At 70.3% G+C, this 55,222-nt stretch carries 58 protein-coding genes and 1 pseudogene (2 of these 59 cut by a window edge); 29 read left to right on the forward strand and 30 right to left on the reverse strand.

Features of this window, described 5'->3' with window-relative positions; translation table 11 throughout:
* Window positions 1-332, forward strand: partial view of an ATP-binding protein gene (locus ACWCRD_RS11175; protein WP_450965588.1) — the 3' portion only. Its footprint begins 70 nt before the window's first position; the window shows 332 of its 402 coding nt (coding positions 71-402); its start codon lies beyond the left edge, outside the window; its stop codon occupies window positions 330-332.
* A gap of 14 nt (window positions 333-346) precedes the next feature.
* On the opposite strand, the gene ACWCRD_RS11180 is transcribed toward ACWCRD_RS11175, so the two are convergent.
* Together ACWCRD_RS11180 and ACWCRD_RS11185 are read right to left on the reverse strand one after the other, a co-directional pair.
* Window positions 347-1,795 (reverse strand): sensor histidine kinase, encoded by a 1,449-nt coding sequence (locus ACWCRD_RS11180; protein ID WP_450965589.1) that lies wholly within the window; start codon window positions 1,793-1,795, stop codon window positions 347-349.
* Entirely contained in the window at window positions 1,792-2,481 is a 690-nt protein-coding gene (locus tag ACWCRD_RS11185) for a response regulator transcription factor (protein WP_115906323.1), read from the reverse strand. The genes ACWCRD_RS11180 and ACWCRD_RS11185 overlap by 4 nt, the downstream gene beginning before the upstream one ends.
* Window positions 2,482-2,647: 166 nt before the next feature.
* Here ACWCRD_RS11185 and ACWCRD_RS11190 point away from each other — a divergent pair, with 166 nt between their 5' ends.
* Window positions 2,648-5,056: an MMPL family transporter gene (locus ACWCRD_RS11190; RefSeq protein WP_450965829.1), complete on the forward strand. Its 2,409-nt coding sequence runs from the start codon at window positions 2,648-2,650 to the stop codon at window positions 5,054-5,056.
* On the opposite strand, the gene ACWCRD_RS11195 is transcribed toward ACWCRD_RS11190, so the two are convergent.
* From ACWCRD_RS11195 to ACWCRD_RS11245, 11 genes are all read right to left on the reverse strand, one after another.
* Window positions 5,049-5,657 carry a Uma2 family endonuclease gene (locus ACWCRD_RS11195; RefSeq protein WP_450965590.1) on the reverse strand — a complete coding sequence of 203 codons (609 nt, stop codon included), beginning with the start codon at window positions 5,655-5,657 and terminating at the stop codon, window positions 5,049-5,051. The two genes, ACWCRD_RS11190 and ACWCRD_RS11195, sit on opposite strands and share 8 nt — an antisense overlap.
* A 92-nt stretch (window positions 5,658-5,749) precedes the next feature.
* On the reverse strand, window positions 5,750-6,490 hold the full coding sequence (locus ACWCRD_RS11200) for a TetR family transcriptional regulator (protein WP_450965591.1): 741 nt from the start codon (window positions 6,488-6,490) through the stop codon (window positions 5,750-5,752).
* Window positions 6,491-6,501: 11 nt separating this feature from the next.
* Window positions 6,502-7,002 (reverse strand): thiol-disulfide oxidoreductase DCC family protein, encoded by a 501-nt coding sequence (locus tag ACWCRD_RS11205; protein WP_450965592.1) that lies wholly within the window; start codon window positions 7,000-7,002, stop codon window positions 6,502-6,504.
* Window positions 6,999-7,394, reverse strand: a complete 396-nt coding sequence (locus ACWCRD_RS11210) for a hypothetical protein (protein ID WP_099930911.1) — start codon at window positions 7,392-7,394, stop codon at window positions 6,999-7,001. The genes ACWCRD_RS11205 and ACWCRD_RS11210 overlap by 4 nt, the downstream gene beginning before the upstream one ends.
* Window positions 7,395-7,498: 104 nt before the next feature.
* A complete protein-coding gene (locus ACWCRD_RS11215) occupies window positions 7,499-7,909 on the reverse strand; it encodes a VOC family protein (RefSeq protein WP_450965593.1) in 411 nt (136 codons plus the stop codon).
* A gap of 105 nt (window positions 7,910-8,014) precedes the next feature.
* Window positions 8,015-8,557 (reverse strand): hypothetical protein, encoded by a 543-nt coding sequence (locus ACWCRD_RS11220; protein WP_450965594.1) that lies wholly within the window; start codon window positions 8,555-8,557, stop codon window positions 8,015-8,017.
* 138 nt (window positions 8,558-8,695) lie between these two features.
* Complete coding sequence (locus tag ACWCRD_RS11225) at window positions 8,696-9,457, reverse strand: succinate dehydrogenase iron-sulfur subunit (RefSeq protein ID WP_145879711.1); 762 nt, start codon at window positions 9,455-9,457, stop codon at window positions 8,696-8,698.
* Window positions 9,457-11,211, reverse strand: a complete 1,755-nt coding sequence (gene sdhA / locus ACWCRD_RS11230; protein WP_450965595.1) for a succinate dehydrogenase flavoprotein subunit — start codon at window positions 11,209-11,211, stop codon at window positions 9,457-9,459. The genes ACWCRD_RS11225 and sdhA overlap by 1 nt, the downstream gene beginning before the upstream one ends.
* A 22-nt stretch (window positions 11,212-11,233) precedes the next feature.
* Window positions 11,234-11,716: a succinate dehydrogenase hydrophobic membrane anchor subunit gene (locus ACWCRD_RS11235; RefSeq protein ID WP_398956904.1), complete on the reverse strand. Its 483-nt coding sequence runs from the start codon at window positions 11,714-11,716 to the stop codon at window positions 11,234-11,236.
* 5 nt (window positions 11,717-11,721) lie between these two features.
* Window positions 11,722-12,102 (reverse strand): succinate dehydrogenase, cytochrome b556 subunit, encoded by a 381-nt coding sequence (gene sdhC / locus ACWCRD_RS11240; protein WP_115906317.1) that lies wholly within the window; start codon window positions 12,100-12,102, stop codon window positions 11,722-11,724.
* A 191-nt stretch (window positions 12,103-12,293) separates the two neighbouring features.
* Complete coding sequence (locus tag ACWCRD_RS11245; RefSeq protein ID WP_450965596.1) at window positions 12,294-12,812, reverse strand: 2-oxo-4-hydroxy-4-carboxy-5-ureidoimidazoline decarboxylase; 519 nt, start codon at window positions 12,810-12,812, stop codon at window positions 12,294-12,296.
* Window positions 12,813-13,030: 218 nt separating this feature from the next.
* Between ACWCRD_RS11245 and ACWCRD_RS11250 the strand changes: the two genes are divergently transcribed.
* The 3 genes from ACWCRD_RS11250 (at window position 13,031) to ACWCRD_RS11260 (ending at window position 15,905) form a co-directional block, all read left to right on the forward strand.
* Window positions 13,031-14,641: a beta-N-acetylhexosaminidase gene (locus tag ACWCRD_RS11250; protein WP_450965830.1), complete on the forward strand. Its 1,611-nt coding sequence runs from the start codon at window positions 13,031-13,033 to the stop codon at window positions 14,639-14,641.
* 106 nt (window positions 14,642-14,747) lie between these two features.
* A complete protein-coding gene (locus ACWCRD_RS11255) occupies window positions 14,748-15,251 on the forward strand; it encodes a hypothetical protein (RefSeq protein WP_450965831.1) in 504 nt (167 codons plus the stop codon).
* Window positions 15,252-15,347: 96 nt separating this feature from the next.
* Complete coding sequence (locus ACWCRD_RS11260) at window positions 15,348-15,905, forward strand: hypothetical protein (protein ID WP_450965597.1); 558 nt, start codon at window positions 15,348-15,350, stop codon at window positions 15,903-15,905.
* Between the two features lie 262 nt (window positions 15,906-16,167).
* Here ACWCRD_RS11260 and ACWCRD_RS11265 read toward each other — a convergent pair whose 3' ends face one another.
* Window positions 16,168-16,662: a DUF1877 family protein gene (locus tag ACWCRD_RS11265; protein WP_450965598.1), complete on the reverse strand. Its 495-nt coding sequence runs from the start codon at window positions 16,660-16,662 to the stop codon at window positions 16,168-16,170.
* Window positions 16,663-16,829: 167 nt separating this feature from the next.
* On the opposite strand from ACWCRD_RS11265, the gene ACWCRD_RS11270 reads away from it, so the two are divergent.
* Window positions 16,830-17,222, forward strand: coding sequence for a hypothetical protein (locus ACWCRD_RS11270; protein ID WP_344404504.1), 393 nt, complete (start codon window positions 16,830-16,832; stop codon window positions 17,220-17,222).
* A 50-nt stretch (window positions 17,223-17,272) separates the two neighbouring features.
* On the opposite strand, the pseudogene ACWCRD_RS11275 reads toward ACWCRD_RS11270, so the two are convergent.
* Window positions 17,273-17,743: pseudogene (locus ACWCRD_RS11275) on the reverse strand (N-acetylmuramoyl-L-alanine amidase); the annotation flags it as partial.
* A gap of 249 nt (window positions 17,744-17,992) precedes the next feature.
* Here ACWCRD_RS11275 and ACWCRD_RS11280 point away from each other — a divergent pair.
* From ACWCRD_RS11280 to ACWCRD_RS11305, 6 genes are all read left to right on the forward strand, one after another.
* Window positions 17,993-18,433, forward strand: a complete 441-nt coding sequence (locus ACWCRD_RS11280; protein WP_450965599.1) for a hypothetical protein — start codon at window positions 17,993-17,995, stop codon at window positions 18,431-18,433.
* A 168-nt stretch (window positions 18,434-18,601) separates the two neighbouring features.
* Window positions 18,602-19,219, forward strand: coding sequence for an RNA polymerase sigma factor (locus ACWCRD_RS11285; protein WP_450965600.1), 618 nt, complete (start codon window positions 18,602-18,604; stop codon window positions 19,217-19,219).
* Complete coding sequence (locus tag ACWCRD_RS11290; protein ID WP_450965601.1) at window positions 19,216-19,341, forward strand: hypothetical protein; 126 nt, start codon at window positions 19,216-19,218, stop codon at window positions 19,339-19,341. Before ACWCRD_RS11285 ends, ACWCRD_RS11290 begins: the two co-directional genes overlap by 4 nt.
* Window positions 19,334-20,119, forward strand: coding sequence for a hypothetical protein (locus tag ACWCRD_RS11295; RefSeq protein WP_450965602.1), 786 nt, complete (start codon window positions 19,334-19,336; stop codon window positions 20,117-20,119). Before ACWCRD_RS11290 ends, ACWCRD_RS11295 begins: the two co-directional genes overlap by 8 nt.
* 382 nt (window positions 20,120-20,501) lie before the next feature.
* A complete protein-coding gene (locus tag ACWCRD_RS11300) occupies window positions 20,502-21,164 on the forward strand; it encodes an RNA polymerase sigma factor (protein ID WP_266959333.1) in 663 nt (220 codons plus the stop codon).
* Window positions 21,164-22,240, forward strand: a complete 1,077-nt coding sequence (locus tag ACWCRD_RS11305; RefSeq protein ID WP_450965603.1) for a hypothetical protein — start codon at window positions 21,164-21,166, stop codon at window positions 22,238-22,240. Before ACWCRD_RS11300 ends, ACWCRD_RS11305 begins: the two co-directional genes overlap by 1 nt.
* Window positions 22,241-22,449: 209 nt before the next feature.
* Here the strand turns inward: ACWCRD_RS11305 and ACWCRD_RS11310 are convergent, their stop codons facing one another.
* Window positions 22,450-23,274, reverse strand: a complete 825-nt coding sequence (locus tag ACWCRD_RS11310; protein WP_450965604.1) for a L,D-transpeptidase family protein — start codon at window positions 23,272-23,274, stop codon at window positions 22,450-22,452.
* Between the two features lie 241 nt (window positions 23,275-23,515).
* Here ACWCRD_RS11310 and ACWCRD_RS11315 point away from each other — a divergent pair, with 241 nt between their 5' ends.
* Complete coding sequence (locus ACWCRD_RS11315; protein WP_450965605.1) at window positions 23,516-25,114, forward strand: acyl-CoA mutase large subunit family protein; 1,599 nt, start codon at window positions 23,516-23,518, stop codon at window positions 25,112-25,114.
* A gap of 258 nt (window positions 25,115-25,372) precedes the next feature.
* Here the strand turns inward: ACWCRD_RS11315 and ACWCRD_RS11320 are convergent, their stop codons facing one another.
* From ACWCRD_RS11320 to ACWCRD_RS11335, 4 genes are all read right to left on the reverse strand, one after another.
* Window positions 25,373-25,768: a hypothetical protein gene (locus ACWCRD_RS11320; protein ID WP_450965606.1), complete on the reverse strand. Its 396-nt coding sequence runs from the start codon at window positions 25,766-25,768 to the stop codon at window positions 25,373-25,375.
* 4 nt (window positions 25,769-25,772) lie between these two features.
* Window positions 25,773-26,897, reverse strand: a complete 1,125-nt coding sequence (locus tag ACWCRD_RS11325; protein ID WP_450965607.1) for an acyltransferase family protein — start codon at window positions 26,895-26,897, stop codon at window positions 25,773-25,775.
* Between the two features lie 218 nt (window positions 26,898-27,115).
* Window positions 27,116-28,456: an alpha-2,8-polysialyltransferase family protein gene (locus ACWCRD_RS11330; RefSeq protein ID WP_450965608.1), complete on the reverse strand. Its 1,341-nt coding sequence runs from the start codon at window positions 28,454-28,456 to the stop codon at window positions 27,116-27,118.
* On the reverse strand, window positions 28,456-29,442 hold the full coding sequence (locus ACWCRD_RS11335) for a glycosyltransferase family 2 protein (protein WP_450965609.1): 987 nt from the start codon (window positions 29,440-29,442) through the stop codon (window positions 28,456-28,458). The genes ACWCRD_RS11330 and ACWCRD_RS11335 overlap by 1 nt, the downstream gene beginning before the upstream one ends.
* A 197-nt stretch (window positions 29,443-29,639) precedes the next feature.
* Here ACWCRD_RS11335 and ACWCRD_RS11340 point away from each other — a divergent pair, with 197 nt between their 5' ends.
* The 4 genes from ACWCRD_RS11340 (at window position 29,640) to ACWCRD_RS11355 (ending at window position 34,640) form a co-directional block, all read left to right on the forward strand.
* Window positions 29,640-31,025: a DUF6716 putative glycosyltransferase gene (locus tag ACWCRD_RS11340; protein ID WP_450965610.1), complete on the forward strand. Its 1,386-nt coding sequence runs from the start codon at window positions 29,640-29,642 to the stop codon at window positions 31,023-31,025.
* 296 nt (window positions 31,026-31,321) lie between these two features.
* The gene (locus ACWCRD_RS11345) at window positions 31,322-32,587 is read left to right on the forward strand and encodes a cytidylyltransferase domain-containing protein (RefSeq protein WP_450965611.1); all 1,266 of its coding nucleotides are present in this window, start codon (window positions 31,322-31,324) and stop codon (window positions 32,585-32,587) included.
* Between the two features lie 14 nt (window positions 32,588-32,601).
* A complete protein-coding gene (locus tag ACWCRD_RS11350; RefSeq protein ID WP_365838664.1) occupies window positions 32,602-33,540 on the forward strand; it encodes an N-acetylneuraminate synthase family protein in 939 nt (312 codons plus the stop codon).
* 32 nt (window positions 33,541-33,572) lie between these two features.
* Window positions 33,573-34,640, forward strand: coding sequence for a hypothetical protein (locus tag ACWCRD_RS11355; protein WP_450965612.1), 1,068 nt, complete (start codon window positions 33,573-33,575; stop codon window positions 34,638-34,640).
* A 119-nt stretch (window positions 34,641-34,759) separates the two neighbouring features.
* On the opposite strand, the gene ACWCRD_RS11360 is transcribed toward ACWCRD_RS11355, so the two are convergent.
* Together ACWCRD_RS11360 and ACWCRD_RS11365 are read right to left on the reverse strand one after the other, a co-directional pair.
* On the reverse strand, window positions 34,760-35,428 hold the full coding sequence (locus ACWCRD_RS11360; RefSeq protein ID WP_450965613.1) for a class I SAM-dependent DNA methyltransferase: 669 nt from the start codon (window positions 35,426-35,428) through the stop codon (window positions 34,760-34,762).
* Between the two features lie 14 nt (window positions 35,429-35,442).
* Window positions 35,443-35,568 carry a hypothetical protein gene (locus ACWCRD_RS11365; protein ID WP_450965614.1) on the reverse strand — a complete coding sequence of 42 codons (126 nt, stop codon included), beginning with the start codon at window positions 35,566-35,568 and terminating at the stop codon, window positions 35,443-35,445.
* Window positions 35,569-35,833: 265 nt separating this feature from the next.
* Between ACWCRD_RS11365 and ACWCRD_RS11370 the strand changes: the two genes are divergently transcribed.
* The 8 genes from ACWCRD_RS11370 to ACWCRD_RS11405 all read left to right on the forward strand — a co-directional run bounded on the left by ACWCRD_RS11370 (window position 35,834) and on the right by ACWCRD_RS11405 (window position 44,996).
* The gene (locus ACWCRD_RS11370; RefSeq protein ID WP_450965615.1) at window positions 35,834-37,054 is read left to right on the forward strand and encodes a M20 family metallopeptidase; all 1,221 of its coding nucleotides are present in this window, start codon (window positions 35,834-35,836) and stop codon (window positions 37,052-37,054) included.
* A 288-nt stretch (window positions 37,055-37,342) separates the two neighbouring features.
* The gene (locus ACWCRD_RS11375) at window positions 37,343-38,398 is read left to right on the forward strand and encodes a BMP family lipoprotein (protein ID WP_450965616.1); all 1,056 of its coding nucleotides are present in this window, start codon (window positions 37,343-37,345) and stop codon (window positions 38,396-38,398) included.
* A 200-nt stretch (window positions 38,399-38,598) separates the two neighbouring features.
* Window positions 38,599-40,146 (forward strand): ABC transporter ATP-binding protein, encoded by a 1,548-nt coding sequence (locus ACWCRD_RS11380; RefSeq protein WP_450965832.1) that lies wholly within the window; start codon window positions 38,599-38,601, stop codon window positions 40,144-40,146.
* Window positions 40,143-41,267: an ABC transporter permease gene (locus ACWCRD_RS11385; RefSeq protein WP_450965617.1), complete on the forward strand. Its 1,125-nt coding sequence runs from the start codon at window positions 40,143-40,145 to the stop codon at window positions 41,265-41,267. Before ACWCRD_RS11380 ends, ACWCRD_RS11385 begins: the two co-directional genes overlap by 4 nt.
* On the forward strand, window positions 41,267-42,553 hold the full coding sequence (locus ACWCRD_RS11390) for an ABC transporter permease (protein WP_450965618.1): 1,287 nt from the start codon (window positions 41,267-41,269) through the stop codon (window positions 42,551-42,553). The genes ACWCRD_RS11385 and ACWCRD_RS11390 overlap by 1 nt, the downstream gene beginning before the upstream one ends.
* On the forward strand, window positions 42,550-42,951 hold the full coding sequence (locus ACWCRD_RS11395) for a cytidine deaminase (RefSeq protein WP_450965619.1): 402 nt from the start codon (window positions 42,550-42,552) through the stop codon (window positions 42,949-42,951). The genes ACWCRD_RS11390 and ACWCRD_RS11395 overlap by 4 nt, the downstream gene beginning before the upstream one ends.
* 86 nt (window positions 42,952-43,037) lie before the next feature.
* Window positions 43,038-44,315, forward strand: coding sequence for a thymidine phosphorylase (locus ACWCRD_RS11400; RefSeq protein WP_450965833.1), 1,278 nt, complete (start codon window positions 43,038-43,040; stop codon window positions 44,313-44,315).
* Between the two features lie 96 nt (window positions 44,316-44,411).
* Complete coding sequence (locus ACWCRD_RS11405) at window positions 44,412-44,996, forward strand: Uma2 family endonuclease (RefSeq protein WP_450830326.1); 585 nt, start codon at window positions 44,412-44,414, stop codon at window positions 44,994-44,996.
* 1 nt (window position 44,997) lies between these two features.
* On the opposite strand, the gene ACWCRD_RS11410 is transcribed toward ACWCRD_RS11405, so the two are convergent.
* A complete protein-coding gene (locus ACWCRD_RS11410; RefSeq protein WP_450965620.1) occupies window positions 44,998-45,918 on the reverse strand; it encodes an AEC family transporter in 921 nt (306 codons plus the stop codon).
* A 144-nt stretch (window positions 45,919-46,062) separates the two neighbouring features.
* Here ACWCRD_RS11410 and ACWCRD_RS11415 point away from each other — a divergent pair, with 144 nt between their 5' ends.
* Window positions 46,063-46,449, forward strand: coding sequence for an STAS domain-containing protein (locus ACWCRD_RS11415; RefSeq protein WP_450965621.1), 387 nt, complete (start codon window positions 46,063-46,065; stop codon window positions 46,447-46,449).
* On the opposite strand, the gene ACWCRD_RS11420 is transcribed toward ACWCRD_RS11415, so the two are convergent.
* Together ACWCRD_RS11420 and ACWCRD_RS11425 are read right to left on the reverse strand one after the other, a co-directional pair.
* A complete protein-coding gene (locus ACWCRD_RS11420; RefSeq protein WP_450965622.1) occupies window positions 46,333-47,337 on the reverse strand; it encodes a sigma-70 family RNA polymerase sigma factor in 1,005 nt (334 codons plus the stop codon). The two genes, ACWCRD_RS11415 and ACWCRD_RS11420, sit on opposite strands and share 117 nt — an antisense overlap.
* Window positions 47,338-47,511: 174 nt before the next feature.
* The gene (locus tag ACWCRD_RS11425) at window positions 47,512-48,807 is read right to left on the reverse strand and encodes an MFS transporter (RefSeq protein ID WP_450965623.1); all 1,296 of its coding nucleotides are present in this window, start codon (window positions 48,805-48,807) and stop codon (window positions 47,512-47,514) included.
* A 63-nt stretch (window positions 48,808-48,870) separates the two neighbouring features.
* On the opposite strand from ACWCRD_RS11425, the gene ACWCRD_RS11430 reads away from it, so the two are divergent.
* A complete protein-coding gene (locus tag ACWCRD_RS11430; protein WP_450965624.1) occupies window positions 48,871-49,842 on the forward strand; it encodes a LysR substrate-binding domain-containing protein in 972 nt (323 codons plus the stop codon).
* An 85-nt stretch (window positions 49,843-49,927) separates the two neighbouring features.
* Here ACWCRD_RS11430 and ACWCRD_RS11435 read toward each other — a convergent pair whose 3' ends face one another.
* Window positions 49,928-50,689 carry an alpha/beta hydrolase gene (locus ACWCRD_RS11435; protein WP_450965625.1) on the reverse strand — a complete coding sequence of 254 codons (762 nt, stop codon included), beginning with the start codon at window positions 50,687-50,689 and terminating at the stop codon, window positions 49,928-49,930.
* A 113-nt stretch (window positions 50,690-50,802) separates the two neighbouring features.
* Between ACWCRD_RS11435 and ACWCRD_RS11440 the strand changes: the two genes are divergently transcribed.
* Entirely contained in the window at window positions 50,803-51,960 is a 1,158-nt protein-coding gene (locus tag ACWCRD_RS11440; protein ID WP_450965626.1) for an adenosine deaminase, read from the forward strand.
* A 140-nt stretch (window positions 51,961-52,100) separates the two neighbouring features.
* A complete protein-coding gene (locus ACWCRD_RS11445) occupies window positions 52,101-52,451 on the forward strand; it encodes an ATP-binding protein (RefSeq protein ID WP_450965627.1) in 351 nt (116 codons plus the stop codon).
* Between the two features lie 79 nt (window positions 52,452-52,530).
* Here the strand turns inward: ACWCRD_RS11445 and ACWCRD_RS11450 are convergent, their stop codons facing one another.
* The 4 genes from ACWCRD_RS11450 to ACWCRD_RS11465 form a co-directional block, all read right to left on the reverse strand.
* Window positions 52,531-52,734: a PspC domain-containing protein gene (locus ACWCRD_RS11450; protein WP_030929945.1), complete on the reverse strand. Its 204-nt coding sequence runs from the start codon at window positions 52,732-52,734 to the stop codon at window positions 52,531-52,533.
* Between the two features lie 97 nt (window positions 52,735-52,831).
* Entirely contained in the window at window positions 52,832-53,383 is a 552-nt protein-coding gene (locus ACWCRD_RS11455; RefSeq protein WP_450965628.1) for a VanZ family protein, read from the reverse strand.
* An 82-nt stretch (window positions 53,384-53,465) separates the two neighbouring features.
* Complete coding sequence (locus ACWCRD_RS11460; protein WP_450965629.1) at window positions 53,466-54,068, reverse strand: hypothetical protein; 603 nt, start codon at window positions 54,066-54,068, stop codon at window positions 53,466-53,468.
* Window positions 54,065-55,222, reverse strand: partial view of an ATP-binding protein gene (locus ACWCRD_RS11465; protein WP_450965630.1) — the 3' portion only. Its footprint extends 408 nt past the window's final position; the window shows 1,158 of its 1,566 coding nt (coding positions 409-1,566); the start codon falls outside the window, past its right edge; the stop codon is at window positions 54,065-54,067. The genes ACWCRD_RS11460 and ACWCRD_RS11465 overlap by 4 nt, the downstream gene beginning before the upstream one ends.

Raw genomic sequence — 55,222 nt, forward strand, 5'->3', positions numbered from 1 at the left:
GGGACCATCTGGCCGACTGGGGGCACGGTCCGCACGATCCGGCGCTGGCCGACGCGGTGCTGCTGGTGTCCGAGCTGGCGACCAACGTCGTACGCCACGGACCGCTCCACGAGCGGGAGTTCGAGGTGGCGGTGACCGCTCTCGCCGACGGCTCCTGTCTCATAGAGGTCTCGGACGAGGGCCGGCTCGAGCCCCGATTACGGCTGGTGGGCGAGGGGGACGAGAGCGGCCGGGGCCTGCATCTGGTGGAGACCGTCGCGGCGGCCTGGGGGGTGTGGAGCAGAGGGCACCACGGCAAGACGGTGTGGGCCCTCGTCATGGTCCACACCTGAGCACCGCCCGGTAGTCACGGCCGTACCGCCGTCCGGGACGGCAGGGTGACCGTCACCCGCAAGCCCTCGCCCGGCGCTGTCTCCACCGTCACCTCACCGCCGTGCGCCTCCACCACCCCCTGCACGATCGCCAGGCCAAGCCCGCTGCCCGCGCCGCCGCCGGCCCGGAAGAAGCGGTCGAAGACCCGTGCCGCGTCCTGCTCGCACAGCCCCGGCCCCTCGTCCGCGACGCACAGCCGCACCACCGCGTCCTCTCGCTCCACACCCAGCCGCACCGCCACGTCCGCGGGCGTGTGCGTGCGTACGTTGCCCACCAGATTGCCCAGCACCTGTCTGAGCCCCGACTCGTCGGCGTGCACGTGTACGGCGCCTTCGGCCGCGACCTTGATGGGCCGGTCCGGCTGCTGCGCCCGCAGGTCCTCGGCCGCGTCCCGCACCAGACGGCTCACGTCGACATTCCGGAAGCGCAGTTCGGGTTGCTGGTCGAGCCGGGCCAGGGTGAGCAGTTCGTCGACGAGCCGTCCCATGCGGTCCGTCTCCGCCAGCACCCGCTCCCAGGCCCGCTTGCGCTCGTCCGGATCGCTGAGCATGCCCTTGTCGTACAGCTGGAGATAGCCGCGTATCGCGGACAGCGGGGTGCGCAGTTCGTGCGAGGCGTCGGCGACGAAGCGGCGCAGCTGGGCCGCGCTGTGTTCGCGTGTGCGGTGCGCCGACTCGACCTGGTGGAGCATGGAGTTGAGGGCGAGCCGCAGCTGTTCGACCTCCTCGGTCGGATGGTGGCTGGAGGGCACGCGCCGGGTCAGGTCGCCCTCGGCTATCGCCGTCGACGTCTCCACCATGTCCTCCAGTGGCCGCATCCGGCGGCTGACGCTCATCATCGTGAGCCAGGCCAGCAGCACCAGCAGCAGCGAACCGATGGCCAGGTCCAGCTTGAGGGCCTTGAGCATGCCGTGGTGCAGGGCGTCCGTGGAGGTGGCGAACAGGATGTATGTGCCGTCGGCGAGGCGGGTCGCGGTGGCGCGGTAGCGGGCGCCGTGCACCCTGATGTCGTGCGGATCGGCGGCCGCGGCGAGGGCACGGGGATCGTCCACCGCGCTCGCGAGAGCGCGCTGGGTGTCCGTCGGCGCGAAACGGGCCAGCGAGACCGGCCTGCCGTGCGCGTCGACGGCGGTGAGGATCGAGTCAGGGCGGGCCCGTTCGTCGTGCTGCGGCAGGAACCGGTCGCGGACGATCGCCAGGGCCCCCAGCGCGTCGATCTGGTCCATGGTGAGCGAACCGCCCAGCGACTGCCGGGTCTTGTTCAGTTGGGCGTCCACCTGGTTCAGCAGGTAGTACCGCATGCCCATCAGGCTGACCGCGGTCGCCGCGACGATGCCGAGGGCCAGCAGCGCGACGTTCGCCAGCGTCAGCTTGGCGCGCAGCGAATGGATGCCGCGCTCGCAGTGCGGCCAGCGGATCCTCATGCCAGTCCGTATCCCACACCGCGCCGCGTGGTGATCACCGGCGGGCCGAGCGCGTCCAGCTTGCGCCGCAGATAGCTGATGTAGGTCTCCACGACGGTCGACTCCGGCGGTGTGTGCTCGTACTGCCAGACATGGCGCAGGAGTTGCTCCTTGGGCACGATCCGGCCGCCGTTGCGCACCAGGAAACGCAGCAGGGCGTACTCGGTGGGGGTGAGCTCGACGGAGCGGCCCGCGCGGTGGACGCTGTACGTCGTCTCGTCCAGCTCCAGGTCGCCGTAGCGCAGCGGGGGCCGCTGCGGCAGGACGTCGGCCGTGCGGGTGCGCCGCAGCACCGCGGTGATACGGGCGACGACCTCGTCGATGTTGAACGGCTTGGTGATGTAGTCGTCGCCGAAGCCGAGGGCGCCGACTATCTCGGCGGGCGAGTCCCGCGCGGTGAGGAAGACCAGCGCCAGGTCGGGCCGCCTGGCGCGCAGTTCGCGCCCCAGGGCCCGCCCGTCGCCGTCCGGGAGCATGACGTCGAGCAGCGCCGCGTCGGGCCGGGTGCGCTCGGCGAGCGCGAGGGCCTCGCGGACGGTGCCCGCGACCATCACCTCGAACCGGTGGTAGCGCAGGGCGATGGCGAGGACGTCCGCGATGCTCGGCTCGTCCTCCACCACCAGCACGGTGCCTGGAGCCGTCGTCATGACCCCAGTATCGGGCTGGCCACTGACAGCGGGGCCGGATCTGTCTTTGGAGTTCCTTGAGAGTCATGGGCATTCGGGTCCACGCCAGTGCGGCGCCCCCAATCCTGTTGCCCAGGACCTGGGGGACCGACCGACGACCGACAAGGAGCGTTGAATCGTGGCGGCATTGGCACGGTGGTGCTATCGGCACCGGCTGGTGGTCCTGTTGCTGTGGGTGGGGGCGTTGTTCGGCCTGGGCTTCTCGGCCTCGACGGCGGGCACGAACTACGCGAACGTCTTCTCCCTCCCGGACACGGACTCCAAGAGCGCGTACGACCTGATGCAGAAGGCCTTCCCGAACACCTCGGGCGACACCGACACGGTGGTGTGGAAGGTCGACCGGGGCTCGGTGCAGGACCAGGCGGTCCGGTCCCGGATCACGCCCGCCCTCGAAAAGATCGCGAAGATGAACGGCGTCGGCGCGGTCAGCAGCCCGTACGCAGGCCCCCGGGGCGCCGCGCAGATCAGCGGTGACGGCAAGATCGCGTACGCCCAGCTGACCTTCGCCAAGCGCGCGAACGAGGTGCCCAAGGACCTCGTCCAGAACGTCCTCGACACCGCACAGGGCGCCAGGAAGAGCGGTTTGCACGTCGAATTGGGCGGCCAGGCCATCCAGCGCGTCCAGCAGCCGCCGCAGGGCCTGTCGGAGACGGTCGGCATCGTCGCCGCGGCCGTCGTGCTGTTCCTGGCCTTCGGCTCGTTCTTCGCGATGATGCTGCCGATCGCCATCGCGGTCTTCGGTGTCGGCATGGGCCTGTTCTCCACCCAGCTGCTCAGCCACACCACCGACATCCCGGACATCGCCCCGCTGCTCGCCTCCCTGATCGGCCTCGGTGTCGGCATCGACTACGCGCTGTTCATCGTCACCCGGCACCGGCGCGGCATCCTGCGCGGCCTGGACCCCGAGGAGTCGGCGGTCACGGCGCTCAACACCTCGGGCCGGGCGGTGCTGTTCGCGGGCGGCACGGTCTGCATCGCGCTCGCCGGCATGCTCGTGACACAGCTGCGCTTCCTGGACGGCGTGGTCATCGGCACCTCGCTGACGGTCGTGCTCAGCGTCATGGCCGCCACCACCCTGCTCCCGGCCCTGCTCGGCTTCCTGGGCCCGCGGGTGCTCAGCCGCCGCCAGCGCCGCAGGCTCGCCGCCGACGGACCCGAGCCGGAGCGGGCGAGCGGCCTCGCGGCCCGCTGGTCGACCAACGTAGAGAAGCGGCCCCGCAGGATCGCCGCCCTCGCCCTGGTCGTCATGGCCGTCCTCGCCATCCCCGTCCTGTCGCTCCGCCTCGGCGCCACCGACCAGGGCAACGACGACGCGTCGACGACCACCAGGAAGGCGTACGACCTGCTCGCCGAGGGCTTCGGCCCCGGCTTCAACGGCCCGCTCCAGGTGGTCACCCGGAGCGGCGACACCGCCACCCTGGTCAAGGGCATCGAAACCACCCCCGGCGTGGCCCGCGTGGCCGCCCTGCCGCCCGCGCAGGGCGTGACGGTCATCCAGGTCGTACCGAAGACGTCGCCGCAGTCCAAGGAGACGGACGACCTGATCGACGCCCTGCGGGACACGGTGATCCCGAAGGCCGGGGCCGAGGCCCACGTCGGCGGCGTGACCGCGGTCTCCAAGGACTTCGCATCCGTCACCGGCGACCGGCTGCCGCTGTTCATCGCGACGATCATCGGCCTCGGCTTCCTGCTCCTGCTGATCGCCTTCCGCTCCCTGGTGGTGCCGCTGACGGCCGCCCTGATGAACCTGATCGCCGCGGCCGCCTCCTTCGGCGTCCTCGTCGCGGTCTTCCAGTGGGGCTGGGGCCTGGACCTGCTGGGCCTCGGCAAGGAGGGCCCGATCAACGCCTTCCTGCCGGTCATCATGCTGTCCCTGCTGTTCGGCCTCTCGATGGACTACCAGGTCTTCCTGGTGAGCCGGATGCACGAGGAGTGGGTGCACACCCGTGACAACGCCCGCGCGGTCAGGGTCGGCCTGGCGGAGACCAGCCGGGTCATCAACTCCGCGGCCCTGATCATGGTCTGCGTCTTCATGGCCTTCGTGCTGAGCGGCGACTCGGGGGCGGCGATGGCGGGCGTCGGCCTGGCCGCCGCGGTGGCCCTGGACGCGTTCATCCTCCGTACGGCACTGGTGCCGGCCGCGATGCATCTGCTGGGCAACTCCAACTGGTGGCTGCCGGGGTGGCTGGAGAAGCGGCTTCCGCACCTGGCGGTGGAGCCGAAGGAGGAGGCACTCGATGCGCCGTCGGCCGCGGACGGTCCTGCCTCAGTGGTCCACGGCTTCATCCGCACCGCCGACGGCGAACCGGTGGACGGCGCCTCCGTGACGCTGCTGTCGAAGGGCGGACGGCAACTGGACCGGGTGAGGTCACTGGCGGACGGCTCGTACATCCTGTCGGCGCCCGCGCCGGGCACCTATCTGCTGGCGACGAGCGCGACGTCGTACGGCTCACGGGCGGCACAGGTCATGGTGACGGACGGGCCGCTGGTGTACGACGTGGAGCTGGCGGAGGGGGAGGTGGACGCGGTCAATTAGCCTTCTTCTGTGCAGCCTTGAGGATCTGGTCCACATCGAGGCTGACTTTTGCGCCGATGGAGTCGGGCAGGACGACGATCTCGCCGGGGGTGTGAGGACGGTGGTACTGGTACTTCCCCCCGGTGGGGTCCGTCAGGACGTGGAGGCGATCGTGCTTACGGTCGACGACGACGTAGACGGGGACCTGGGCCTCGGCGTATGCGGCGACCTTGGTCTTCAGATCGGCCTTCCAATTGCTTGAGGTGACCTCCAGAACGAGGCGGAAGCAGACGGAGTCATAGCAGTTGTTCTCGATGTAGTGCTCATCGAGGTCGGCATCAACCACGGACAGGTCCGGAATCGCGTAGTCCTCCGTACCGGTCGGCAGCCAGAGACCGATGCCCTGGACCACAAGGGAGTCCGCGCCGTGCAGACCGGCGTTCAAAAAGGGCAGCATGAGGTCGGTCAGGGCCACGGCGTGCGGGCCGTCCGGCGGCGGGGACACGAGGATCTGGCCTCCGATGATCTCGACGCGATACCCCGGAAGGCGGTCCATGAGCCGGTTGGCCTCCGCAATCAGCGGACGGTCGCCGTGGGGCCGCTCGACGGATGCTGCGGACATCACGTGCCTCCTGTGGGCTGGTGTCGAGAGCATCATCGTAGGCAGGTGAGGACCCGAACGTCCCGTTCAGGTCCCCTTCACCCAATCGTGGATCATGACCGCTCGCCGCCCCCCGGCTGCGGCAGCGCCTTCGTCATCCCCGGCAGGAAGTCCGTGAACAGCTCGTGCACCTCCCGCACCAGCGGGCGCAGCACCCGGAACCTCGCCAGCGACACACCACGGGCCGTCAGCCGCGCGCCCCGCTCGGCCAGCCGGTAGCTCCGCTCCCGCCCCTCGGTCCGGTCGAAGATCCAGTACAGGACGAGACCCATCTGGGAGAGCCACATCAACTCGGGCAGCACGTCGCGCAGTTCCTCCGGCACCTTCGTCTTCGTCGCGCCCGCCAGCACCTCCCGGTGGACCGAAATGGCCTCCACGCGCGCGTGCTCCGACTCCTCGGAGAACGGGCTGAGCGGACTGTCCGGGTCGGCGGCGTTCTTGAAGAACTGCACCGCGAACTCGTGGTACGGCGTGGCGATGTCCAGCCACACCTTCAGGACGCCCGCGAGCCGCGCCTCCAGATCGGTCTCCCGGTCCAGGACCTCCCGGATCGCCACCCGGTGCTCGGCGGCGAGCCGGTCGTAGAAGCCCTGGATCAGATGTTCCTTGCCGGCGAAGTAGTAGTAGGCATTGCCGACGGAGACCCCTGCCTCCTGGGCGATGGCCCGCATCGTCGTCTTCTCGTAGCCGCGCTCCTGGAACAGCCGCATCGCGGTCTCCAGGATCAGCGCACGGGTCTGCTCGGACTTGCTGGGGTTGCCGCCCTCGTCGGGGCCGTCGTTCTTCGCAGGCACGGAAAGAGAGCCTACGGGGTGACACAGGAGCCGCCGTCGCAGCCCGGTGCGCTGTACGTCCAGCCCTGGCCCGGGTGGTACGCCCACCCGTCCGCACGGCGGTACACCTGTCCGCCCCACTGCTGTCCGCCCCACTGGGCGCCCCGCCACTTCGCCGCCGCGAGGACCGCGCCTCTGGCGAGCTTCGCCCCCGACGGGGTGCTGAGCCGGTGCGCCAGAGGGCGGTGCTCGCGCAGCGCCCACAGGGTGACGATCCAGGCGGCGGCGGACCGGTAGACCTGGCCCGCGTCGCCGACCACGGTGATCTCGTCGAGGGTGGCGCCGTGGTCGAGGCCCGGGAAGCGCCGCCGGGCCGCTTCCGAGGCCGCGGGCACGAACTCCAGCGGCACGAGCTGCGGCTGCCGTACGAGCCAGTCGCGCAGGAAGCCGCAGAGCGCGCACTCGGCGTCGTACAGGACGGTGAGCCGGCGGACCGGGACCCGGTCCGCCTTCGCGGCGCTCACGTCGCTCACGCCCCGACCCAGTCCTGCGGCGCGACCGGCGGCACCTGCTCCCGCTCCAGCATCCCGCGCCGCCGGATCTTGTTGAGGACGTACACATTGCCCAGGTGCATCACCCCGAGCACCAGCAGCACCACGCCGAGCTTGGTCGACAGGGCCTCGAAGATCCCCCGGGTGTCCTCGATGGTCTCGTCGCCGCTCAGATACAGGGCGACGAAGCCGAGGTTGACGAGGTAGAAGCCGACCACCAGGAGGTGGTTGACGGCCTCGGCGAGCTTCTCGTTCCCCTTCAGCACGTCGGCGAGGAAGATCCGCCCGTTGCGGCTGAGCGTGCGGGCCACCCAGATGGTCAGCGCGATGCTGACCAGCAGGTAGATGACGTAGGCGATGACCGTGCGGTCCATGCCCCCACCCCTTCTTGAACGCGTTCAAAACGCTGACAGGGATGACTGTAGACCTGTTTTTGAACACGTTCAAGCCGGATGGGGCATCGTGGATGGGGCAGCCCTCAGGGGCGGCGGCCGAGCTCCGGGCGCTTGCTGTAGTCGGTGAACCCGATGACGTTGCCCCAGGGGTCGGCGATCTCCGCGGTCCAGCCGGTGGCGACGGAGAAGGGGTCGTCGAGGAGCGGGATGCCCGCCGCGGCGAGGGAATCGGCCGCTTTCCGTGCGTCGGCCACCTCGATCCACACGCGCGGCGAGGGCCACGGCGGCGACCGGTGCCCCAGTTCCTCCTCCTGGCGCAGCAGAATCCCCGGTGTCTCGACCCCGACCTTCAGCAGGGCGATCCCGGCCTCGTCGAACCGGAAGCCCACCGTGAACCCGGCGCGCCGGTAGAAGTCGACCGCCACGGAGAGATCCCCGACGGGCAGCAGCACGTTGTCGAATCCGAGCAGTTCGTACGACTGGTCATCTGACATACCGTCAGAATAGGAGCGGTGGAGCGCACCCGTGCGGACCGGCCGTGCGGGGTCACTCATTGGGGCGAGCGACACCGTCCCCGGGGGCGTACGAAAAAGGTCGGATCACATGCTGCTCAGCGAACGGGCGTAGTTGATCTGCCCCATGACCTGGGCGAAGTACTGCGGGCCGAAGGCCGGGATCATCGTCGAGTGGTGTCGGCCGGCGCTCGTCACGGTGACCTGGATGTAGCCGGTGGTCTTCTTCTCCTTCATCAGGAGGAAGAGCAGGCCGAGGAGGCAGAAGACGAAGAAGACGATCGCGAGCACGATGGCGTGCGTCGGGATCTTCTCCTCGGTGTGCGACATGTCGGTGGCGTTCCACACCGCGCCGCGCAGGGGGAGGTTGCCGGCGGGCGTGATGATCTGGTCGCCCATCACCGTGATGTCCCCGATGGACAGGAGCGGGGCGCCGCCCACGGGGGCGGGGCCGGCCGACTGCTGGGGGAAGCCGTGGGGCGGTGGGGCCGGCTGCTGTGGATAGCCGTACGCCGGGCCGGGGTTGGGGTATCCGTAGCCGGGCGGCGGGGTCGTGGGAGGCTGCGCGGGCGGCGGGGTGCCCGGGCCCCACTGGCCCGCTCCGCCGCCGTACGGATTCTGCTCGGTCACGCTGTCGTCCCCCGCTTTCCACGCCGTGAACCAGCCCTGCGGAATCGGGCTGTTGGAGCAGCGACTCATATTGCCAGCAGGGCCGTTCCCCCCGCCACCGGGAGGAACGGCCCTGGTACTGCCGGCTGTGACGAAACGTCAGAAGCGGCGCGTGATCAGCGCCCGCTTCACTTCCTGGATCGCCTTCGTGACCTCGATACCGCGCGGGCAGGCGTCCGTGCAGTTGAAGGTCGTGCGGCAGCGCCACACGCCGTCGCGGTCGTTGAGGATCTCCAGGCGCTGTTCGCCGGCCTCGTCACGCGAGTCGAAGATGAAGCGGTGCGCGTTGACGATGGCGGCCGGACCGAAGTACTGGCCGTCGTTCCAGAAGACCGGGCAGGACGAGGTGCACGCGGCGCACAGGATGCACTTCGTGGTGTCGTCGAAGCGCTCGCGGTCCTCGGCGCTCTGCAGCCGCTCACGCGTGGGCTCGTTCGTGTCCTTCGTGATGAGGAAGGGCATGACGTCCCGGTACGCCTGGAAGAACGGCTCCATGTCGACCACGAGGTCCTTGAGGACCGTGAGGCCCTTGATGGGCTCGACCGTGATCGGCTTCTCGGGGTTGATGTCCTTGATGAGGGTCTTGCAGGCAAGACGGTTCTTGCCGTTGATCCTCATCGCGTCCGAGCCGCAGATGCCGTGGGCGCAGGAGCGGCGGAAGGTCAGCGTGCCGTCGACGTCCCACTTGATCTTGTGGAGGCCGTCGAGGACGCGCTCCTTGGGGTCGATCTCCAGCTGGAAGTCTTCCCAGGTCGCCTCGGCCGAGACCTCCGGGTTGAACCGGCGGACGCGGAAGGTGACGGTGATGTAAGGGGACGCGGCGGACTCCGCCTCCACCTTGTCCAGAACGGGGGTTGCCATCAGTACTTACGCTCCATCGGCTGGTAGCGGGTCTGGACGACCGGCTTGTAGTCGAGACGGATGGACTCGGTGCCGTCGTCGCCCACCTCGCGGTACGCCATGGTGTGGCGCATGAAGTTGACGTCGTCGCGGTTCGGGTAGTCCTCGCGGTAGTGACCGCCGCGGGACTCCTTGCGGGCCAGCGCCGACACCGCCATGACCTCGGCCAGGTCGAGCAGGTTGCCCAGCTCGACGGCCTCGAGCAGGTCGGTGTTGAACCGCTTGCCCTTGTCCTGGATCGCGACGTTCTTGTAGCGCTCGCGCAGCTCGGCGATCTTCTCGACCGCGGTCTTGATCGTCTGCTCGGTGCGGAACACCATGACGTTCGCGTCCATGGTCTCCTGCAGCTCGCGGCGCAGGACCGCCACGCGCTCGGTGCCGGTAGACGTACGCAGGCGCTCGATCTGCTCGACGACCAGGGACGCCGGGTCCTCGGGCAGCTCGACGTAGTCGGCCGTCTGCGAGTACTCCGCCGCCGCGATGCCGGCCCGCTTGCCGAACACGTTGATGTCCAGCAGCGAGTTGGTGCCGAGGCGGTTGGCGCCGTGCACCGAAACACAGGCGACCTCGCCGGCCGCGTACAGGCCCGGGACGACCGTCGTGTTGTCGCTGAGGACCTCACCCTCGACGTTCGTCGGGATGCCGCCCATGGCGTAGTGCGCGGTGGGCTGGATCGGGATCGGGTCCGTGTAGGGCTCGATACCGAGGTACGTCCGCGCGAACTCGGTGATGTCGGGCAGCTTGGCGTCCAGCTGCTCCGGCGGCAGGTGCGTCAGGTCCAGGTACACGTGGTCGCCCTCGGGACCGCAGCCGCGGCCCTCGCGGATCTCCGTGTAGATGGAGCGGGAGACGACGTCACGGGACGCGAGGTCCTTCATGACCGGCGCGTACTTCTCCATGAAGCGCTCGCCGTCCTTGTTGCGGAGGATGCCGCCCTCACCGCGGGCGCCCTCCGTCAGCAGGATGCCCATGCGCCAGATGCCGGTCGGGTGGAACTGGAAGAACTCCATGTCCTCCAGCGGGATGCCCCGCCGGTACACCGCCGCCTGACCGTCACCGGTCAGCGTGTGCGCGTTCGACGTCACCTTGAAGAACTTGCCGCAGCCGCCGGACGCGTAGATCACGGCCTTCGCCTGGAAGACGTGGATCTCGCCGGTCGCCAGCTCGTACGCCACGACACCGGCCGACTTCTTGACGCCGTCGACCTCGGTGATCAGCTGGTCGAGGACGTAGAACTCGTTGAAGAACTCCACGCCCTCCTTCACGCAGTTCTGGTACAGCGTCTGGAGGATCATGTGGCCGGTGCGGTCGGCCGCGTAGCAGGACCGGCGGACCGGGGCCTCGCCGTGGTTGCGGCTGTGACCGCCGAAGCGGCGCTGGTCGATCGTGCCGTTCGGGGTGCGGTTGAACGGCAGGCCCATCTTCTCCAGGTCGAGGACCGAGTCGATGGCCTCCTTCGCCAGGATCTCGGCGGCGTCCTGGTCGACCAGGTAGTCACCGCCCTTGACCGTGTCGAAGGTGTGCCACTCCCAGTTGTCCTCCTCCACGTTGGCGAGCGCGGCGGCCATGCCGCCCTGCGCGGCGCCCGTGTGGGAGCGGGTGGGGTAGAGCTTGGTCAGCACGGCGGTGCGGCTGCGCTTGGTGGACTCGATGGCCGCGCGCATGCCCGCGCCACCGGCGCCGACGATGACGGTGTCGTACTTGTGGATCTTCATGGTGGTTGCCTCAGCCCCGTGCCTAGCGGATGTTCGGGTCGAAGGTGAAGATCACCAGCGTGCCCAGCAGGATGGTGAACACCGTGGCGGTGTAGAGCAGGCCCTTGAGCCACAGCCGGGTGTTCGCGCGCTCCGCGTAGTCGTTGATGACCGTGCGCAGGCCGTTGGCGCCGTGCAGCATCGCGAGCCACAGCATCAGCAGGTCCCAGACCTGCCAGAACGGGCTCGCCCAGCGGCCCGCCACGAAGGCGAAGCCGATCTTGGACACGCCGCCGTCCAGCACGAGCTGGATCAGCAGGTGGCCGAGGACCAGGACGACGAGCACGATGCCGGACAGGCGCATGAAGAGCCAGGCGGCCATCTCGAAGTTGCCCCGGGTCGACTTCGGGGTCTTCTTGGTGCGCTTGCGCGGGGCCTCGATGAGGGGCGCCGGGTTGTCCACGTTGTAGAGCGAGCCGCCCTCGACGGGGCCGATCCCGGACGCGGTGGTTTCAGTGGTGGCCATCGGTGTCAGCTCCCGAACAGTTCACGAGCGGCGTGACCGAGGACGGGGTAGATCGCCCCGAGCATCAGCACGACCCACAGGCCTACGACGGACCAGAGCATCTGCTTCTGGTAGCGCGGGCCCTTCGACCAGAAGTCGACGGCGATGACGCGCAGGCCGTTCAGTGCGTGGAAGAGGATGGCGGCGACGAGGCCGTACTCCAGGCACGCGACGATCGGGGTCTTGTACGTGGCTACGACCTTGTCGTAGTCCTCGGGTGAGACACGGACGAGAGCGGTGTCCAGCACGTGAACGAACAGGAAGAAGAAGATGAGGACGCCGGTGACTCGGTGAGCCACCCAGGACCACATTCCTTCCCGGCCGCGGTACAGCGTTCCAGCCGGCACGGAAGTCCCTCCGGGAGCGGGGATTGGGGCCGCGCCGGCTTTGCCTGTCGGTCGGGCCCGGCCGGGTACGGTCCACCGGCCCCCAGCATGGTAGCCAGCCGCCGGCTTGGCGCTTACAGGGGGCCTACCGGTGTGATCAATGTGGCACGCGTTTGGGTTAGCGTTTGCGGCTTCTGGAACGGGCTGTCCTGTTATTTACGGCCCACGCCCCCGAAGAACCTGACCAGCCGCCCTCTTGTCAGCCGCCGGAGTTCCTCTGCCGCCACCACCCGTTCTTCCTCCGGATCGTTTGCCAAACGTGACCGGATGCCTGCCAGCGCATGGTCCAGGGCCTCGTTCGGGGGCAAGTCGTCCAGGCAGATCACGAAGGCGTGGCCGAACTTCGCCTCGTATGCCGCGTGGGCCGCACTCAGGGCCGTATAGGCGATTGCGTACGTTTCGTCCGGAAGTGTCGGCAGTGTCTCGGCTGCCAAGGCCTCGGACAGATCCGCCGGGCTCAGGTCGTACGCCGCCTCGTCCGATGCGGCGAGTAGGGAGTCGATGTCCGGGTACGGGCGGTGGTCTGCCACCCGGTGGGCCCAGCGGAGGCTGCGGAGGCATTCCAGGAGGAGGTTGCGGGCCTCTTCCTCGGGCGCGATGTTGAAGGCGTCCAGGATGCTGGGCAGCGTCGGTATGGCGGCGACTCGGCCAGGAAGGTGTGTGGGCGTCACGTGTGTTTCGGCAGAGGATGCTGTGAGAGCTGCGAAGGATGTGGTCTTACGTTATCGAGATGGGGCGTGCGGTGTCCGACGGATGCCCGAATTTCACCCGCAAGAGAGAGTTTCGGAACGCGTGGTGGACGCGTCATGTTGTCCATGGGCTTTAGGTTGACGCTGTGAGCCAGCACAGGCGCCGGTCTCCGGCGCAGAACGTGAAGCAGCAGCGGCGCATGATCATCGCGGGCGCGATCGCCGGGACCGTCGCGCTCGGGATCGGCCTGGGGTTCTGGGCCTCCGGCGACGACAGCGGGCCTGCCGGGTCCGCGCAGCGGCAGTCGCCGTCCGACGGCAGATCCGGCGCGGCGGCCAGCGCCTCGGGCGGCGGGAGTCCGGCGCCGCGCCCGACCCGTTCGTACGCCCTGTCGAAGGCTCCCCAGACCATCCCCGCCGTGCGCTCCCACACCGCGGCGCGGGGGCCCGGCTGGCGTCCGGCGCGTGGTGAGCGGGTCGTCGTGAACGATGCCGATCTGGCCGACGAGGGGCGTCTGATCGCCGGTGAGCTGGGGCTGACGTACGCGGGTGAGAAGGACGACGTGCAGGCCGGGGACGTACGGCTGGCACTGGGCGACGGCGACGGGGCGAACCCGGAGTCGTATGCGATGACCGTGCGCGGTGGCCGGGTCAACATCAGCGGGCCGTCGGATGCCGGTGTGTTCTACGGCACGCGGACGCTCAAGCAGGAGGTGCACGGCGGCGGTACGGCGCCCGAGGGCATCGTGCGGGACCAGCCGGCCAAGGCGGTGCGCGGGTTCATGCTGGACATCGCGCGCAAGCACTTCACCGCAGGCTGGATCGAGGACCGGGTGCGGGAGCTCGGGGACCTGAAGTTCAACCAGCTGGGGCTGCACTTCTCCGACGACCAGGGGTTCCGGATCCAGTCCGACACGCACCCCGAGATCGTCTCGCAGCAGCATCTGACGAAGGCCGAGGTGAAGCAGATCGTCGATCTCGCCGCGAGCCGGCACATCACCGTGGTGCCCGAGATCGACTCGCCCGGGCATCTGGGGGCCGTCATCGCCGCTCACCCCGATCTGCAGCTGCGCAATGTCCAGGGCGTGGCGGCGAAGGGGGCCGTCGACATCTCCAAGCCGGCCGCAGCCAAGATCGTCGACGATCTGCTCAACGAGTACGCCGGCCTCTTCCCCGGCAACCAGTGGAATCTCGGCGGTGACGAGTACCTGGCCCTGATGGTGTCCAACCCGGCCGCCTCCTATCCGCAGCTGGCCGCCGCCGCGGTGAACAAGTACGGGCCCGGTGCCACCGTCTCCGATCTGACCACCGGGTGGCTCAACGACCGGGCCGGCACGATCCGGGCCCACGGCCGGACCATGCGGGTGTGGAACGACGGGTTCTTCCGCGGGACGTCCGTGCAGCCCGCCAAGGATCTGCAGGTCGCGTACTGGACGGGCAAGGAGATCGGCGCGCGGCAGCCGGTGGAGTATCTGAGCGCGGGGCGGAAGCTGATCAACTACAACGACGAGTTCCTGTACTACGTCCTCGGGCAGCCCAACAACTTCGTCTACCCGACCGGGCAGCGGATCTACGAGCAGTGGACGCCGCGCGTGGTGCGCGGCACGCAGGCGGTGCCGCCGCAGTACGACGGGCAGATTCTCGGCGGGTCCTTCGCCGTGTGGTGCGACCTGTCGAACTCCCAGACGCAGGACCAGGTGGCGGCCGGGATCCGGATGCCGCTGCGGGCGACGGTGCAGAAGCTGTGGGATCCGGGGCAGCCGGGGCTGTCGTGGACCCAGTTCAAGGCGCTGGCCGGTCGGCTGGGCTGAGCGCCGCCCGGCCGGCAGGGTCTCTTGGCCCATACAGCTGCGAACTGTCGTACGACTGTGGTGTATTCGGCGCGAGCCGAAGGTGACGCAGCCGTGGGGGGCCGGGATGGGCTACTGGGGGTATTTCGTCGTGGGCCGCAGCGAGCGGCCGCTTGCTGAGCTCGACGCGCTCGCCGGGGCGCAGGGCATGCTGCAGCGGTCGTCGGCGGCCGGTGGCTGGCAGGTGTGGGAGTACCCGAGCGGGGACGGCGAGGTCGGGAACATGAACGTCCTCGCCGCCGAGACCGGGGCGCCCGCGCTCTTCGGGTACGTCATGGACAGCGCCTCGGTCGTGGTGGAGGCGGCGGCGCCCGAGAGCGGGGCGTGGACCACGTGTCTCGCGCGGGCCGCGATGGCCGGGTATCTCGGCGCGGCCGGCGAGGGGCTCACGATCGAGGACTACTTCCTGGAGCCGCGGGACGCGGCCGGCCGGGCGGTCGCGTGGGCCGCCGAGGCGGGGCACGACGTGGACACCGGGCCGTTGCTGGACGTACTGACCGCCGACGCCGATCCCTTGGCCGAAAACCTCTTTTTCCAGTTGCTCGACCGGCTCGGTGTGGTACGGCTGTGACACTCCCGGGCCGTCGCACGCAGTAAGGGGAAGTGCGGGCTCCGTAAGGGAAGAGCCCTGCTGGGCCCGGTACGGGACCCGCAGAAGGAGGCGTGGATGAGCCTGGTGGAACTGATCGCTCAGGCCGACGACCGCGGACTGGCCGCCAGCGGGTTGGCTTGTTTGGATCGGTGCGTGCCGCTGCTCGGCGGTGACGACGAGATCCTGCGGCCGCTGTGGGCCAGCCTCGCGGACTCCGGTGACGTCGGTGACTGGGGTGAGCGGCTGGAGCAGGCGCGCGGGAGGCTCGGCGGTGCCGAGGGGCCGGGCGAGGGCGAGGCGGCGCTGCTGGCCCGCCGGATGCTGGAGGCTGCGCCGGTGGAGCGGTCGGGGGCGCAGGTGCGGGTGTGGGCGGACGCGTGCTCGGTCGCTGCGCTGCAGATTCATCGGATGCTGGATCCGCTGGAGGACGAGGCGTCCTCCGTCGACTCCCGTCGGGAGGGGCGTACGGAGGGGATGTCGCCGCTTGTCGCCGCGGAGTTGCGGCGACAGGTCGCCGTACTTGAGTTGCTTGCCGGGCATGGGGTGGGCGGGCTGCGGCGGGCGCTGGAGGTGTCGGTCGAGGGGCGGCGGGTTCTGCAGGCCGTGGTGTCTCGTCGGGCGCGGCGGGGATAGGGCGGTTGGGGGGTGTGTTGGGCGGGTGCGGGTGCGTCGTGGCTGGTCGCGCAGTTCCCCGCGCCCCTACAAGCCGCTGCCGGCACCCCTGGGGAAAGCAGCCCGGCGCCACCGGAGAGCCCGCTGTCGGCGCTCCTCGGTAAGGCATCCTGCCGCTACCGGAGAGGCCGCTTCCCGCGGCCCTCGGGGAAGCCGCTCCCGGCACCCTGGGGGAAGCCGCTGCCGCGTCCCAGGGAAGGCAATCGTGCCCCACGGCGGGAAATCAGCGCAGCAGGCACTTGACCACCGCGTCGCCGTACTCGGCCGTCTGCTGGTAGAAGGCCGTCAGGTCGCGGTGGGTCGAGGTGATGAGGGTGTGGGTTTCTTGTTCGGTGGCGGGGCCGCCGTAGCGCGGGAGGAGGTGGTCGCGGGCCTGGTGCCAGAGGGGCTCGATGTCGGTCGAGGTGAGGAAAGCCGCCACCCGGGCCGCCTGAGCCGCGGTCAGCAGGAGAAACGGTGGGGCTTCGGGGGCGTGGTGGGGGACCGGACGGCCGCCGAGGACCACGTGGGTGCGGGGGCCCTCCCCGGCGCGGTGCGGGGGTGCGCCCGCGTAGAGGGTGTCGTGGTCGACGTAGTGGTGGTCCAGCATCTCCTCCCGGTGGCGGTCGATCCGTCGGCGCACGGTGTCCCAGTCGTCCTCGAACAGCCGTTGCAGCCAGGGCGCGCTGTTGCGCAGGGCCGAGGGCGGCACCGCGCGGAGATGGAAGTACGGGCTCATCAGTGAGAGGAGCGCACGGAAGGGGCGAAGCGTCACTCCCGGGCAAAACTCGCACCTGAGGGAGTCCTGTGACCGTCCTGCGGCGGCAGTGGGGCGGTACTGCGCCGGTATCGGGAACTCCCCGTAAATCGCGTGACGGATGGCCCGCCGACCCCGCTCCTGTCTATGTGACTACCTTCCACGAGACCAGGCCGAGCGCGGCGACCAAGCCCGTGCGGTGGGCGGCGGACGCGGTCGCGGCCATGCGCGAGGGCGCCCGGCTGCGCCTCGACTACTCGGCGCAGAGCCTGTGGCGCGTCGACCGGATGATCGAGGGGATACGGCAGGAAGGGGCGCCGTACGCCGCAGTGGAGAGCGTGTTGCGCGGTTTCGGGGCGTACGCCGGTGAAGTGATCGTCCGTCAGGTGGGCGCCGAATGGTGGGCGACCGGCGGCGACCACTGGATACGCACTCCCGACGGCCGGATGTGGGACCCCTTCGACGAGGCCCGGCGCTGCTGGCACGGGGACGGTTCGCTGCGGCTGCTGTGCCGGGATGCGACCGACGGCGTCCGAAGGTGACCGCGGCGGGAGAATCGCCGTAATAAGAGACAGGTTCGGGCGCCCACCCCGCGGCTGACCACCCAGGAGGCCGAGCGGCCGGTGAAGGTCCAGGTCAGGCTCGCGCCCTTCGAACCGCTGGAGTACGACTTCCCGCCCAGGTAGCTGGTGGAGGAACGCGCCGTCCAGCTGCCGGACTTGACGGCCGAGGTCTCCTGAAGGATCACCGGTGTGAAGGACGCGGACGACGTACGGGTGTTGCCCGCGTAGTCGTACGCCTTCATCGACCAGGTGCCCGCGGTGCCGGACACGGCGGTGCGGCTGGAGCTGGTGGTGGTCGGGCCGAAGCCGGCCGTCGTCGGGGTCAGCAGGCTGACCGACTTCAGGGCGGCGTTGTCGGTGTTGACCGTGCCGGTGCGCAGGGAGAGCTTCGGCGCGGTGGTGAAGGTCGGCGCGGTCGTCTCCGCGACGACGTTCAGCGCGGCGGTCGTCGTGGTCCTGCCGGACTGGTGCACGGCCCGCACGGCGACTGTGTGGGTGCCAGGACCATGACTGCCACACCTGTCACAGAGCAGGTGGCACTTACACACGGCGCTCGGCTCTGGCCAAACATCACTCGGCGGCCGCCGTGGCCGGCCCGTCCTGACAGGCGGCCCGCCCGCCCTGTTGCGCTTGCTCGTGTGGTGATCGACACGTCTCGGACCGGTGATGCCCGAGGCTCTGCTGCCGCTTCATGAGGCAGGGGAAGCGCTCCGCGTTCTCCCCGGGCCGAGCGAACGAAGAGCCATCTCATGGACGAAGTGGGCGAAGCGCACCCGCGCGTGCCGTGCGCGAGCGACATGCGGGCGTGTGCGGCCGTCTTCGTCTCGCGCGTCACCGCCCGCAACCGGCTGCCGCTGGACTACTCCGAGCGCAGCCTGCGGGTCGTCGACTTCCTGGTCGACGGGTTGCGCAAGGGCGGCGCCGACCTGGAGCGGGCGCGCGGCACGCTCTTCGGGCCGGGGGCGTACGTCGGTGAGGTGCTCGTGCGTCGTGCGGGGGCCGTATGGGTGGACTTCGACGCCCACCAGCACGGCTACTTCGGCCAGCCGGTCGGCGTGCGGATGCCGGACGGGCGGGTCTGGAACCCTCTCGGGAAGGTCGTCAACCGCTTCGAGGCGGGCGGCCCCGAGGACTCCCTCCAGCTCTTCTGTCTGAAGCTGCACGGGCGGGCGAAGCGAACCACCGCATGAGGGCGTTCAGCGCTGCGGCACATGCTGCACAGCGGTGACATCCGACCGGCGGTGACACTTCCGTGACGCCTGACGCAGAGGGTCGTGAAGGCGCGCGCACGGACCGAGGTGACGCGCGGCGCGGGCTCGGCAGAGCCACCTTCGCACTCGTACGAACGAGGACAGTTGTTGCGCCAGGGACGCGAACCCCGCCCCGTGCAGCCGTACGACGGGGAGCTGGGCGCGGCCGTCGCGCGGGCCCAGGAGGGCGACGAGGCCGCCTTCGCGGTCGCGTACCGGATCGTGCAGCCCGGCCTGCTCGGCTATCTGCGCGGGATCGTCGGCGACGACGCCGAGGACGTCGCGTCCGACGCCTGGCTGGAGATCGCCCGGGACCTCAGGCGCTTCAAGGGCGACGGGGCGGGCTTCCGCGGCTGGACCGCGACCATCGCCCGGCACCGCGCCCTGGACCATCTGCGCCGGCAGAAGGTGCGGCCCCGCTCGTCGGCGCTGGAACAGGACGTACTGGAGCTGCCCGGTACCCACAGCACCTACGACCAGGCGCTGGAGGCGCTCTCCACGGAGCGCGCCCTGGAGCTGGTACGCAGTCTGCCCCGCGACCAGGCCGAGGCCGTGCTGCTGCGCATCGTCGTCGGCCTCGACGGCCCCGCGGCGGCCCGCGTCCTCGGCAAGCGCCCCGGCGCCGTGCGCACGGCCGCGCACCGGGGGCTGAAGCGCCTCGCGGACCGGCTGGGCGCCCCAGGTGTGACGAATGAGGATCCCCGGACGCTGGGGGAGTCGAAATGAACGTCGACGGCGAAACGAACGTCAACGACGGAATGAACATCAACGACGCGATGAACGTCAACGACGGCAGGGGCGGCCGCGAGGGCCGGCCGTCGGACACGGATGGATACGGACATGGGTGAACGGCAGAGCGACGGCAGTGCCCCCGGCGGCCGTCGGCGCGTACACCCCGGCGGGCCCCTGTCGGGCACCGAGGACTGGGCTGCCGGACCCGTACTGGAGGGCCTGCTCGCCGACGCGATGTGCGCGGGTGCACTCGACGCCGACGCCGAGCAGCGGGCCGTCGCCGCGTTCCGGGCCGCCCGCGACGCCGGGGCGCTACGCGCGCGGACCCGGCGCCGCGACGACTGGCGCCCGCGCGAGCACGGCCGGGCCCGCCGCTCCCTGCGGGCCACCCTGACGCTGGCCCTGGCCGGACTCACCATGGGCGGTGTCGCCTTCGCGGCGATCGGCTCGGTCGGCGGCTCCTCGCACGACGACGGGCAGGCGGCCCGGCAGCGGCGGCACGCTCCGGTCGTGCCCTCCGCGACGGCCTCCGGCACGCCCGGTGCCGCCGCCACCCCGGACCGTCCGGACACGGCGAAGGACACCGAGGCGCACTGCCGGGCGTACGAGAAGAAGGCCGACGGCAACGGCCATGCGCTGGACTCGACGGCCTGGCAGCGGCTGATCGCGGCCGCGGGCGGCGAGGCGAATGTCACTGCCTACTGCGCCGAGCGGCTGGGGCAGTCGACGGCCACCCCCAAGCCGGGCAAGGACGACAGGACCGCCAAGGCCGAGAACACCGCGAAGGCCGGCGACAAGGGCAAGGCCGATGACTCCGGCAAGGCCGATGACTCCAGCAAGTCCGGGAAGCCGGACAAGAGCGCCGGCAAGGCGAGCGGCAAGAGCGGCAACTGACCACCGGCTGAAGGCCCGAGCGGCGGGAACAGCCGGCTCGGCATGCCCCGGCACGGCCCTCACGCCCCGACGTCCGCAGTCGGGAGCAGCAACCGAAGCAACGGCCGGGGCCGCCACCCCCCACAGGAGAGGCCCCGGCCGTCGCGCGGTCGGGCCGCGCGGCGGCCCGTACTCTCTACAGCGCCGAGAGTGCGGTTTTTGTCACACCCCGGGTACGGGGAGCCCCTCCGCAAGGTGGTTGCATGGGGTACGGACATGGACGAGCGGCGGTTTCAGGTCGTAACGTGCCTTTCGCGCCGGGCGCGGAAGACGAACGACCATCGCAGACCATCGCAACGATCGGCGGCCTCGACGCCGCGACCATCGAACGAGGAACCATCGGGTGCTGGGGGACGACGCGGAGCTGACCGCCGCGGTGCTTGCGGCACAGGACGGGAACGAGACCGCGTTCCGGACTGTGTACCGGGCCGTGCATCCGCGGCTGCTCGGGTACGTCCGCACGCTCGTCGGCGATCCGGACGCCGAGGACGTGGCGTCCGAGGCCTGGCTGCAGATCGCCCGTGATCTGGACCGGTTCAGCGGCGACGCGGACCGCTTCCGCGGCTGGGCCGCCCGGATAGCCCGCAACCGTGCGCTGGACCACATACGGATGCGTGGCCGCCGCCCGGCGATCGGCGGCGACGAAACGGAACTGACCGGCAGGGCCGCCGAGTCCGACACCGCGGGCGAGGCCATGGAGTCCCTGGCCACCGACCACACCCTCTCGCTGATCGCCCGGCTGCCGCAGGACCAGGCCGAGGCCGTCGTGCTGCGCGTGGTCGTGGGCCTGGACGCCAAGACCGCCGCCGAGACCCTCGGCAAGCGCCCGGGTGCCGTACGCACTGCGGCGCACCGCGGTCTGAAGCGGCTCGCGGAACTGCTCGGCGAGGATCCGGAATCGAGCGTCGGCCTGGACGGGCTGCCGCTCCAGAGGGAACCGCGCGGCCGCGCGGTGACGTCCGCGAGTGTGACGCAAAGCGTTGCGCGGACGCAGAAGGACATGTGATGGCCGACGAGCGCTGTGCCTTTCCGGAGGATTCGGAGTCCGCCGGCGGCTCCGCCACGGGCCCGAGCCCCGACCGGTGGCTGGATCGCGAAACAGCGGAGCTCCTGCTGCGCGGAGAGTCACTCGAAAGTGTCGACGCCGCCTCCCGCGACCAGGCCGAACGGCTCGCGAAGACCCTCGACGGGCTGATCGTCGAGGCCCCGCTGAGCAGCGCCGAACTCCCCGGCGAGGCCGCCGCGCTGGCCGCCTTCCGAGCGGCCCGCTCCGGCGCGCTGCCCGAGCAGGCCGCCGCCGGCCGGCACCGTTCCCGCTTCCGGACCTCCGACGCCGGGCTCGTCCGCATCGGCGGTTCCGCCGCGGTCCCACGGCGCTCCCGCTGGGGACGGCCCGCGCGCTTCGGGCTGACGGCGGTACTGGCCGCCGGCATGGTCGGCGGTGTCGCGTTCGCGGCGACGTCCGGAGTGCTTCCGACGCCGTTCGACCACGACGAGCCCGGCCCCGTCGCCTCCGTCTCGGTGGGCGCGAGCCCCGACCGCCCGCTGGTGTCGCCCTCGCAGAACAGCGCCCTGGGCGACACCACCCCCGACGGCTCCAGCGCCCCTTCCACGCGCTCCACGACCCCGCACGGCTCGACCGGCGGTGGCTCCTCGGCCAAGCCCGGCTCCGGCTCCGACGACGGACAGGCCGCCGGCGGCGGCTGGTGGCTGGGCGCCCCGGCGGCCTGCCGCGACATGCGCGACGGCAAGGAACTCACCGCCGACCGCAGGCGGGCCCTGGAGGGTGCGGCGGGCGGTTCCGGAGCGGCCCGCGTCTGGAAGTACTGCAAGAACGTCCTCGCCGGCACCGACGGCGCGTCCCGCGGCGGCGACGACAAGGGCGGGGACGGCAAGGGCAAGGGCGGACAGGGCGGCCACCACGGCAAGGGCGGCGACCAGGGGGATCAGGGTGGTGACGGCGACGGCCACCACATAGCCCCCGGCCCCACCGTCGTACCGTCCCCCCTCCCGCCGTTTCTGCCGAGGCAGCTGGTGACGACACTGCCCCCGTCCCCGAAGCCGACGTACAGCGCGCTCTGACCTGCGGTTTTGCGGCTCGCAAAATTTTCTTCGGCCCGCCAGTAACGTTTTCGGCCCCACCCGCGCAGTACTGAGTGAGCCGACTGGTCATCGGCCGTCGCACAGAGCCGGGGTTCCCCCCGTACCCACGGCTCGTGCATCGGCGCGGGCGGGACACGTTCCCCCGGTTCCGCCCGCGCCCCACTCATTTCTCTCCCCGGCTCCGGGGCTCACCGGTACACGACGACCTTGTCGCCGTCGTTCACCTGCGCGTACAGATCCGCGATCGCCGACTCGTCCCGGACGTTGACGCAGCCGTGCGAGGCGCCGGCGTAACCGCGGGCCGCGAAGTCGTACGAGTAGTGCACGGCCTGGCCGCCGCTGAAGAACATCGCGTACGGCATGGACGAGTCGTAGAGCGTCGACCAGTGGTGGCGGGACTTCCAGTACACGTGGAAGACGCCCTCGCGGGTGGGCGTGCCGGTCGCGCCGAAGCGGACCGACATCGTCGACACCGTCCGCCCGTCGATCATCCAGCGCAGGGTGCGGCTCGTCTTGTCGATGCACAGCACCCGCCCGGTCAGACACCGCGGATCCGCAGGACCCGCGGGCTGACCGCCCATCAGATACAGCTCCCACTTCCCCGGCTCGTGCGTCATCTTCAGCAGCCGCTGCCAGGTCGCGGTGTCCGTCTGCCCGGTCGTGGGCAGCCCGCGCTTGCCCTGGAAGCCCTTCACGGCCTCCTCGGTCAGGTCGTCGTACGTCCCGGTCGGACCGTCGTAGAGCCAGGCGACCTGACGCAGCCGGGCCTGGAGTTCACGCACGTCGTCCCCGGAGTCGCCGCGGGACCACAGCACGGCGGGACCGGCCGTCGAGGGCGAAGCGCCCGGCTTGTCGCCGGAGCCGGAGCCGGAGTGGGAGTTGCCGGTGGGGGTGCTGCTCGGCAGCTGTATGTGGACGGGCGAGTGACCCTTGCCGTCCGTGCCCTGCACGGTGCAGCCGCACACGGTTGCCAGCGCCGCGAGTACCGCCGCAGCGGCGGTCGATCTCCCCATGCCCGTCATATGCACAGCGCCCCCCGTCGTCTCACCGATGCAACCGACACCCCCGCGGGTCATCGATATGCTGCCCGCGGATGACTGGTTGCGAACGGCGGGGCATGGTTGTGACGGAGACCGCAAAACCGCTGTGAGGAAGCTCCCAGCGTGCTCCCCTCCACCGACTGCACGCACCCCGCTACAGTCCGCAGGAGGGTCGGTCCGTACTGGCCAGTAACTCAGCGGGAGGCATCACACCATGGCGCGCGAGTCGGGCAGTGCTCGATCTACTGAGAGTGGACTGCCCATCGAACCGGTCTACGGGCCTGAGGACCTTGCGGGCTGGGACCCGGCCGAGAAGCTGGGCGAGCCCGGCAGGTACCCCTTCACCCGCGGTGTCTACCCGTCGATGTACACGGGCCGCCCCTGGACCATGCGCCAGTACGCCGGTTTCGGCACGGCGGTGGAGTCCAACGCCCGCTACAAGCAGCTCATCGCCAACGGCACCATGGGCCTGTCGGTCGCCTTCGACCTGCCGACCCAGATGGGCCACGACTCCGACGCCCCCATCGCGCACGGCGAGGTCGGCAAGGTCGGCGTGGCGATCGACTCCGTCGAGGACATGCGGGTGCTGTTCGGCGGGATCCCGCTGGACAAGGTCTCGACGTCGATGACGATCAACGCTCCGGCGGCCCTGCTGCTGCTCATGTACCAGCTGGTCGGCGAGGAGCAGGGCGTGCCGGCCTCCCAGCTCACCGGCACGATCCAGAACGACGTGCTGAAGGAGTACATCGCGCGGGGCACGTACATCTTCCCGCCGAAGCCCTCCCTGCGGCTGATCGCCGACATCTTCAAGTACTGCAAGGCCGAGATCCCGAAGTGGAACACGATCTCGATCTCCGGCTACCACATGGCCGAGGCGGGCGCCTCCCCCGCGCAGGAGATCGCCTTCACCCTGGCCGACGGCATCGAGTACGTCCGCACGGCGGTCGCCGCCGGCATGGACGTCGACGACTTCGCGCCCCGGCTCTCCTTCTTCTTCGTGGCCCGTACGACGATCCTCGAAGAGGTCGCCAAGTTCCGTGCCGCCAGGCGCATTTGGGCCCGCGTGATGAAGGAGGAGTTCGGCGCGAAGAACCCGAAGTCGCTGATGCTGCGCTTCCACACCCAGACCGCGGGCGTCCAGCTGACGGCCCAGCAGCCGGAGGTGAACCTGGTCCGCGTCGCCGTCCAGGGACTGGCCGCGGTCCTCGGCGGCACCCAGTCGCTGCACACGAACTCCTTCGACGAGGCGATCGCGCTGCCCACGGACAAGAGCGCCCGCCTCGCCCTGCGCACCCAGCAGGTGCTGGCCTACGAGACCGACGTGACGGCGACCGTCGACCCCTTCGCGGGTTCCTACGTCATCGAGAAGATGACGGACGACGTGGAGGCCGCCGCCGTCGAGCTGATGGCCAAGGTGGAGGAGCTGGGCGGCGCGGTCAACGCGATCGAGCACGGCTTCCAGAAGTCCGAGATCGAGCGCAGCGCCTACCGCATCGCCCAGGAGACCGACTCCGGCGAGCGGGTCGTGGTCGGCGTCAACCGCTTCCAGCTCGACGAGGAGGAGCCCTACGAGCCGCTCCGTGTCGACCCGGCCATCGAGGCCCAGCAGGCGGAACGCCTGGCGAAACTGCGCGCCGAGCGTGACCAGCCGGCGGTCGACGCGGCCCTGGCGGCTCTGAAGAAGGCGGCCGAGGGCGAGGACAACGTCCTCTACCCGATGAAGGACGCGCTGCGGGCGCGGGCGACGGTGGGCGAGGTGTGCAACGCGTTGCGGGAGGTCTGGGGGACTTATGTCCCCTCGGACGCGTTCTAGCGCGCTTAAGGGGCGCGGGGCTGTATCGGGGTGCGGCTCCGGCCGCGGGGCCGCGATGTGCTGTCGATCGTCTGCGGCGGCGTCGTGGCTGGTCGCTCCCCGCGCACCTTCAGGGCCCTGCCGGATCCGCGCGGGCACCGCCCGACCTGCTCAGCGGAGGCCGAGTCCGATGACGTAGGCTGATCGTCGAGGGGGGCGGGGCGCGGTACGGCGCCGGCTGAGCGGCGCGGTCCGGCGTTCCTCCGCCGCCGGACCGGTTCACTTCGCCAGGAAGAACGCCAGGAAGATCATGCCGATGACGGACACGAGCACCGCCCATCGGTAGCGCGCCGGATACTCGTATTTCTCCCGCCGGACCCCCCGGTCCAACTCCTCTCTGACGGTCCGGAAGAGCTTGCGAGACGGGAACAGGCCCATGGCGAGGCCGGTCCAGGAGAAGGAGTACAAGACCAGCATCTGCCGTGCGTTCCAGTGTTCTGGCTGGAGGCTGCCCACCAGAACCATGCCGAGGCAGCAGACGACGGACGCGGCCAGGAAGACCACCGTCCCTTTGCGTGGTGGGCGCATCCACCGGTCGACCGCGAGACAGAGGAGGAAGGTGGCGAAGGCCGCCATCAGGATCAACCAGCCGAGGGGGAGCTGCGCGAGCATCATTCAGTCAGCGCGGCCCTGACAGTGCCGCCCGCAGTCTCGGCGTCAGCTGCTTCTCGACGTATCGATTCATCAGCCAGGCCAGCAGCAGCATCGACGCGATCGTCAGGGTGAAGGTCGCTGCCGACGGCAGGCCGAGGCCGATGTGCAGGGCGTGGATCACCACCCAGCCCAGGTGTTCGTGCACCAGGTAGAACGGGTACGTCAGCGCCCCGGCCACAGTCAGCCAGCGCCAGTTCGCCCAGTTCAGCCAGCCCAGGGCGATCGCGGCGACCGCGACGAAGCCGAATGCGACGACGAGGACGATGCCGAGCGAGGAGCGGTGGGCGAAGGCGTGCGGGGCCGACGCGTTCCACAGGCCGCGCACCGCGTAGTGCTGCCCGATCAGGAAGCTCACGGCCACGATGCCCCAGGCGTAGACGTCGCGCCGGTCGCGGTGGACGAGGTAGAGCCCGACACCGCCGATGAAGAAGGGCGCGTACTCGGGTATCAGCACGATGTCGAGCAGCGGCATCTTCGCTCCCTGCGCGATCGCCGCCGCCAGCGTCCAGCCCGCGCAGAACAGGATCACGCGGCGACGGCTCGCCCCGGGCAGTACGACGCACAGCGCGAACAGCGCGTAGAAGCGGATCTCCGCCCAGAGCGTCCAGCAGACCCCAAGCACCCGGTCCACGCCCAGCGGTTGCTGAAGCATCGTCAGGTTCACCAGGGCGTCGCTCGGCGACAGGGCCTTGTAGGCGACCATCGGCAGCGCGAACACCGCCGACACGATGAGTATCGCCGCCCAGTAGGCCGGCAGCAGCCGGGAGGCGCGGGAGGCGAAGAAGGACTTAAGGGGCCGGCCCCAGCCACTCATGCAGATCACGAATCCGCTGATCACGAAGAAGACCTGGACACCGAGGCAGCCGTAGGCGAAATAGCCGTGCAGCATGGGGAACTGGTGCTTGGCGGAACTTCCCCAGGCTCTGGTGACCTCGCCGCCGCGTCCGCCGTAGTGATACGCCGCCACCATCAGCGCGGCGATCAGTCGCAGTCCGTCCAGGGCGCGGAGCCGGGTTTCGCGGGGCTGCGTCCGGGCCGCCACTTGGTGCACCGGGGCGTCGGGCACGGGCCGGACGGTCGTGCTGGTCACTGAATTCCCCTCGCTGGGCGTTCACTCTCACGGGTGCCTCACGGCACGTTAGTCCGAATGACAGTGATGCCTTGGCCGGGAAAACCATGATTCGCCGTGTGGTCCCGGTGAGTTCATCTGACCGTCGCCCTGGCTTCTTGCGTTCACTTGGAGTTCCCGTCGGGGAGTGACCGACGGTGGGCCCCCACTCCGGTGGGGGCCCCGGCTCTCCTTGTCTCCTACGGCGCCTGTCGCCCCACGGCCTTCTTCAGCGCCCGTGCCCGGCGGACCACCCGGCGGGCCGTGGAGTTGCGGGGGAGGAACGCCAGGCGCTCCGGGATGCCGCCCGGCAGCCCCAGGGCGGTGAGCCGCTTCCGCCGGAAGTACCGCTTGGTGCGGGCGGACAGATGCTGGGAGAGGTAGCGTTCCGCTGCCGTGCGCAGGGACGGGTAGATCTGCGGCTGCATCGTGTAGCTGAGCGTGTCGAGCAGACCGTCGACCGTGCTCGCGGCCAGTGTCTTCTCACCCTTGCCGCCCTCCAGGTCCGGCAGCAGCGCATCGGCGAGAACCACCGGCACCCGGTTGCTGTTCTGGTACGGCGTGAGCCCGCCCAGCAGCGGTGCCGTACCGATACGGGCGACCGGCAGGCCGTAGAACGCGGACGCCGTGAAGAGAGCCGTGGAGAAGCAGCCCACGACCAGGCCGGGCCGCGACCGCTCGAACAGCACCTCGGCGAGGACGGGCAGGTCCAGGACGGTGAGGTCCACGCCCAGCTTCCCGGCCTCGGTCTCCAGGGCGCGGCTGTAGCGGGCCGGTGCGGTGGGGTGCGGCTTGAAGACGATCGAGCGGTGCCCGCGCTCGACCGCCCCGCGCATCATCCGTACGTGCAGGTCCTCCTCCTCCTCGGGGGAGAGGATGCCCAGCGCGGACAGGTACTGGCCGAGCAGCAGCGCCGAGTTCTCGGGCAGCTCCGGCAGGTCCTGTACGGACGAGGCGAGTTCGCCCATCACCTTCAGGAACGCCTCGGTCGGCACGAGCTCCGCCGGGACGTCGAACTCGGTCAGCAGCCGCGGGGTCAGATCGGGCACCAGGTCCAGGTGGAGCAGCCGCCGCACGCGTGTGCCGACCAGCGGGTCGATCTTGTTGCGGGTGGGGCCGTAGCTCATCAGGCCGTCGGCGTAGACATGCACGGGCGCGTCGGTGAACAGCTGGGCCACCGTCAGCGCCGGGGCGACCTGGATGGACTCCACGACCAGCTCCACCCGGTCGTCGCCGAGGCCCCAGAGCAGCCGCAGATAGCGTTCGAAGAGCGGGATGTCGTCCTGGCGCGGGGTCCAGGCGCCGGGGTGGAAGGGGCTGATGGCCTCGTTCCAGGACAGGATCTCGTCGAAGTGGTCGCGCAGCGGCTCGAAGCCCGGCATCTCGTCGACGGGCGGCGTCGTCTCCGGGGTCGCCGAGTTGTTGAAGACCAGCAGCAGACTGCGGTCCTCGTCCTCGAAGCAGTCCGAGTCCAGCGCGGCGGCCAGAGTGGCGGCGCCGTACAGGGTCGAGACGCAGTAGATGCGGGTGGTACGGGGCATCAGGCAGCCGCCTTCGCTGTCGTGATCCTGCGTCGGAGCCGCCGCAGCTTGGAGGAGCGGTGCAGGTCCATCGTCTCGAGTACGTCGCCGAGCATGTCCTGCGGCAGGCGCTTGATGGCGGCCGCGCTCCGCGCCCGCAGCTCCCGGTACACCGACGGCTCCCACTTGTCCTCGTCGGAGACGTGGTGGGCGATGATCGCGCAGTAGGTGCGCACCGCCTTCGGCAGCAGCCGGTCCGCGTCCGGGTCCTTCGCCGTCTCCTCTATGACCTGGTCGAAGGCGCGGATGAAGTCGAGCTGGCGGACGTCGCCGATCTGCGTCAGGGAGGACGCCACCCCGCGCCGGTAGAAGACGCCGAGCAGGCTCACCACGGCGAACGACTCCGCCTCGCGGTGCAGCTTCCAGATCCAGGGCCGGTCCTCGGCCGTGCGCAGTCCGTCGGTGAAGTGCAGCAGGCCCTGGTCGAGGAGCCGGCGGTGGTAGGCACCCGCCCAGGCGAAGGCGTAGTCCACGGAGGTGGAACGGTCGGCGGGCAGGATCGCCTCGCGCGGGTTCAGTGCCTCCCAGCGGCGCCCGATGGGGACCCTGTTGATGCTGCGTGCGCGGGCGGTGGCCTGTACATGGTCGGTGCGCACGAAGTCGACGCCCAACCCCTCGATGGCCGCGACCAGTTCGGCGAAGTAGCCGGGAGCCAGCCAGTCGTCGCCGTCCAGGAACGTCAGGTACTCGCCCTGCGCCGCGTCCAGGCCGGTGTTGCGGGCGGTGGCGAGTCCCCCGTTCTTCTCATGGCGGATATACCGCACCTGCGCCACATCGGAGAGTTCCTCGGCCGCGCGTTCGAGAATCGCCGGAGTTTCGTCCTTCGAATGGTCGTCGACCAGTACGAACTCGAAATCCCGCTGTGCGTTCAAGCGAAGGCTTTTGAGGGTGTCCGGGGCGTATTGCTGCACGTTGTAGAACGGCACGATCACGGAAAGCTTTGGCACACGAGAAGAGTAAGAGGCAGGTCGGGGGCGTAACTTTCCGGTGCCCGTACAGGGGGTGAACTCAATGTGTCGGAACGGTGCACCACCTGTAGCTCCGGGGATTTCGCGGGCCAGTTCGGCTCTCGGCGGGGTGTTGTTAACTTTTTGTTGAGGTGCGGTTGGGCCGCGCCTCGGAATTGCTTCTTACCGTCTTCGGCGTGCCACCAAGTACCTCGAAGCCCACGCGAATCGCCGTGCTCGCGGACTCCGACACCCGCTGGAAATGGGGTGCGCTGACCGCGGCTCGCATCGCCCCGGGCCCGTCCATGGAAACCGCACCCCGCGAGGACGCGCAAGTCGGTCTCGAACTGAGCGGATTCCTGCTGCGCGGGCGGGCGACGCCCACCGCCCGCCAGCTGGCGGAGGTCGGTGTGCGCGCCGACTCCCTCCGGGAGGTCACGGCCGTCGAGTTCCTGCGCGCGATGGCCGAGGAGGAGTACGACGTCCTCGTCCTCGCCCTCGTCGGCGGTGGCGTACAGGCGATGCTGCACGGCCTGCGGCACGCGTGGGAGGGCCGCGAGCGGCGTCCCGTGGTCGTCACCGGCTATGTCGGCGTCGTCTACGAGAAGCTCGCCGACGGCCTCCTGCTGCGGCACGGCGCGGACCTCGTCCTCGCCAACTCCCGCCAGGACGCGGAGCGTTTCCGTGCGGTGTACGAGGGGGTGGGCGCCGACGCCTCGTCGGTGACCGAGGTGGCACTCCCGTTCCTCGGCGGGGCTGCCTACGAAGGTGAACACGACCCCTCTGCGAAGCAAGGGCGCAGGCCCTACACCGTGGTGTTCGCCGTACAGCCGTCCGTCCCGGACACCCGCAAAGACCGCGTCTACCTCCTCAACCGGCTGATCCAGCACGCCCGGCTGCACCCCGAGCGCGAGGTGCTGCTGAAGCTGCGCTCCAAGCCGGGCGAGCACACCACGCACATCGAGGAACAGCCCTACCAGAAGCTGGTCCAGCGGCTCGATCCGCCGGCCAACTTCCGCCTGGTGTACGGGAACATGGGCGAGGTCCTCGACCGCACCGACCTGCTGGTCACCATCAGCTCGACGGCCGCTCTGGAGTCCCTGCACCGCCGTATCCCGACGGTCGTCCTGACCGACCTCGGCATTCGCGAGGTCCTGGGCAACCACCACTTCGTGGGCTCCGGATGCCTCGCCTCCTGGGACCAGCTGGACGCCGGGCACCGGCCGGTGGCCGACGAGGAGTGGGTGGCCCGGCAGGGCGTCGCGACTGGGGGTCCCCCCTCTGGGGGAGGTTCGTACGAGAGCGCCTTCGACGTGGCGAGGGAACGCATCGCCAAGCTGCTCGCGGCGCCCGAACTGCCCCCGCTCGCCCCGTACTACACGCCGGTGACCGCGCCCGGTTACCTTCCCGGCATCCTCGCCCGCCACCACCTCGGCCCCGACGGCAGCCCGCTACCCGGAGCCCCCGCCCACGACAAGGAGCCGGGCCCGGTCCGCCAGATCGTCCGCCGCGCCGCACGCGGTGCCTATCGGCACGGGGTGCAGCGGGTGGCCCCGGTGATCCGGCGGATGGGAGAGCTGTGAGCGCCGAGAGGACGAACGTGCCCGCACCGACCGCGAACGCCGCGGAAGCGGCCGTCGCGCGAGCGGTGTCCACCGCGAAGAAAGGCGCGCCGCAGCCGGCGGGCGCGCGGGTTGCGGGCACCGCCCACACGGAGGCAGGACAGGGCGTGCCTGCCCGAGCGACCAACCACGAGGGCGCCGCAGACGACCGACGTCCCAGCGCGGCCCCGCGGCCGAGCCGCACATCGGCCCAGCCCGCGGAGCGCCCCGCCGCGTTCGCACCGATTCCTCCGCAAGGAGCCCAAGGAGTGGTCCCCATGTCCAACCCGCAAGCGGGCCAGGGCGCTTCCGTGCGCCGGGTGCTCGCGGTGATTCCCGCGCGCGGCGGCTCCAAGGGTGTGCCCGCGAAGAACCTCGCGCCCGTCGGCGGTGTGCCGCTGGTGGCCCGTGCCGTGCGGGAGTGCCTCGCCACCCGGCTGGTGACGGACGTCGTGGTGTCCACCGACGACCAGGCCATCGCCGCGGCGGCCCGTGAGGCGGGCGCCGAGGTCGTACTGCGGCCCGCGGCCATCGCCGGGGACACGGCCACCTCCGAGGCCGCCGTACTGCACGCCATGGACGCCCATGAGGCCCTGCACGGCGCGGCCGTCGACGTGGTGGTGTTCGTGCAGTGCACCAGCCCGTTCATCATCCGCGAGGACATCGACGGGGTGGCCGGTGCGGTCGTCGAGAACGGCGCGGACACCGCGGTGACCGTGGCCCCCTTCCACGGCTTCATCTGGCGCGATGCCGAGGACGAGGTCACCGGCGGCACGGTCGCCGAGGCTGACGCGGCCACCGGCGGCGGCTACGGCGTCAACCACGACAAGTCGTACCGCCCCCGCCGCCAGGACCGCCCCCAGGACCTCCTGGAGACCGGCGCCGCCTACGCGATGGACGCGGCCGGCTTCCGCAAGCACCAGCACCGCTTCTTCGGCCGTACGGAACTGGTCCGCACGGACCCCGCCCGCGTGCTGGAGATCGACGACCCGCACGACCTCGCGCGGGCCCGCGCGCTGGCCCCGCTGTTCGACGCGGACCGGCCCGGCGCCCTCCCGACCGCCGACGACATCGACGCGGTCGTACTGGACTTCGACGGCACCCAGACCGACGACCGGGTGCTGATCGACGCCGATGGAAAGGAGTTCGTCTCCGTGCACCGCGGGGACGGCCTCGGCATCGCCGCGCTGCGCAAGAGCAGTCTGAAGATGCTGGTCCTCTCCACGGAGCAGAACCCGGTCGTCGCCGCGCGCGCACGCAAGCTGCAGATCCCCGTGCTGCACGGCATCGACCGCAAGGACCTCGCACTGAAGCAGTGGTGCGAGGAGCAGGGCATCGCGCCCGAGCGCGTGCTCTACGTCGGCAACGACGTCAACGACCTCCCGTGCTTCGCCCTCGTGGGCTGGCCCGTGGCGGTCGCGAGCGCCCACGACGTGGTACGCGGCGCCGCCCGTGCGGTCACCACCGTCCCCGGTGGCGACGGCGCGATCCGAGAGATCGCCAGCTGGATCCTCGGCCCCTCTCTCGACTCCCTAAACAAGTAAGGACAGTTCCTGCCATGAGCACCAACTCCCGTCTGCGCACCTTCGGTTCGAAGACCGCCGGCCCCGGTCAGCCCGTCTACGTCGTCGGCGAGATCGGCATCAACCACAACGGCGAGCTCGAGAACGCCTTCAAGCTGATCGACGCCGCCGCCGAGGCCGGCTGCGACGCGGTCAAGTTCCAGAAGCGCACCCCCGAGATCTGCACCCCGCGCGACCAGTGGGACATCGAGCGCGACACCCCCTGGGGCCGGATGACCTACATCGACTACCGCCACCGCGTGGAGTTCGGCGAGGACGAGTACCGCCAGATCGACGAGTACTCCAAGGAGAAGGGCATCGCCTGGTTCGCCTCCCCGTGGGACACCGAGGCCGTCGCCTTCCTGGAGAAGTTCGACGTCCCCGCCCACAAGGTGGCCTCCGCCTCCCTCACGGACGACGAGCTGCTGCGCGCCCTGCGCGCCACCGGCCGCACGGTCATCCTCTCCACCGGCATGTCGACCCCGAAGCAGATCCGCCACGCCGTCGAGGTCCTCGGCTCGGAGAACATCCTGCTCTGCCACGCCACCTCGACGTACCCGGCGAAGGCCGAGGAGCTCAACCTCCGCGTGATCAACACCCTGCAGGCCGAGTACCCGAACGTCCCGATCGGCTACTCCGGCCACGAGACCGGCCTGCAGACCACCCTCGCCGCGGTCGCCCTCGGCGCCACCTTCGTCGAGCGCCACATCACCCTGGACCGCGCGATGTGGGGCTCCGACCAGGCCGCCTCCGTCGAGCCGCAGGGCCTGACCCGCCTCGTCCGCGACATCCGCACCATCGAGGCCTCCCTCGGCGACGGCGTCAAGAAGGTCTACGACTCCGAGCTCGGCCCCATGAAGAAGCTGCGCCGCGTCCCGGGCGTCGTCGCCGAGGCGGAGATCGCCGCGGCGGCGGGCGAGCCGGTCTCGGTCTGAGTCGCCACCACTCACGGGACGGTCATACGTCGATGAGCCGCCGCGCCGGATCCGCCGGCAGCACCTCCACTCTCGCGTTCGTCGAGAGCCCGGTACAGCTCCTGAACGTGCTGGAGTGGGCGCATGCCCAGGCGCCCGGCGCGGGGCTCACCCTCGTCGTCCTGTCCCCGACCGACCCCATGACCCGCGGCCAACTGCGCCGCATGGCCGAACTCGCCCGCGACGAGGGCCACACGGTCCGCTGGGAGGAGGCCCGGGGCGGCCCCGCGGCCCCCTTCCAGACGATCGGCGGGCTGACGGGCACGCTCCGCAGGGCCGACCGCATCGTCCTGGGCGACCCCTTCTCCCGGTACGTGCAACTCCTGCTGACCATCACCAAGGCCCGCGACCTGGTCGTCGTCGACGACGGCACGGCCACGATGGAGTTCGTCGCCCAACTGGCCCGCGGTGAGCGTCTCGTCCGCTGGCACCGCAAGGGCGGCCGCCCGGGCCTCCGGGACCTGATCTTCGCGCCGGTGTCCTCCAAGGCCCGCCGCCGCCTCACCCCGAGCGCCAAACGCAAGGTGGCGGTCTTCTCCTCCATGCCCATGGAAGAGACCCCGCCCGGCGTGACGGTCCACGCCAACGACTTCTCCTGGACCCGCTTCCGCTTCGGCCCGCCCCGCATCACCAAGGGCGCCGACATGGTGGGCACCTCGCTGGTGGAGACCGGCGTGGTGGACGGCGACCGCTACCTGGAGGCCGTCCGCACCCTGGCGAAGACCCACGGCGCCACCCGCTACTTCGCCCACCGCCGCGAGAGCACCGACAAACTCCACCGCCTGGCCGTCGAGACGGGCCTGGAGATCGTCCGCCCCGACCTCCCCCTGGAACTGATCGCCCGCCGAGGCCCCATCGGCCGCACGGTCCTCAGCTTCCCCTCCACGGTCGTCCACACCCTCCCGCTGGCCCTGACAGGCACGGAGGTCCGCGTCGCGGTCTGCGACATCGACCCCGAGTGGCTCACCGAGAACGCGTCACCCCGAGCACAGGGCTTCCTGTCGGGCGTGACGGGAACGGCGAGGGACGTGACCCGCCTGTCGGCCGTCACGGCGGCGTGAGGCCGCGCCCCGAAGGGGCGCGGGACTGTGTCGATATGCGGCTCCGCCGCGTGGCCGCGGCCGGCCACGACGTCGCCGCAGACGAAGAACAACCCGCAGCCGCACAACCCGCGGAGCGGTCACGCACCCTTGCGGGCCAGCAAGAACGCCCGCGCCCGCGTCTCGTCCTCCGCCGGCTCACGCAGCACCCGCGCCTCCACCCGCAGCCCCGCCTCGACCAACTGCTCGGCCACGGCATCCGGCGTACGCCAGTAGTAGTCCAGCGAGATCTCGCGACCGAACCGCTCCTCCAGGCGCAGCAGCCCGTCCTTTTCACCGCTCTGGAAGGCGAGCAGAACATGCCCGCCGGGCACCAGCACGCGCCGGAACTCCTCGAAGACCCCCGGCAGGTGATCGTCCGGGACATGGATGATCGAGTAGAGCGCGAGCACACCGCCCAGCGTCTCGTCCGGCAGGTCCAGCGCGGTCATGGACCCCACGTGGAACCGCAGCCCGGGATGCGCCTGCCGGGCCAGCGCCACCATGCCGGGCGACACGTCGATCCCGAAGGCCGGCACCCCGAGCGCGTCGAGCCGGGCGGTGACATGACCGGGCCCGCTGCCGACATCGGCGACAGGAGCCGTACCGGCCGCTCGGACGAGCTCCGCGAAGGCCGTGACCAGGGCCAGGTCCAGCGGTCTGTCGCTCAGATGGTCGGCGAACTGCTCGCTGTACGGGCGGGCGATCGCGTCGTAGGAGGTTCGGGTGGCATGCAGGAAATCCGGGCTGCCCGGTATCGCGGAGCTCACGGGCCCGCACCCTACTAGCGGTCGTCCGTCGTCCAGGTGAAACCGCCGAGAGAGTCCGGCGACGCCTGGCCGAACCTCTCCCCGAACTCCTGCCCGGCCGTCTCCCGGGCCTCGTCCGCCCCGCGGCGGGGCCCCGCCACCGCCGGTACAGCGAAACCGCCGGCACCAGCGGCCTGCCCGCCGGGATCATCACGATCAGCAGACCGGTGCGGTCCCGACAGGTGGAACGGAACCGCCGGACAGGCGCGGGGCGTGGTATGCGTAGAGAAAGGCAAGGTATACCCATGTCAACCCTTGCCCATGCGTCGAGCGGCCAGATTTTCTTCCCCTGAGGGGTTGAACTTTTGTTGATCGAGGGTCAGTTGGCCACCCCGGCGTCCTACGCTTAAGAGGGTGAAGCAACTGATGTCACCAGAGTCCGAGGTCGACCTCGCCGGGGAAGCCGTGCTCGACGGCACGCTGCCCGAGGCGCTGTATGCCGAACTCGTCGCCTTCCGCCGCGATCTGCACATGCACCCCGAACTCGGCAACCAGGAGTTCCGTACCACCGCGGCGATCAAGGAGCGGCTCGAGGCGGCAGGCCTGCGGCCCCGTGTGCTCGCCACCGGTACCGGGGTCGTCTGTGACATCGGGGAGTGGGACGGCGGGCGGCCCATGCTCGGTATGCGCGCCGACATCGACGGCCTGCCCATCCCGGACACGAAGAGTGAGTGCCCGTACCGCTCGACCGTGCCGGACCGCGCACACGCCTGCGGCCACGACGTGCACACGACCGTGGTGCTCGGCGCCGGCCTGGTCCTGGCCGAGCTGCACAAGCAGGGGAAGCTCCCGCGGCCCGTGCGCCTGGTCTTCCAGCCGGCCGAGGAGGTGCTGCCCGGCGGCGCCGCGGACGCGATCGACTGCGGTGTGCTGGACGGCGTCGGCCGGATGATCGCCGTGCACTGCGACCCCCGGGTCGACGCCGGCCGGATCGGCCTGCGCCACGGCGCCATCACCTCGGCCTGCGACCGGCTCGAGGTCGCCCTGGACGGGCCCGGCGGGCACACCGCCCGCCCGCATCTGACCACCGACCTGGTCACCGCCGCCGCCCGCGTCGCGATCGACGTGCCCGCGCTCGTCGGCCGACGGATGGACACCCGTTCCGGTCTCGCGGTGACCTGGGGCCGCATCGAGTCGGGGCACGCCCCGAACGTCATCCCGCAGCACGCCGAGCTCTCCGGCACCGTCCGCTGCCTCGACATCGAGGCCTGGCGGCAGGCCCCGGACCTCGTGGTCGCCGCCATCGACGAGGTCGCCAACCTGCACGGTGCCAAGTCGGAGATCAACTACGTGCGCGGCGTCCCGCCCGTGGTCAACGACGGGGACGTGACCGACCTGCTGCGCGACGCCATGACCGCCCGCCGCGGCGCCCAGTCCGTCGAGGACACCGAGCAGAGCCTCGGCGGCGAGGACTTCTCCTGGTACCTGGAGCACGTCCCCGGCTCCATGGCCCGCCTCGGCGTCCGCACCCCGGGCGAGCGCACGGTGCGCGATCTGCACCAGGGCGACTTCGACGCCGACGAGACGGCGATCACGGTCGGTGTCGAACTGTTCACGGCGGCGGCACTGCTGGACGCGGCTCAGTGATCCGAGCGTGCGGAGCGGCCCCCTCGGGGGCCGTTCCACCGACCGGCGCAACATGCTCGTAAGCCAATCGTGCACGCATCGAAATCCGGGTGTGTGACGGCGTAAGACCCTGAGTTCAGACAGCGTTTGCCTCGAATCGATAACGGCTTCGAGAGGGGTGTTTTTCTGACATCTACGCGCGTTACGATGCCGCGAAGCCGACGCCGCAGGGGCGTCCGGGCCCGAGCACTGGCAAGGTGCTCACATGAAGCGCCGACATGGCGCTCAGGTCAGGTGAAGGAGCCTCCCGTGCGCCGGGTAGCCAAGCTTTCCGCTGCGTGTATCGCCACCGCAGCTCTCGCAATGACTGCCACAGCCTGTGGCAGCACCTCGTCCGACACTGGCAGCTCGTCCTCCCCCTCGGGCAGCAGCAAGGGCATCAAGATCGGTCTCGCCTACGACGTCGGCGGCCGTGGTGACCGTTCCTTCAACGACTCCGCCGCGCGCGGTGCCGACAAGGCCGTGAAGGAGTTCAACGGCTCCATCAAGGAACTGACCGCCAAGCCCTCTGACACCGAGGCCGACCGCGAGCAGCGCCTGACCGACCTGGCGAGCGCGGGCTACAACCCGATCGTCGCCGTCGGCTTCTCCTACGCCGCCTCGATCGACAAGGTCGCCAAGCAGTTCCCGAAGGTCAACTTCGGTCTGATCGACTCGGTCGCGACCTCCCCGAACGTCGACAGCATCACCTTCACCGAGGAGCAGGGCTCCTACCTTGCCGGTGTCGCGGCGGCGCTGAAGACCAAGAAGGACCACGTCGGCTTCATCGGTGGTGTGGACGTCCCGCTGATCAAGAAGTTCGAGGCGGGTTACGTCCAGGGCGTCCACGACACCAAGCCCAAGGTCAAGGTCGACGTCCAGTACCTGACCCACGGCTCGGACACCTCCGGCTTCTCCAGCCCCGACAAGGGCAAGGCGGCCGCGCAGGGCATGCTCGACAACGGCGCCGACGTGATCTACTCCGCGGCCGGCTCCTCCGGCAACGGCTCGATCGAGGCCGTCAACGGCGTCAAGGGCGCCTGGGCCATCGGCGTGGACTCGGACCAGTACAACATCCCGGGTCTGGCCAAGTACAAGAACTCGATCCTGACCTCGATGGTCAAGAACGTGGACGTCGGTGTCTACGACTTCATCAAGTCCGTGCACGACGGCAAGCCGCTGACCGGCAACCAGGTCTACTCGCTCGCCAAGAACGGTGTCGGCCTGGCCACCAGCGGTGGCTTCATCGACGACATCAAGGCCCAGCTGGACGCCGCGAAGAAGAAGATCGTCGACGGCACCGTCAAGGTCAAGACCGCCCCGTGATCTGACGGTTCCCGCCGAACCCCGGCTCGGCGAGGGCGCGTTCCCACAGCCCCTCGCCGAGCCATAACAATGTGTCAACTCTACGCGTGTAGCATGGAGTTGCCGCGCTAGCGTCGCCGACGCCTGCCCTCCCCCTCAGCCCCCTTTGTCCCCGAGGAGAGTGCGCCATCAACGCGTCCAGCCCTCCCGCTGCCGTCGAACTGCGCGGCATCACCAAGCGATTCCCCGGCGTCGTCGCCAACAAGGACATCGACATCACCGTCCGTACCGGAACCGTCCACGCCCTGTGCGGTGAGAACGGCGCCGGCAAGTCCACCCTGATGAAGATCCTCTACGGCATGCAGCAGCCGGACGAGGGCACCATCACGGTGAACGGCGAGACGGTCACCTTCCACAACCCCGCCGACGCCATCGCCCGCGGCATCGGCATGGTGCACCAGCACTTCATGCTCGCCGACAACCTCACCGTCCTGGAGAACGTCGTCCTGGGCGCGGAGAAGCTCCACGGCATCGGCGCCAAGGCCCGCGCCAAGATCAAGGAGATCTCCGACGCATACGGCCTGAACGTCCGGCCCGACGTCCTCCTGGAAGAGCTCGGCGTCGCCGACCGCCAGCGCGTGGAGATCCTCAAGGTCCTCTACCGCGGCGCCAAGACCCTCATCCTCGACGAGCCCACCGCCGTCCTCGTGCCGCAGGAGGTCGACGCCCTCTTCGACAACCTGCGCGAGCTGAAGGCCGAGGGCCTCACGGTCATCTTCATCTCCCACAAGCTGGGCGAAGTCCTCTCCGTGGCCGACGAGATCACCGTCATCCGCCGCGGCACCACCGTCGGCACGGTCGAGCCCGCCGGCACCACCCCCAAGCAGCTCGCCGAGCTGATGGTCGGCAGCGAACTGCCCACCCCGGAGACCGAGGAGTCCACGGTCACGGACGTGCCGCTGCTGAAGCTGGACGGTCTGCGCCTGGCCCAGACCGACCTCGACGGCGTCGAGCGGATCATCCTCGACGACATCTCCTTCACCATCCACAAGGGCGAGGTCCTCGGCATCGCCGGCGTGGAGGGCAACGGCCAGTCCGAGCTGGTCGAGGCCATCATGGGCATCCGTGACCCGGACGCGGGCGTCATCAGCCTCGACGGCACCGACATCTCCCACGCCCCCACCCGCGACCGCCGCGAGGCCGGCGTCGGCTACATCCCCGAGGACCGCCACCGCCACGGCCTGCTCCTGGAAGCGCCGCTGTGGGAGAACCGCATCCTCGGCCATGTCACCGAGAAGCCCAACTCCCGCGGCCAGCTCCTCGACATCAAGGCCGCCCGCACCGACACCGAGCGCATCATCCAGGCGTACGACGTCCGTACCCCCGGCATCGACGTCACCGCAGCCTCCCTCTCCGGCGGCAACCAGCAGAAGCTGATCGTCGGCCGCGAGATGAGCCACGCGCCCAAGCTGCTGATCGCCGCCCACCCCACCCGCGGTGTGGACGTCGGCGCGCAGGCCGCGATCTGGGACCACATCCGCGAGGCCCGCCGTGAGGGCCTGGCCGTGCTGCTGATCTCCGCCGACCTGGACGAGCTCATCGGCCTGTCCGACACCCTGCGGGTGATGTACCGCGGCCGACTGGTCGCCGACGCCGACCCCGCCACCATCACCCCCGAGGAGCTGGGCTCCGCCATGACGGGTGCGGCCACCGGCCACCTGGAGCACACCGAGGACTCCGCCGAGGACCACGAGGACGACGCCCGATGAACAAGCTGACCCAACGCATCGACAAGGAGCGGCTGCTCCTCGGCATCGCGGCGCCGCTGCTGGCGATCGTCGCCGCGCTCGTCGTCACCGCCCTGGTCATCCTCGCCACCGGCAAGAACCCGGGCTCCGCCTTCAGCGACATGCTGACCTACGGCTCCGCCAGCGACAGCCAGGTCTACATCCTCAACAAGGCGACGACGTACTACCTGGCGGGTGTCTCGGTGGCCATCGGCTTCCGGATGAACCTGTTCAACATCGGCGTCGACGGCCAGTACCGGATCGCCGCGTTCTTCGCCGCGGTCCTCGGCGGCGCGCTGACCACGCCCGGCTGGATCTCCATCCCGCTGATCATCCTGTGCGCCATGGCGACCGGTGCCCTGTGGGCGGCCATCGCGGGCGTCCTCAAGGTGACCCGCGGTGTCAGCGAGGTCATCTCGACGATCATGCTGAACTCGATCGCCACCGCGATCATCGCCTACCTCCTGCAGCCGGGGAAGCTCGCAGAGCTGCAGAGCGGCGGCACGGTGATCTCCACCAAGCCGCTGCCGTCGTCCTCGTATTTCTTCCAGATCGACACGGGCGCGGCGGGCGAGCTGTGGGGCTTCATCGTCGTCGCCGTGGTCGTCGGCATCGCCTACTGGTTCGTGCTCGGCCGCACCCGCTTCGGCTTCGACCTGCGCACCGTCGGCCAGTCCGAGAGCGCGGCCTCCGCGAGCGGTGTCTCCGTCAAGAAGATGATCGCCACCAGCATGGTCATCTCCGGCGCGGTGGCCGGTCTGATCGGCATGCCGACCCTGCTCAACGACAGCCACCAGTTCAGCAACGACTTTCCGACGGGCATCGGCTTCACCGGCATCGCCATCGCCCTGCTCGGCCGCAACAACCCGGTCGGCATCGCGCTCGGCGCGCTCCTGTGGGGCTTCCTGGAGCGCACCACCAACCACCTCGAGTTCGAGGGGTACGACAAGGAGATCCTCGGCGTCATCCAGGGCGTGATCGTCCTGTGCGTCGTCATCGCCTACGAGCTCGTACGCCGCTACGGCCTCAGGCGCCAGCAGCAGCGGGTCGGCGCCGAGCTCGCCGCCCAGGCCGCCACGACCCAGAAGCAGGAGGTGGCGTGATGACTGCCACGATGACCGACACGCCGCCCCCCGCGGCTCCCAAGGCGGACACCGCACGTGGCCGCTCAGGCCGCTCGTTCGGCCAGATCCTCATGATCGTCGCCGGTGCGCTGCTGCTCGTCGCCGCGGTCCGCGTCATCACCGGCTCCGATCAGCTCACCTCGGAGGGCCAGGTCTCGGCCGCCCTCGGCCTGGCGGTGCCGATCGGCCTCGCGGGTCTGGCCGGTCTGTGGTCCGAGCGGTCCGGTGTGGTCAACATCGGCCTCGAGGGCATGATGATCCTCGGCACCTTCGGCGCCGGCTGGATCGGCTGGCAGTCCAACCCGTGGCTCGGCCTGTTGTGCGGCATCGGCTTCGGCGTCCTCGGCGGCCTGGTACACGCGGTTGCGACCATCACCTTCGGTGTCGACCACATCGTCTCCGGTGTCGCGGTCAACCTCCTCGCACTGGGCACCACCCAGTACCTCGCCAAGATCTTCTTCACGAACGGCAAGGCGGCCGACGCGGGCGGCAACCCCAAGCAGTCCCCGCCCGTCGGCTCGCTGCCCAACTTCGACGTACCGGGCCTGTCCAACGGGCTGCACTCCATCGAGAACCATCACTGGTTCCTGATCTCCGACCTCGCCGGCATCCTCGGCGGCCTGGTCACCGACCTGTCCGTCGTGACGGTCTTCGCCGCCCTGCTGTTCGTCGGCAGCTGGTGGCTGCTGTGGCGCACCCCGTTCGGTCTGCGGCTGCGCTCCTGCGGTGAGAACCCGATCGCCGCGGAGTCCCTCGGCGTCAACGTCTACAAGTACAAGTACGCGGCCGTCGCCGTCTCCGGCGGTCTCGCCGGCCTCGGCGGTGCCTTCCTCGCGCTGGTCACCTCGCACACCTACCTGGAGGCCCAGACCGGCGGCCGAGGCTACATCGGTCTCGCCGCCATGATCTTCGGCAACTGGCGGCCCGGCGGCCTCGCCATGGGCGCGGGCCTGTTCGGCTACTCCGACGCGCTGCAGCTGCGCAACGGCGGCCAGACCGTTCACGCCCTGCTGCTCCTGCTGGTGGTGCTGCTCGTGGCGATGGCGGGCTGGAAGCTGTACAAGAAGGCGCACTGGCAGGGCGGCATCAGCCTCATGGTGGGCGCGGGCGTCCTGGTCTGGTACCTGGTCACCGACGAGGTCCCGAGCGACTTCGTGGGCGCCACCCCGTACGTCGTCACCCTGCTGGTGCTGTCGCTGTCCGCGCAGCGGCTGCGGATGCCCAAGGCGGACGGCATGCGTTACCGGAAGGGCCAGGGCAAGTGACCCCGCCGGCCGCCGTCGACTGGGAGGCGCTGCGGGACCTGGCCCGCGAGGCCATGTCCCACGCGTACGCCCCCTACTCGGGCTTCCCGGTCGGGGTCGCCGCCCTGGTCGACGACGGCCGCACGGTCACCGGCTGCAACGTCGAGAACGCCTCCTACGGCCTCGGCCTGTGCGCCGAGTGCGGGCTGGTCTCGGAGCTGCAGCGGACCGGCGGCGGGCGCCTGACGCACTTCACCTGCGTGGACGGCCGGGGCGAGATCCTCGTCCCGTGCGGCCGCTGCCGCCAGCTGTTGTACGAGTTCGGGGGCCCGGACCTCCTGGTGGAGACCCCGGCGGGAATCCTCCCCCTCTCCGAGATGCTGCCGCAGGCCTTCGGGCCGGGCCATCTCGACAAGTAACTACCGTACGGCCCCTCCGGTTTGAACCCTTCGAGCGGAGGGGCCGCACACTTCCATGAACCTCGGAAGGAACGCACCCCATGGCCATGGACGCCATCTCCGTCATCCGCACCAAGCGGGACCGCGGTGAGCTCAGCGACGAGCAGATCGACTGGGTCATCGACGCGTACACCCGCGGGGAGGTCGCCGACGAGCAGATGTCCGCGCTCGCCATGGCCATCCTCCTCAACGGCATGAACCGCCGTGAGATCGCCCGCTGGACCGCCGCGATGATCGCCTCCGGCGAGCGCATGGACTTCTCGTCCCTGTCCCGCCCCACCGCCGACAAGCACTCGACCGGCGGCGTCGGCGACAAGATCACCCTCCCGCTGGCGCCCCTGGCCGCGGCCTGCGGAGCGGCCGTTCCGCAGCTGTCGGGCCGCGGCCTCGGCCACACCGGCGGCACCCTGGACAAGCTGGAGTCGATCCCCGGCTGGCGCGCGCTGCTGTCCAACGAGGAGATGCTGGACGTCCTCGACACCACCGGCGCGGTGATCTGCGCGGCGGGCGACGGTCTGGCCCCCGCGGACAAGAAGCTGTACGCGCTCCGCGACGTCACGGGCACGGTCGAGGCCATCCCGCTGATCGCGTCCTCGATCATGTCCAAGAAGATCGCCGAGGGCACCGGCTCCCTGGTCCTGGACGTGAAGGTGGGCACCGGCGCCTTCATGAAGACCATCGAGGACGCACGGGAACTCGCCTCCACGATGGTGGGCCTGGGCACGGACCACGGAGTGAGGACGGTCGCGCTGCTGACGGACATGTCGACCCCGCTGGGTCTGACGGCGGGCAATGCCCTCGAAGTCCGCGAGTCGGTGGAGGTCCTCGCGGGCGGCGGCCCGTCCGACGTGGTGGAACTGACCATCGCGCTGGCCCGCGAAATGCTCGACGCGGCCGGAGTGAAGGACGCCGACCCGGCGAAGGCCCTGGCCGACGGCTCCGCGATGGACGTCTGGCGCCGCATGATCGCGGCCCAGGGCGGCGACCCGGACGCGCAGCTGCCGGTGGCACGCGAGCAGCACGTCATCAAGGCCCCGTCCTCGGGCGTCCTCACCCGTCTCGACGCCTACGGCATCGGCGTCGCCGCCTGGCGCCTGGGCGCGGGCCGCGCCCGCAAGGAGGACCCGGTGCAGGCGGGCGCGGGCGTGGAGATGCACGCCAAGCCGGGCGACACGGTGACCGAGGGCCAGCCCCTGCTGACCCTGCACACCGACACCCCCGAGCGCTTCGAGTACGCGCTGCAGGCGGTGGAGGGGTCTTACGACATCGGGGCGGCGGGGGCGGAGTTCTCGGCGTCGCCTGTCGTGCTGGAACGTATCGCCTGACCAGGGGACTTTCCCTTTCGAGTGAACGGGATCGGTGGACCCCCACCGGTCCCGTTCGGCATGCTGGGATCGGTGACGCAACCGAAGGAGACCGCCATGAGCGCACTCACCGTGGGCCACGACCCCGAGCAGAGCTGGGACGACCTCGTCCGGTTCTGGGAGGAGATGGACTGGCCCGAGGGCAGCAAGGTGGAGATCATCGAGGGGATCATCACCGTGTCACCTGCTCCCGCACCCCGTCACAACGTGATCGCGGAACGCATCCAGCGTCGCCTGTACTCCGTGATCCCTGAGGACTGGGGGGTCTACCAGACACAGGCCATCGCCGTCCCCTCGCGGCTGGGCATGTTCATCCCGGACATCCTGGTCGCCCCGGTCCAGGAGTGCACCGAGGCGGACACCTATCTGCCGGGCGCCGTGGCCGAACTCGTCGTCGAGGTCACCTCCAGGAAGAACGCCCGCCACGACCGTGTGAGCAAGCCGGCCGCCTACGCCTCCGCAGGCATCCCGCTCTACCTCCTGGTCGACCGCTGGGCACCCGAGGGCCCCACCGCGACGCTCTACGGAGAGCCGCACGGGGACGTCTACCGCCCGCTCGCCGTCGCCAAGTTCGGCGAACTCCTCACCATCCCCGCGCCCTTCGACCTCGTCATCGACACCAGCGAGTTCCCCGAGACCTGACTCACCCCAACAGCGCCGCCACGACCACCAGCACCGGCACCGACAACACCGTCGACAACAGGATCGAGTCCCGCGCCAAGCCCTCCGCCACCCGATAGCGGCTCGCGTACGTGTACAGGTTCTGCGCCGCCGGAAGCGCCGACGTCACCACCACGTCGAGCAGTTGGTGGCCGTGCAGCCCGAACACCCCCACCGCCAGAGCCCACGCGGCCACCGGCTGGCCCAGCGCCTTCAGTGCGACCGACAGGAACACGGGGAGCCGGTCGGCGCCCCGCCCCGGCATCGTGCTGCCGCACAGGGAGATGCCGAAGGCCAGCAGGACCGCCGGGACGGACATGTTGCCGATCAGGGTCACCGGGTCCATGACCGCGGCCGGGACCTTCACACCGAGCGCCGAGACCGCCACTCCGGCAAGCGAGCCGACCGCGATCGGGTTGCGCAGCGGCGTGAGCAGCCGCAGCCACAACGGGCCCTTGTCGCCCTTGCCGGACAGGTCCAGGACCGTCAGGGCGATCGGCGTGACCGCGATGATCTGGAACAGCAGCACCGGCGCCACCAGCGAGGCGTCGCCCAGCACATACACCGCGATCGGGATGCCGAGGTTGCCCGAGTTGACGTAACTGGAGCACAGGGCGCCGATCGTCGTACGGCCCACACTCCAGCCCCGTACGACACCGACCGCGACGAAGACACCGGCCGCAGCCGCCGTGCTCATGGCCGTCACCAGCAGCCGGCTGGAGAAGATCACCGACAGGTCGGCCCGCGCGAGCGTGGTGAACAGCAGCGCCGGGGACGCCACATGGAAGGCCAGCTTGGTCAGCACCTCGCGTCCGTGCTCGCCGAGATGTCCCTGCCGTCCGATGACGTAGCCCACCCCGATGACGACCGCGATGACCGCGAAGCCCGTCAGCACTCCCTGCACGGTGCCCCCTCGGCGGGGAGGAGGCCGTCGGGTAGCCGGGGCGGTGCGGATGCTTGGGGCATACACCCAACCCTCCGGGGGAGGAGGGTGACAGGTCAATGTGATCCCGGTCGGCGGACACGCCCGACAGGAGGGTGCGCGGCGATGAGTTCCGCCCGCCCGGCCGGTCTACCGCTCGTGGATGCCATGACACCCGCCGTACTCGTGCTGCCCGGCCCTGTCACCCGTGACGAGGTGAACGGGCTGTGCGAGGACGTGCGGGCGCTGCTGGAGGCCACCGGTGCCGGGGTGGTGGTGGTCGACGTCGCCGCGATCGGGCCGCCGGGGCTGGGTGCCGTGGATCTGCTGGCGCGGCTGGAGCTGGCCGCCCGGCGGGCCGGGGGCCGGATCCGGCTGCGGGATCCCGCCCCGTCGCTACACGCCCTCCTCGACCTGGTCGGGCTCCGCTTCGAGGTGGAGGGGCAGGCCGAACAGCGGGAACCAGCGCGCCGTGTCGAGGAAGAAGTGGAACCCGGAGAGCCCGCCGTCTGATATCTCCAGCACCTGCACCGCCCACGGGGTGAAGCCGCCCTTCTCCGGGTCCGGCTTGTACTGGGCGAACCCCGGCAGGCCGTTGACCTGGACCGGCAGCAGCCGGGAGCCCTCGCAGGCGGAGCCCAGGGTCGTCATGAAGCCCGTGATGTCGTCGTGCCCGGTCAGCCACAGGTCGAACGGCGGCATCGTCATCACGGCGTCCTCGTGGAGCAACGCCGTCAGCGCGGTCATGTCGTACCCCTCGAAGGCCGCCACATAGCGGTCCAGGAGCTTGCGCTGCTCCTCGTCGAGAGGGTCGGAGACGGCCGCGGCTGCCGCTTTGTCGCCCTGCTCGCGCTCGGCGAGTGTCGCCCGGGCCCGCTGCAGGGCGCTGTTGACCGACGCCACCGAGGTGTCCAGCAGCTCGGCGACCTCACTGGCCTTCCATGCGAGGACCTCGCGCAGGATCAGCACGGCGCGCTGCTTGGCGGGCAGCTGCTGCAGGGCCGCCATGAAGGCGAGCCGCACGGACTCCTTCGCGACGGCGGCCTCCGCCGGGTCCTCGACGGTCGGCAGCACGCGGGCGTCGGGCATCGGCTCCAGCCAGGTGTTGTCCGGGCGGGGGGAGAGGGCGGCCTGGGCGAGGGGCGTCGATTCGCTCAGGTCCATCGGGCGGGCGCGCTTGTTGCCGGCGGTCAGCATGTCCAGGCAGACGTTCGTCGCGATGCGGTACAGCCAGGAGCGGAGGCTGGAGCGGCCCTCGAACTTCTCGTAGCTGCGCCAGGCGCGGACCATCGTGTCCTGTACCGCGTCCTCGGCCTCGAAGGAGGAGCCGAGCATGCGGTAGCAGTAGCCGGTCAGCTCGACTCGGTGTTTCTCGAGCCTGACGTCGAGGTCTGTCGTCATGGTCCACCCACCCCTGTGGCCGTTCTGTGTCGCGCCTTTGCGCCCAGCAGGTTCGAAGCTAGCGCAGGGCACTGACAATGGCGTGCCGAGCAGGAGAATGTGCAGGTGGGTGGGGGTCGCCGGCCCAAGGGGCTTCGCCCCCTGGACCCCCGTTCGGCCTGAACGGCCTCGTCCTCAGACGCCGGACGGGCTGAGAGTGCGCGCCGTCGCCCTGGCGGCCCGCGTCCCGAACACCGTGATCGTCACGACCCCCAGCACCGCCAGCAGGCCGACCAGCACCGTCCCGGTCCAGCCGCTCGCGTGGAAGGCCAGCGCACCGACGGTGCTGCCCGCGCTGGAGCCGACGTAGTACGCCGACTGGTACAGGGCGGAGGCCTGCGCACGCCCCGTCGTCGCCGTCTTGCTCACCGCCGACGACGCGACCGCATGCCCGGCGAAGAACCCGGCGGTGATCAGCACCAGCCCCAGCAGAACCGGCACCAGAGACCCCGCGAGGGTCAGGGCCAGGCCCGACGCCGTCGTACCGCCCGCCAGGTACAGCGCCCCACGGCGGCCCAGCCGCCCCACCAGCCGCCCGGCGGTGGACGCGGACACCGTACCCACCAGGTAGACCAGGAAGATCGACCCGATGATGCCCTGCGGCAGCGAGAACGGCGCCTCCGTGAGGCGGTAACCGATCACCGTGTACACACCGCCGAACACCGTCATGAACAGCGCCCCGATCGCATACAGCCGGCACAGCAGCGGGTTCGACAGGTGGTCGCGGACCGTGCGGGCCAGGACCCGCGGCCGCAGCGAACCCGCCTTGAAGTGACGCGGAGCGGGCAGCAGCAGCCGGAAGGCCACCGCGCACACCACCGCGATCGCCCCGATCACACCGACCGCGACCCGCCAGCCACACTCCTGCGCGACCCACCCGGTGATGACCCGGCCGCTCATCCCGCCGACACTGTTGCCCGCGACGAACAGCCCGATCGCCGTGACCAGCGCCTTCGGCCGGACCTCCTCGGCGAGATACGCGGTCGCCGACGCCGGGAGCCCGGCCAGCGCAGCCCCCTGCACAGCCCGCAGCACCACCAGCCCGGTCAGCGAGGGCGCGAACGGCACCAGGAGCCCCACCGTCACCGCGACCGCCAGCGAGCCCGTCATCACCGTACGACGCCCGAACCGCTCCGACAGCGCACTCATCGGAAGGACGAACACCGCGAGGCCACCGGTCGCCGCCGCCACCGTCCAGCTCGCCGCACTCGCCGTGACCCCGAACTCGCCGGAGATCAGCGGCAGCAGGGCCTGCGTGGAGTAGAGCAGTGCGAAGGTCGCGACCCCCGCGAGGAAGAGGGCGAAGCTCATCCGGCGGTAGCCGGGGCCGCCCGGCGTCATACGGGAATCGACGACAGGGAGGACAGGAACAGTGGGGACAACGGATGCGGCGCCCACGACGGTGGACGCCCCGGTACTGGCGGGAGACATGCCTCGAAGCTACGTACGACCCCGCTCATCCGTCCAATGCATGGAATCGCCATAATCGTTCCCATGGTGCATCAGCAGAGGTCACAAGCTCGTCTGTCACCGTCCAGTGACACAAAAGACGCCAAGGCCGCCCACGACATCGTCTCGCTGCTCGCCCCGCGCCTCGCCCACTTCGCCGGTGTCGCCCGCACCGAGCACGTCACGCGTGCCGCCCACGAGATGCAGGTCCCGCAGTCCACCCTTTCCCGGGCAATGGTCCGCCTCGAACAGGACCTGGGCGTCGACCTGTTCGCCCGCCGCGGCCGCACCGTCTCCCTCACCCCGGCCGGCCGCACCTTCCTGGGCTCCGTCGAACGTGCCCTCGCCGAGATCGAGCGCGCCGCCGAGGAGGTCCGCGCCGACGCCGACCCGGCCACCGGCAAGGTCGCCTTCGGCTTCCTGCACACCATGGGCGCCGAAACGGTCCCCGGTCTCATCCACGCCTTCCGGGCCGACCACCCCCGCGTCCGATTCAGCCTCGTCCAGAACTACGGCGAGGCGATGCTGGAGAAGCTGCGCGCGGGCGAACTCGACCTCTGTCTGACCTCCCCGGTCCCGGACGCCCCCGACCTGGTGGCCCGCCGCCTCGACGAACAGAAGCTCCGCCTGGTCGTCCCGGCCGACCACCCGCTGGCGTCCCGCCGCCGCATCCGCCTGGCCGAGGCGGCCGACGAAACCTTCGTCACCCTCGAACCTGGCTACGGCATGCGCCGCATCACCGACGACCTCTGCAAGGAGGCCGGCTTCCGGCCGAGAATCGCCTTCGAGGGGGAAGAGGCGGAGACGTTGCGGGGCCTGGTGGCTGCGGGCCTGGGAGTAGCCCTGCTCCCTCCACCCGCCTTCCCCCGCCCGGGAGTTGTGGAACTCACGGTCACGGCCCCGAGAGCGGCCCGCGAAATCGGCGTGGCATGGCTGGACGGCCACCCGGACACACCCCCCGTGGCCGCCTTCAAGAAGTTCCTGCTCTCAAGAAGGGGCAACTTGCTGCCCACGTGAAGGGGAGCGCCCCAAAGGGGCGCGGGGAGCGGCGCGATCAACCACTACGCCCCCGCACCCCGCAGCGAACCCGAGCCCCGGGCTCTCACCGGCGCAGAGACTTGCCAAAACCCGCAGCCAACGGCATCCGCAACCCCAGCGGCGGCGGAGCCGCCAGTGCGTCTTCCACCGGCCGCGAAAACGACCGCCCGAACAACACCCCCATCACGAAGTCCTCCGCCAACGCATGCACTTCACTCCGGTACTGATGCAACCCATGACCGTCGGAGTGCACTTCGAACCGGCAGACATCCCGGTTCGCCTTCTTCGCCCGCGCCGCCAGCCGGAAGGACAGCTCGGGGTCGCAGACGTCGTCCCTCGTGCCGTGAACGATCAGCACCCGCCGCCCCGCCAGCTGCTTCACCGGTTCAGGCGAAGCCGCGACGTCCTCCTCGGGCAGCCAAGGCGCCATCGCCAGTACGGAGTTGACGGCGTCGTGCCCGCCCGCGCGCAGTGCGGCCCGGCCGCCCATCCCGAGGCCGGCGAGGCAGACGGGGACGTCGCCGTAGCGCCGTACGGCTTCGTCCGCGGCCCAGGAGGCGTCTCCCGCGAGATGGGCCTCGCTGCCGTTCCAGCCGCGGTAGCGGTAGTGGACGACATGGGTGGCGAGGCCCTCCTCCCGCCCGGCGCGGGCCAGACGGCGGCCCAGTGCGCGGACGGAGGCGGTCGCCAGCACGGGGGACGGTCTGCGGGCCGACTCCTCGTCGCCGCCGGGGAGCAGCAGAACCACTCCGCTCACCGCCGTCGGTTCCGGGCCGAGCGCCCTCCCCAGCCGGGCCCGTCGAACCGGCGTCGCTTGGTGTGCCATGACAGAACAGTGTCAGAAGCGCAGGTGTACGTGCCCCGTCCATGCGGTCACCGTTACGTATCGACGGAGTTGTACAACGCGCCATCTACGCGCGTAGGAGGTAGAGTGCGGAAATGACGAGCCAGACCATCTCGAACACCCCGACGCCGGAGCAGATCCGCCGGGCGCCGAAGGTTCTGCTGCACGACCACCTCGACGGCGGCCTCCGGCCGGGGACGATCGTCGAACTCGCCCGCGATGCGGGCTATGACCGCCTCCCCGAGACCGACTCCGGCAAGCTCGGCGTCTGGTTCCGGGAGGCCGCCGACTCCGGTTCGCTGGAGCGGTACTTGGAGACCTTCTCCCACACCGTCGGCGTGATGCAGACCCGGGACGCGCTCGTGCGGGTCGCGCGCGAGTGTGCCGAGGACCTCGCCGAGGACGGGGTGGTGTACGCAGAGGTGCGGTACGCCCCCGAGCAGCACCTGGAGGGCGGGCTGACCCTCGAGGAGGTCGTGGAGGCCGTCAACGAGGGCTTCCGGGAAGGGGAGCGGCTCGCGCGGCAGAGCGGCCACCGGATCCGCGTGGGCGCCCTGCTCACCGCCATGCGGCACGCCGCCCGCGCCCTGGAGATCGCCGAACTCGCCAACCGCTACCGTGACTTGGGCGTGGTGGGCTTCGACATCGCCGGCGCCGAGGCCGGTTACCCGCCCACCCGGCACCTCGACGCCTTCGAGTATCTGAAGCGCGAGAACAACCACTTCACCATCCATGCCGGTGAGGCCTTCGGGTTGCCGTCCATCTGGCAGGCCCTTCAGTGGTGCGGGGCGGACCGGCTGGGGCACGGTGTGCGCATCATCGACGACATCCAGGTGCACGCCGACGGTTCGGTGAAGCTCGGGCGGCTCGCCTCGTACGTACGGGACAAGCGCATCCCGCTCGAACTGTGCCCCAGTTCGAACCTCCAGACCGGGGCGGCGGAGTCGTATGCCGAACACCCGATCGGGCTGCTGCGCCGACTGCACTTCCGTGTGACCGTGAATACGGACAATCGACTCATGTCCGGCACAAGTATGAGCCGGGAATTCGAGCACCTTGTCGACGCCTTCGGTTATTCGCTCGACGACATGCAGTGGTTCTCCGTCAATGCGATGAAATCAGCGTTCATTCCTTTCGATGAACGACTGGCGATGATCAATGACGTGATCAAGCCTGGATATGCCGAGCTGAAGTCCGAATGGCTGTTCCAGCAAACCGCTTCCACCAGCGGTTCTGTACCCTCGGAGGAGTAACCGGGGATATCGGGGTGTATGGAATGCGGACGGGTATTCACAACCCGTTCGCATTTCGATGTTTGCGGCGGGCGGGTGCCCGTGTTTACGGTCGTGGACACCGCTCACATTTCCCCAACCCCATTTCGAGGATTCATTTCATGAAGCAGTCTGCTGCCAAGACCCTCGGTGTCGCCGCTCTCGGTGCCGCCTTCGCCGCCACGGGCGCGGGCGCCGCGAACGCGGCCCCGGCGGTCCCGGACGCCACCGGCATGCTGGGCTCCGTCACCAGCGCGCTCCCGGCGCAGAACGTCTCCCAGGCGCTGCCGGGTGCCCAGGCGGCGGTGGCCCAGGGCAAGCCCGCCCTCGACCGCGGTCTGTCCTCCGTGCAGCCGTCGGCCGGTGCGCTCACCGACGGGTCCGCGCCGGTCGCCGGGCTGCTCGGTGGTCTGCCGGTGCAGTCGAGCCTGCCCACGCGCGGCCTGCCCGTGAACGGCATGCCGATCGGCTGAGTCCGCCTCGCGAACGCGCCGATGGGGCGCACCCCCGGGCACGGGGGTGCGCCCCATCGGCGTACCAGCGGAAAGGGCCTCACCAGGCGGTGCGGGCGGCCTTCTCCTCGGAGGGCAGCAGGATCCACAGCGCTATGTAGAGCAGGAACTGCGGACCCGGCAGCAGGCAGGAGAGCAGGAAGATCACGCGCATGGTGGTCGCGGAGGTGCCGAAGCGCCGCGCCAGACCGGCGCACACGCCGCCGATCATGCGGCCGTGGGTGGGGCGGACGAGGGCGGACATGTGCGGCTCCTTCGTGAGCGTCGGATAGGAGGCGGCCTCTTGGTGGCTTCCTCATCTGTCTTCAACGCTACGGAGACGAAGGGGGCAAAGCGTCGCTCTACGGGGCGATCCCGACCCTGGGAAACGTCGGGGTTCGACCCTGAACCGCTTCCTCCTGGCGGAGGGCCGCCCCTTCCCTCCGCTCGGACCTGCGGCGGAGCCAGGAGCGGGCCGCGGGGACGACCGCGAGATGGGCGAGGGCCACACCCACGGTGTTCATCAGCAGCGAGTCCACGTCCGGGACCCGGCCGGGCACCCCGGTCTGCAGCAGCAGGATGCCCGCGGAGACCAGCGCGCCCGCGGCGACCGTACGGACGAAGGAGGCGAACGGGAAGGCCCACAGCCTGCCGTGCGCCATCGGGAGCAGTACGCCGAGCGGTGCGAGGAGGCCGACGCCCTCGCCGATGCGGCGGACCGCCTCCGGCCGGCCCAGCGCCAGGTCGGCGCGTATTCCGGCGAACGGATGCAGGTTGGGGGGCATCACCCAGGGCACATCCAGTGGGCGCAGCGTGAGCCAGGCGACGAACGCGAGGTGTGCGACAAGGAGGACACTCCCTGTCACACGGATGCGGATCGCGGCGTTGCCGCCGATGGAGCCTTGACGCTGCACGATCCCCTAGACGCCGCGTGCGGCAGGATCGGTTCCGGCTTGTCCGGAGGTACCTGGATGAGGCTTCCGCCACACCCGTACGTCAGCCGCCCGTAACCGGGCTGGACGGCGGCTGCTCGGTGCCCGGGCGGGAGCGCACCTCGTCCGTGCACTCGTAGCGGCGCAGCGGCTCCTTGCCGGGGCCGCCGAGGATGACCGAGCCGTCACCCCCGGCCGCCGTCGAGTCGGAGAAGGTGCAGACCAGCTGGGCCAGCGCGAAGGACGTGAGATCGCCGGGCGGGTTGCTGAGCCGGAGCGTGTCGTCGGGGTCGCCGGGCCGGGGGCCGGTCACGGTCATGCCGCCGCGTACGTCCGTGGTGTACCCGGCCTCCTTCTCGGCGGCCGACGGTGTCGCCGCGAGCTGGTCGAGCAGCCCCTGCGCCACCAGCACCCGCCGCTGCGAGTCCGGGGAGCCGGCCGGCACCCGTACCGTCCGGTCCACGGCGACCAGCGATGACCCGCACAGCAGGAACACCTGCACGGGCAGCCCGCGCGAGGCCTGTGTGGAGACGTCCGGCTCGGCGGGCGAGCACTGCACCTGGGAGGGCGCCGCCCCGAAGTCCGTGGGCACCTCGGTGGGCCGGATGCCGCAGCCGCTGAGTACCGCGGCGAGGAGGGGGAGCGCCAGGAGACGTCGTGCGGTCATGAGGCGTTCCCGTTCTTCCCCGTGTCCTTCTCGGACTCCTCCGTCAGCGCCGACGCGTCCCGGGGCAGCCGCAGCGTGAACACCGCACCCCCGTCGGGGGAGTTGGCGGCGGTGATCTCGCCGCCGTGGATGTGCGCGTTCTCCAGGGCGATGGACAGGCCGAGGCCGCTGCCCTCGGAGCGCGGTCGGGAGGCGCTCGCCTTGTAGAAGCGGTCGAAGACGTGCGGCAGGACGTCCTCGGGGATGCCCGGCCCGTGGTCGCGCACCGCGATGACGATCTCATCGTCCTCGGGCCGCACCGACACCCGCACCGGCGACCCGCCGTGCTTGAGCGCGTTGCCGATCAGGTTGGCGAGGATCACGTCCAGGCGGCGCGGGTCGAGACGGGCGTGGAGGCCGCGCTCGGCGTCCAGGTCGACCGCGTCCAGCCAGGCCCGGGCGTCGATGCAGGCGGTGATCTGGTCGGCGAGGTCGACGTCGTCCAGGACCAGCCGTGCGGTGCCCGCGTCGAAGCGGGTGACCTCCATCAGGTTCTCGACGAGGTCGTTGAGCCGCCGGGTCTCGCTGACGACGAGCCGTACGGCGGGCTCGATCATCGGGTCCATCGACCCGGAGTCCGCCTCCAGCTCCTCCTCCAGGATCTCCGTCACGGCGGTGATCGCGGTGAGCGGCGTACGGAGTTCATGACTCATGTCGGCGACGAACCGCCGGGACGCCTCGTCCCGCGCGGCCATGTCCTCGACCCGCTTTTCCAGCGCCTCGGCCGCGTAGTTGAACGTCCGTGACAGATCGGCGAGTTCGTCGGTCCCCGACACCCTGAGCCGGGTGTCCAGCCTGCCCTCGCCGAGCCGGCGCGCGGCGACCCCGAGCCGCTGCACCGGCTTGAGCACGGTCGAGGCGGCGGCCTGCGCGAGCAGCGCCGAGCCGACCAGCGCGAGGCCGGTGGCGATCCCCAGCGACCAGGCGAGGGAGTTGAGGTCCTTGGCCTCCGGCTCCAGTGACTTGAGCATGTAGCCGGTCGCCCCGCCGTTGATCACCCTCGTGCCCGCCACCAGGTACGGCGTGCCGTGGTTGACGACGCGCTGCCAGTACAGGTGGTAGACGTACTTGTTGCCGGAGTCGACCTGCTGCTTCTTGGTCACGGCCGCGCGCAG

This window comes from Streptomyces sp. NPDC002092 (genome assembly GCF_053593775.1).

Coding starts and splice junctions, on each gene's coding strand:
- ACWCRD_RS11265 (WP_450965598.1), bottom strand. CDS start 16,662: ATGAGCCCGTACTTCCATCTCCGCGCGGTGCCGCCCTCGGCCCTGCGC.
- ACWCRD_RS11390 (WP_450965618.1), top strand. CDS start 41,267: ATGACTGCCACGATGACCGACACGCCGCCCCCCGCGGCTCCCAAGGCG.
- ACWCRD_RS11350 (WP_365838664.1), top strand. CDS start 32,602: ATGAGCACCAACTCCCGTCTGCGCACCTTCGGTTCGAAGACCGCCGGC.
- ACWCRD_RS11450 (WP_030929945.1), bottom strand. CDS start 52,734: ATGTCCGCCCTCGTCCGCCCCACCCACGGCCGCATGATCGGCGGCGTG.
- ACWCRD_RS11295 (WP_450965602.1), top strand. CDS start 19,334: ATGGGTGAACGGCAGAGCGACGGCAGTGCCCCCGGCGGCCGTCGGCGC.
- ACWCRD_RS11305 (WP_450965603.1), top strand. CDS start 21,164: ATGGCCGACGAGCGCTGTGCCTTTCCGGAGGATTCGGAGTCCGCCGGC.
- sdhA (WP_450965595.1), bottom strand. CDS start 11,211: ATGAAGATCCACAAGTACGACACCGTCATCGTCGGCGCCGGTGGCGCG.
- ACWCRD_RS11235 (WP_398956904.1), bottom strand. CDS start 11,716: ATGGCCACCACTGAAACCACCGCGTCCGGGATCGGCCCCGTCGAGGGC.
- ACWCRD_RS11400 (WP_450965833.1), top strand. CDS start 43,038: ATGGACGCCATCTCCGTCATCCGCACCAAGCGGGACCGCGGTGAGCTC.
- ACWCRD_RS11460 (WP_450965629.1), bottom strand. CDS start 54,068: ATGACCGCACGACGTCTCCTGGCGCTCCCCCTCCTCGCCGCGGTACTC.
- ACWCRD_RS11185 (WP_115906323.1), bottom strand. CDS start 2,481: ATGACGACGGCTCCAGGCACCGTGCTGGTGGTGGAGGACGAGCCGAGC.
- ACWCRD_RS11260 (WP_450965597.1), top strand. CDS start 15,348: ATGAGCCTGGTGGAACTGATCGCTCAGGCCGACGACCGCGGACTGGCC.
- ACWCRD_RS11440 (WP_450965626.1), top strand. CDS start 50,803: ATGACGAGCCAGACCATCTCGAACACCCCGACGCCGGAGCAGATCCGC.
- ACWCRD_RS11315 (WP_450965605.1), top strand. CDS start 23,516: ATGGCGCGCGAGTCGGGCAGTGCTCGATCTACTGAGAGTGGACTGCCC.
- ACWCRD_RS11355 (WP_450965612.1), top strand. CDS start 33,573: ATGAGCCGCCGCGCCGGATCCGCCGGCAGCACCTCCACTCTCGCGTTC.
- ACWCRD_RS11290 (WP_450965601.1), top strand. CDS start 19,216: ATGAACGTCGACGGCGAAACGAACGTCAACGACGGAATGAACATCAAC.
- ACWCRD_RS11180 (WP_450965589.1), bottom strand. CDS start 1,795: ATGAGGATCCGCTGGCCGCACTGCGAGCGCGGCATCCATTCGCTGCGC.
- ACWCRD_RS11330 (WP_450965608.1), bottom strand. CDS start 28,456: ATGCCCCGTACCACCCGCATCTACTGCGTCTCGACCCTGTACGGCGCC.
- ACWCRD_RS11195 (WP_450965590.1), bottom strand. CDS start 5,657: ATGTCCGCAGCATCCGTCGAGCGGCCCCACGGCGACCGTCCGCTGATT.
- ACWCRD_RS11445 (WP_450965627.1), top strand. CDS start 52,101: ATGAAGCAGTCTGCTGCCAAGACCCTCGGTGTCGCCGCTCTCGGTGCC.
- ACWCRD_RS11215 (WP_450965593.1), bottom strand. CDS start 7,909: ATGTCAGATGACCAGTCGTACGAACTGCTCGGATTCGACAACGTGCTG.
- ACWCRD_RS11320 (WP_450965606.1), bottom strand. CDS start 25,768: ATGATGCTCGCGCAGCTCCCCCTCGGCTGGTTGATCCTGATGGCGGCC.
- ACWCRD_RS11435 (WP_450965625.1), bottom strand. CDS start 50,689: ATGGCACACCAAGCGACGCCGGTTCGACGGGCCCGGCTGGGGAGGGCG.
- ACWCRD_RS11255 (WP_450965831.1), top strand. CDS start 14,748: ATGGGCTACTGGGGGTATTTCGTCGTGGGCCGCAGCGAGCGGCCGCTT.
- ACWCRD_RS11420 (WP_450965622.1), bottom strand. CDS start 47,337: ATGACGACAGACCTCGACGTCAGGCTCGAGAAACACCGAGTCGAGCTG.
- ACWCRD_RS11310 (WP_450965604.1), bottom strand. CDS start 23,274: ATGGGGAGATCGACCGCCGCTGCGGCGGTACTCGCGGCGCTGGCAACC.
- ACWCRD_RS11250 (WP_450965830.1), top strand. CDS start 13,031: ATGATCATCGCGGGCGCGATCGCCGGGACCGTCGCGCTCGGGATCGGC.
- ACWCRD_RS11385 (WP_450965617.1), top strand. CDS start 40,143: ATGAACAAGCTGACCCAACGCATCGACAAGGAGCGGCTGCTCCTCGGC.
- ACWCRD_RS11425 (WP_450965623.1), bottom strand. CDS start 48,807: ATGTCTCCCGCCAGTACCGGGGCGTCCACCGTCGTGGGCGCCGCATCC.
- ACWCRD_RS11415 (WP_450965621.1), top strand. CDS start 46,063: ATGAGTTCCGCCCGCCCGGCCGGTCTACCGCTCGTGGATGCCATGACA.
- ACWCRD_RS11430 (WP_450965624.1), top strand. CDS start 48,871: ATGGTGCATCAGCAGAGGTCACAAGCTCGTCTGTCACCGTCCAGTGAC.
- ACWCRD_RS11210 (WP_099930911.1), bottom strand. CDS start 7,394: ATGGACCGCACGGTCATCGCCTACGTCATCTACCTGCTGGTCAGCATC.
- ACWCRD_RS11280 (WP_450965599.1), top strand. CDS start 17,993: ATGGACGAAGTGGGCGAAGCGCACCCGCGCGTGCCGTGCGCGAGCGAC.
- ACWCRD_RS11405 (WP_450830326.1), top strand. CDS start 44,412: ATGAGCGCACTCACCGTGGGCCACGACCCCGAGCAGAGCTGGGACGAC.
- ACWCRD_RS11345 (WP_450965611.1), top strand. CDS start 31,322: ATGTCCAACCCGCAAGCGGGCCAGGGCGCTTCCGTGCGCCGGGTGCTC.
- ACWCRD_RS11225 (WP_145879711.1), bottom strand. CDS start 9,457: ATGGCAACCCCCGTTCTGGACAAGGTGGAGGCGGAGTCCGCCGCGTCC.
- ACWCRD_RS11370 (WP_450965615.1), top strand. CDS start 35,834: ATGTCACCAGAGTCCGAGGTCGACCTCGCCGGGGAAGCCGTGCTCGAC.